Source organism: Sphingobium cloacae, assembly GCF_002355855.1.
GTDB classification, from domain to species: Bacteria; Pseudomonadota; Alphaproteobacteria; order Sphingomonadales; family Sphingomonadaceae; genus Sphingobium; species Sphingobium cloacae.
Window position 1 is genome coordinate 2,718,015 of the sequence record NZ_AP017655.1, and the last position, 57,671, is coordinate 2,775,685.

Consider the following 57,671-nt stretch of genomic DNA (forward strand, 5'->3'; position numbering starts at 1 on the left):
AGGTCAACCAAGCCTTCGACGCCATCACCTATGAAAAGGGCGAGGCGGTCATCACCATGCTGGAAGGCTATGCCGGCGAGGATGTGTGGCGCGAGGGCATCCGCGCCTATATGAAGGCCCATGCCTATGGCAACACCGTGACCGACGATCTGTGGAAGGCGGTCGAAGGCGCGGGGGCCAGGGGCCTCGTCTCCATCGCGCATGATTTCACCAGCCAGCCGGGCATCCCCCTCGTCACCGTGGAACGCGCCCAATGCAAGGGCGGCAACACGGTCCTGTCGCTGGCCCAGAGCGAGTTCAGCCGCGACCGGAAGGACAAGACGCCGCTCCGCTGGAACGTGCCCGTCATGGCGCAGACGCTGGGCGGCGCGGCGCGGCGCATGATCCTGAGCGGCAAGGGAGAGATCACCCTGCCGGGCTGCGGCGCCTACGTCGTCAATGCGGGGCAGTCGGGCTATTATCGCGCGCTCACCCCGGCCGCCAATGTGAAGGCGCTGGCGAAGGATTTCACGAAGCTCGCCAGCATCGATCAGGTCGGCCTGCTGGCGGACAACTGGCAGCTTGGCCTGGGCGGCTATCAGCCCATCGGGCTGGCGCTGGACCTGGTGGACGCCGTGCCCGCCACCGCCAGCCCCGCCGTGCTGGCGCAGGTGCCCGACTATCTGGAGGGCGCGCATGACATGCTGGAGGGCGACGCTGCCGGGCAGGCGAAGGTCGCCTCTTATGCCTCGACGAAGCTGACGCCGGTCCTCGCTTCCATCGGCTATGATCCGAAACCGGGCGAGGGGCCGCAGGTGCCGGTGCTGCGCTCCAGCCTCGTCTCGACGCTGGGCGCGCTGGGCGACAAGGCGGTGGTGGCGGAGGCCAATCGCCGCTTCGCCGCGCTGGAGACGAACCCGGCCGCGCTGGACGGGCCGCTCCGCAATGTCTGGCTGGGCATCATCGCCAAGAATGCCGATCAGGCGCGGTGGGACCGGCTGCGCGCCATGGCCAACGGTGCGAAGACCGATCTCGACAAGAGCCAGTTGTTCGCGCTGCTCGGCGGCGCGAAGGACGAGAAGCTGGCGGGGCAGGCGCTTGGCCTTGCCCTCACCGACGAACCGGGCAAGACCACCAGCGCCGCGATCATCGCGCAGGTGGGTGCCGAGCATCCGATGCTGGCGGTCGACTATGTGCTGGCCCATCGCCAGCAATATGAGGCGCTGATCGACGTGTCCGCCCGTTCGCAGGCGCTGGCGCGGCTGGGCGGCGGATCGGCGGACCCGGCGATGGCCGCAAAGCTGGACGATTATGCGAGCCGCTATCTGACGCCGGAATCGCGCAAGGTGGTGGACCGCGCCATCGCGGGCATCAAGACGCGGATCGAAACCCGCGCAAGGCTTAAGCCCGACCTGCAAGGCTGGTTCGCGGGGAAGAAATAAGGCTTGGCGACCGTAGCTGGGCGAGGGGGCGTTGCGCGTCCCCCTCACCCCACTCCGCCTGACCTCCCTTTGTGAGGCAAGGCTTCATATCCTCCTCCCCAGCCGGAAGAAGGGGACCGCCCTACTCCGCCAGCCCCAGCGCCCTGGCGATGTCATCCCATGCCACCAGCTTGAAATTCTGGGCGGCCGCCGCGTTATGGCCGTCCTGCGCGATGAAGAGGCCCCCCGGATAATCGGGACCGAAATCGCCCAGCATCAGGTCGATGCCGTCGGTTTCCTCCGCCCCGCCGATGGCGCCGTCGACGATGCGGAAGCGCCCGGCATAGCTGTCGTCCCCGATCCGGTAAGCGACATAGGCATTGTCGCCCTGACTGGAGACGATGACATAGCCGTCCTTCTCCCCGATGGGTGCGATGGCGACGCCTTCCGCGTCGGCGACCAGATTCTTCCCGTCCGCATCGGCGATCTTCACCGGCTCGGTCGATCCGCCCGCGCGCGCGTCGAAGCGCCAGAGGCCGACATCCTCCTCCGCGACATAGAGGGTGCCCGTGCGGTCATCGACCGCGCAGCCTTCCGACTGGGTGCCCAGCTTCAGGCTGCGCACGATCCTGCCGGCGGGCGTCGCGGCGGAGGTGTCGAGCGCGACCTGATGGATCGTCCCGTCCTTGAGCACGATGAAGGCGTGGATCGCGTCCTCTTGGCGCGACAGGCAAAGGCCATAGGCTTCGCCCTCGCCCGCGTCGATCTTGCCCAGCGCGGTCAGCTTTGCGTTGGCGGGATCGAGCCGGAACAGGGCGAGCTTCGCATGGGCGCGGTCGTTGCGATCGCTCGCGACGACAAGGATGCCTTCGTTGCCGCCGATCGCCACATGATCGCGCAGGTCGACATTGTTCACTTGCCCCGCGTCGAGGAAATCGCGGGTCTTGCCGTCCAGGCCATAGACATAGAGCCCGGCCTTCTTGTCGGTGCCCACGATCAGGCTTTGCGCCGGGTCGGCGGCGTTGCGCCAGATCGCCGGATCGTCCGCCGCGTCGGCATTGGCGGTGCCGACAGGCGTGGTTTCCCCCCGCGCCGTCACGGAAACGGCGGGGGTGGCGTTGGCGATGCGAACCGCGACGGGCACTTCCTTTTCGCCGCCCGCGCAGGCGGCGAGGGCGAGGAAGGGCAGGGTGGAGAGGAGGATCTTCTTCATCAGAAGTTCGCCGACACGCCGAATTTGATGGTCCAGCTATAATCTTCATATTGCAGCAAGCGGCGTCCTCCTCCGAAATTCTGATAGGCGAAATAGGGCGCGTTGGTGACGTTCACCCAATCGGCGAAGATGCGCACGCCCGGCATGATCCGATATTTGGCGCTGAGGTCGAACTGGAAATGATCGTCGACATAGCGGTCCTCTTCCGGCGCATCGCCCACCTTATCCAGATATTTGTCGCGATAGGTGCCCGCCGCGCGCAGCGAGAGCGGACCCTTTTCATAACCCAGCACGACGTTCAGCGTGTTCTTCGATGAGGAGGTGAGCGGAATGCTGCGCGGATCGGCGATGTCGCCGTCGGTCAGCACCGTGCCCTTGGCGTCGGTATAGGTATAGTTGACCTGCGCCAGCAGGCCGTCGAGCGGCGCGGGCAGGAAGTCGAAGACCTGGCTGTAGCTGAGTTCGATCCCCTTGATCTTGCCGGTCGCGCCGTTGACGGGGATCTTCGCCTCATCCAGCAGCTGGCTGCCATATTGATAGTCCTCGATCACCTGGACGTAGGTGAAATTCTTCACTTCCTTCCAGAAGAAGCCCGCCGACACCGCCGCATTGCGCCCGAAATAATATTCCGCCGACAGGTCGACATTCCATGCCCGATAGGGTTTGAGGTCCGGATTGCCGAATTCGCCTTCATTGTCCTCGATCACGACTTTGGGAGCCAATTGCGACAGCTTGGGCCGCACGAGGCTCTTATAGCCGCCCGCGCGCAGGACCAGATTGGACACCGGCTCGTACCGGACCGTCAGGCTGGGCAGCCAGTCGGTATAGCTGCGCTTGAAGTTGAGCACTGTCAGCGTTTCCGCGTCGAGGTCGAGCAGATTGCCGGTGATGTCGTTCTTCGTATGCTCCATGCGGACGCCGCCGATCACGCGCAGGGCGCTACTGTCCCAGCGACCGAGCAGATAGGCGGCCTGGATATCCTCGTCGACGCTATAGTCGGATTCGTTCGAATCCTGCCATGTGTCACCATCGGCCAGTTCGAAGCCCGCCAGATTGTCCCGGAAGAACCGGCGGAACGATTTCTTCGCCGGCACGGGATCGATGGAGGCGAGGTCATAATCCTGCCTGCCCAGCACGTCGGCCAGCGTCAGGTCGCCGTCGAAGCCCTTATAGACGTCGATACTGGCGTTATAGGATTTGGTGCGCCAGCGCGCCTTGCCGCCCGCCTGCACGGTGAATTCGCCGCCATCCATCGCGAACTTGCGCGACATGTCGGCCTTGACCGCCCACTCCTCGTCCTGCGCGTCGCTGAGCGTCGTGCGTTCCACCTTGTCGAACGCATATTCGGCCGGGTCCAGGAAGGCGGCCTCGCCCGCGGTGATCGCATAGGCCGTCTTCTTGCGGTTGCCATAGTCGAAGGTCACGCCGAAATCGTCGCCGTCATCGAACTTGCGCTCAAAGGCCACGGGGTCGATGGAGCCGTTCTCGCGCTCCGACGATTTCGACCAGCTCCCCATATAGGTGAAGGTCCACGGCCCCGTATTGGTTTCGCCGCCCAGGCTGATAGAGCGGATGCGCTGGCGTTCGAAACGGTCCTTGAGGTCGCGGGTGACGGTGATCTCGCCATCCTCGGAGTTGAATCCGGCGGTGGTGGCGCTGCCGACGGAGGGTGCTTCGTCCATCTCGAAGGTCAGGCGGCGGCGATATTCCTGATCGTCGAACTGGCTGTAGAGGCCGCGCACATAGAGCTTGGTCGAGGGGCTGGGCTGCCAGTCCAGCGCCAGCGACGCGCCGATGCGCTCGCGGGTCACGTCATAGTCGCGATATTCCATGGTGTCGGCGTAGACGATGCCGTCTTCCTCGTCCCAGCCGTCCATTTCATCATTATTGGTCGCGAAGCGGCGCTTGTAATAGCTCGCGCCGCCGGAAATGCCGAAATTGTCGGTCAGCTTCTGCGAAAAGTCGAACGATCCCTTGGGCGTCACGCTGTCGGTGAGGTCGTTATAGCTGCCCTCCGCCTTGACCGAGAACAGGTTCTTCCTGCGGTCGAAGGCGCTGGTGGTGTTGATCTCGATGGACGCGCCGATGGTGTCGCCGTCCATGTCGGGGGTCAGCGATTTCTTGACTTCGATGGACTCGATCAGTTCCGAAGGGATCACGTCCAGCGCGACCGAACGCACGTCGCTTTCCGGCGCGGGCAGGCGGACGCCGTTGACCGACGCGGCGTTGAGTTCGGGATCGAGGCCGCGCACCGAAACGAAGCGGCCTTCGCCCTGATCGTTCAGGATGTTGACGCCCGGCAGGCGGCGCAACGATTCGGCGACATTCTGGTCGGGGAACTGGCCCACCGCGTCGCGGGTCAGGACGCTTTCCACGCCGTCCGCGGCGCGCTGGCGGGAGAGGGCGGAAGCCTGGTTGGCGACCTGCCCGACGACGATGATCGACGAATCGATGTCCGAACCGATGCGGATTTCCGCGTCCACGTCGCCGCTGGCAGGAACGATGACGGTGGTGCGGACCGGATCGGCGCCGACATAGCGGGCTTCGATGGTGTAGGTGCCGGGCGCGACATCGGGAAAGCGATAGGAGCCGTCGCGGCCTGCTTCGGCGATGCGGTTCAGTTCCACGATGCGAAGCTGGGTGGATTGCAGGGAGCGTGTGCCGGTGCCGTCCGAAACGGTGCCGGTGATGGTGCCCGCCAGAGCGGCGGCGGGCATGGCGAGGCCAAGGACGATGGCGGCGCGGCTCGCGCTGCGAAGCAGATAGATCATGAGTGGGTTCCCCTTGTTGTCGGGGCGCCCTCTGGCCGCTTCACCTTACGCCGTCATGGCAATCCGATTACGGATTCGTGACAGGCGGCGGTGATTTCATGACGGCTGGAGCGGTTTGCCCGCCCAGCCGCGCAGCCGCGCGTAAAGCCCGCCGACCACCAGCGCGAAGATCAGGATGGTGAGCGGCATGGCCCAGCCATTCTCCTCGACCAGCGCCAGCGGCGCGTCGCTGTTGGTCGCCGCGACGATCCCCGCGAAGGCCACGCCGAACAGGCTCTCCCCGACAATGAAGCCCGTCGCCATCAGCACGCCCATGCGCTCCGCGAAATCGGGATTGGCCTGCCGCTCCGCCCAGCGATTGTAGAAATGGCCGATGAGCGCCCCGACCGGGATCAGCAGCGTCAGCGACATGGGCAGGTAAATGCCCATGCCGACGGCGAGCGGCGGCAGGCGCAGCTTGCCCGCCCTGCCCAGCCCTTCGTCGATCGCCACCACGACCGCGCCGATCAGCGCGCCGAAACCGATCAGCCCCCAGTCGAGGTCGCCGCCCAGCACGCCCTGCGCCAGCGCGGAGATCAGCGCCGCCTGCGGCGCGGGCAGCGCGTTCGGCCCCGCGCCCGGCGCGCCCGCGAAGCCGAAGGCGCTGTTCAGCAGGTCGAGGATCGGCGGAATGACGATGGCCCCGAAGATCACGCCCAGCACCAGCGCCACCTGCTGTTTCCACGGCGTCGCGCCGACGAGCTGGCCGGTCTTCAAATCCTGGAGATTGTCGTTGGAGATGGTGGCGATGCCGAACACGATGGCGGTCACGAACAGCGCATAGGCGATCAGCGCCTGCGTCTGCGACTTGTCCCCGCCCGAACCGTAGATCGCCGCGAGGATCAGCGAAGCGCCCAGCACCGCCAGGATGCCGACGCCCGAAATCGGGCTGTTCGACGCGCCGATCAGCCCCGCCATATAGCCGCAGACCGACGCGATGACGATGCCCGCGACCAGCACATAGGCCAGCGTCAGGCCGATGACCGGCACCGCATGGGCCGCGATCGGCCCGCCCTGTGCGAAGATCCACAGCAGCAGTCCGATGGGGATCAGCGCGGCGGCGATGGTGCCGCCGACGATGCCGATGGGCAGGTCGCGCTCGGTCAGGTCCAGCAGACCCGCATTGCCTTCCCTCCGCATCCGGTTGGCGGCCATGGCGGAACGGATGCCGCTGATGATCGGCCCCAATATCTTGAGCAGGGTCCAGATCGCGGCGATGCCGATGGTGCCCGCGCCGATGAAGCGGGCCTTCATGCGGAACGTCGTGCCCACCACCTCCGCCATATCCGCGCCCGCGGGCAGCGGCGCCGTCAACCAGGGCACGATCCCCAGCCAGCTTATCAGCAGTCCGACGAACATGGCGACGCCCACCGACAGGCCGACCAGATGCCCGACGCCGATCAGCGCCATCGAAAAGCTGGTCGAAACGGAAGTCGCCCCCGCGCCCAGCTTGAAGAATGTCGCCGCTTCCTCCGCGATCAGGCGGGTCTTGGCGATGATGGAGAAACCCGCCGCCGCCAGCGCGCTCATGACGATGGCGGCCAGGCCCCGCCTGTTCTCCTCCAGCCCTTCGCGCGATCCCGCGCCGACCTTCAGCACTTCGGCGGCGGCGACGCCTTCGGGATAGGGCAGGTCCGATCCGGTCACCAGCGCGCGGCGCAGCGGCACGGAATACATGACGCCCAATATGCCGCCCAGCGCGATGGTGCAGGCCGACAGCCAATAGGGGAAGCCCTGCCACCAGCCGATGATGACGAGGCCCGGCAGCACGAAGATGATCGCCGACAGCGTACCCGCCGCCGACGCAATCGTCTGGACGATGTTGTTTTCCAGGATCGTGCCGGTCGCGAACAGCCGCAGCACCGCCATGGAGATGACCGCCGCCGGGATCGACGTTGCGAAGGTGAGGCCGATCTTCAGCCCCAGATAAACATTGGCGGCGGTGAAGAGCAGGGTGATAAGCGCGCCCAGGATGACGCCGCGGATCGTCAACTCCGCCATGGGCACGGCCTTGGCCGGATCGCTGGTCACCTGATGCTCCCCCACAATGATAATATCCTTAGTCGATCCCGTAATAATATTACTTTCCCATGGATCAACAGGAAAGTGGCGGGTCCGATGTCAGGATGCGCTCGTCCCCTGGCGGCTGTCGGCCATTTGCGCCCGGTCGAGATAGGCGTCGACCATATCGGTCCAGCGGTCGTATCCACGCCCGTTCATGTGCAGTCCGTCCTGCCGGAACAGGGACGCGTCGGGCAGGCCGTCGGAGGCGAGCAGCGTCTTGCTGACGTCGATATAGTCGAAGCCCATCACCCGCGACCGCGCCGCGACGGTCATGTTGACGGCGGCCATCTTGGGCCAGAGCGTCCAGCGGATCGGACTGGGCTTCAGCGAAAGATAGGCGATATGCGCCTTGGGATAATCGGTTCGCAGCTTTTTGAGCAGCGTCAGCACGTCGCGCGCCACATCCTGCGGGCTGGCGCCTGCCGCCAGATCGTTCTCGCCGACATAGACGATCACGGAGCGCGGCTTGGAACGGGGCAGCAGGCGGGGATAATAATGCAGGACGTCGCGAGTGGTCGCGCCGCCGAAACCGCGATTGACCGTGCCGACATCGGGGAAACTGCCGTGAATGTCCCAAAGGCGGATGCTGGAACTGCCCAGGAACAGGGTCGCGTTCGCGACTTTCGGTCCCTTTTCCTCCGCCTTGGCAAAGGCTTCGATCTCGCGGGAAAAGGGGAAGGTCGGGTCGGCGTTGACGCGGGCATCGGGCTCAGCCGCCTGCGCAAGGGCAAAGGCGGGCAAAGCAAGCGCCAGGGAAACCGCGCCCGGCAACAGCCAGCGCGCGCCCCGCCTTCCTTGCCCTTTAATGCCGGTGGAGCGGGCGCAGCTTGTATTTGCCGTTCGCATAGGGGCCAAACATGTCGGAGATCGCCGGATGGTCGACAGGTTCCTCGCTGTCGTCCGTCACCAGATTCTGCTGACTGACATAAGCGACATAGCTCGCTTCGCCGTTTTCCGCGAGCAGATGGTAAAAGGGTTGCTCCTTGTCCGGCCGCAATTCCACGGGAATGGATTCATACCATTCCTCGCTGTTCGCGAAGACGGGGTCGATATCGAAGACCACGCCGCGAAATCCGAACGCCCGGTGCTTGACCACATCGCCGATGCTGAACCGCGCATGGGCGATGGGCGGAGCGGTAACGCCTGCGCCAAAAATCTGAATCGCGTTTGTCATGCTACCAATTTAGGATGCTATTGCGCGCGTACAAGAAAAATAGCTGCCAAGGCTGCTTGGCAAGCCCGCGATCATTCGCTAATGGCCGCCCCTCGACCCGGCACGACCGGCCCGTTTCCTTCCCGAAACGGCGCTGCGACGGCCTTCTGCGGAGAGGTGGCAGAGTGGTCGAATGCGCCGCACTCGAAATGCGGTTTACGGGCAACCGTAACGTGGGTTCGAATCCCACCCTCTCCGCCAGCTACCCATCTACCATCATCTACAGACCGCTACGAAAGCCCCAGAATACCGGGCTTTTCGTCGTGGTCTGTGTCTCTCAAGGACTCTTGACGGCTACCCAAATCCCTGATTTTATGTTGGCCGGTAAGTTGGCCAAGGATTTGATGATATGCCGAAGCAACTGAAGGCGCTGACGCCGTTGGCGGTGGACAAGCTTAGGTCGGATGGTTCGAAGAACCGTCGCGTCATGGTCGGACCCGCAGATTGCGCCGGATTGCACCTTCGGATTGAAGGCGGCACGAAGTCATGGGCGCTACGCTACAAGCTTGGCGAAAAGCGCCGCGACGTTGGCCTTGGACCCTATAATGGCAAGATCGGGGCGACCGACGAAGAAGCCAATCAACTGCCCGGCATGTCGTTAGACGAAGCCCGCGTTGAAGCCCGCAAGCTTCGTCGCATGGTTCGCGACGGCGTGGACCCCATCGAACAGCGTCGGGTGGACGCACAGCGCCAGCGCGTCGAATTGGTTCGGTCGAAGACGTTCAAGGAATGCGCGATTGAGTATCTGAAATCGCAGGAAGGCGAATGGGCAAACTCCAACGCGAAGCACGTCAAGCAATGGTCGTCCACGCTGGAAACCTACGTCTATCCGCTGATTGGCGAACTGCCGATTGACGCGGTGAACACCGACGACGTTTTGCGCGTGTTGCGGCAGGACGTTGAAACGAAGGAAGGTCCGAAACCCCTGTGGGATGCCAAGAACGAAACGGCCAATCGGGTTCGCGGTCGTATCGAACGCATCTTGGGTTCGGCGGCAGTTCGCCAGCTTCGCAGCGCCGAAAACCCGGCCCGGCTGAAGGGGCACCTTGATAACGTCCTGTCGAAGCGTGGCAAAGTTCGAAAGGTCGAACATCACGCCGCGATGGACTACGCCGACATTGGCGCGTTCATGGTCGAACTTCGTAAGCGGGCTGGCATGGCCGCGCGCGGATTGGAGTTCGCCATATTGACCGCCGCGCGTTCCGGCGAAGTGCGCGGCGCGACATGGGATGAAATCGACCTTGGGAAGCGCCTGTGGACAATCCCCAAGGAACGCATGAAGGCGGACAAGGAACATGTCGTGCCGCTGTCCGACGCCGCTGTGGCGCTGCTAGAGGCGACGCCGCGCCTGAAGGGGTCCAACTACGTCTTCCCGGCCCCAAGGGGCGGTGCCATGTCCGATATGACGCTGGCGGCGGTCCTGAAGCGCATGGGCAAGACCGGGGTGACGGTTCACGGTTTCCGGTCCACCTTCCGCGAATGGGTTGCCGACCGGACGAACTATCCGCGCGAAATCGCCGAACACGCATTGGCGCACCAACTGCCGAACAAGGTCGAAGCGTCGTATCAGCGCCGCACCCAACTGCCGCATCGCATCAAGCTTATGGCTGAATGGGCGACGTATTGTGCAACCGTCGAACAGCGCACGGCGAATGTCGTCGCAATCAAGGGCGCGGCATAATGCCCACAATGCTGCATGGCGGGTTCGACCCTTCGGCGGACGGGCGCAACGACACACCTTGGACGAAGCTTGCGACCATCGCCGAACACTTGGAAGCGGGTGAACCGTTGCCGCCATATCTGGCGCAATGGCTTGGCGCTGCCATCCAATATGCCGACGAAGACACCGACGAACTGTTGCGCCGCCTTGGGTTAGGCAAAGCCGGGCGGGGCAAGCCCGGTCGTTGGACGGCTGAACACGCCTACCGCCTTGGCCAAGCCGTATGCCAGCACGAAGATATGGGCGCATCGCCCGACGCTGCAATCATGGCCGTCTTGGGCGACTACGAAGCACAGAACGATGGCGAAGCGCCGTCGCGTTCGACGCTGCAACGGTGGCGTGATGAATACCGCGCTGCCCATGCGGAAGCCAACCGCCCGTAATTCGCCGGGTTTGCGGGCGGACTGCCCATCAGGCCGGTGCCAATCCTGTGTCGTCTATGGAACGATACAGGAAGCTACCGATGCAAACCCTACTTCGCTTGCCCGACGTGATGGCCGCGACGGCTCTTGCCCGGCCCACGCTCTACCGCGACATGAAGCGCGGTCTATTCCCCCGCCCCGTCAAGCTTGGCCGCGCGTCGGCATGGCCAAGCGATGCCGTCAACGCCGTTATCGCCGCACGTATCGCCGGAAAGTCCGACGACGAAATCCGCGTCCTTGTGGATGACCTTCAGCGCCAGCGCGCCAACGCCGCGTAAGGGGTCGCTTCGTGCAAGACAAAGACGAAGTGCAACCGCCTTCCGGCTTGGTCGGCGAAGTAGCGAAGTTCATATATGAGGCAGCGCACCGCCAAGTTCCCGAAGTCGCAATCGCAGGCGCACTAGCCCTAATCGCTGGAATTGTGGGCAGGGCGTTCAACATCAGCGGAACCGGGCTTAATCACTACATCATGCTGCTGGCACCTACTGGCACCGGCAAAGAGGCTATCAACAGCGGTATTTCGAAGCTGATCGGCGTTCTTACCGACATAACTAGCCCACACTTCGTTTCGAATGCTGACAAGTTCATTGGTCCCGCCGACATGGCTTCGGGCCAAGGCTTGCTTCGGGACTTATCGAGCCGCCAACCGCCTTGTTACGTCGCAATCGTAGGCGAGTTCACGTTGAAGCTGAAACAGTTGGCCAAGCCCAACGCATCATCGGCTGAAATGGCCCTGTTGCGCGTGTTGCTGGATGCTTACAACAAGTCGGGTAGCGGACAGTTCATCGGCGCGACCGTCTATAGCAACACGGCGAACAACACCGGGCGTATCGACATGCCCGCGCTGTCCATCATTGGCGAGGGAACGAACGACACCTTCAACGATGTTGTTGACGAACACATGATTGCGAACGGGTTGTTGGCCCGGTTCAACATCATTGAATATTCCGGCCCGCGCCCACGTCGTAACCGCAACGCACCATTCGCGATGCCGGATGCCCACATGATGACGCGGCTTGCGGCATTGGTGAAAAAGTGCGTGTCGGACAATCTGGCGAACCGGGTCACGGTCGTTGGGATCGAACATGACGCCGAAGCCTTCTTGGATGCGCTGGACGAATACGCCGACGACCAAATTAACGCATCGGGAAGTCCGGTCACGAAGCATCTTTGGAACCGTGCCCACAAGAAAGCCCTGAAGCTTTCGGCGCTGTTGGCGGTCGGTTGCGACCATGACCGGCCCGTCGTCACGTTGGAACACGCCACATGGGCGCGCCAGCAAGTCGAACGCGACATTCGCCGCCTTATTAGCAAGTTCGAAGAAGGCGACGTTGGCAGCGCCGTTGGCGACGCGATGCTTCAACAAACCAAGGTGTTGAAGGCGTTCAACGAATGTCTTGCCAAGCCCTTCGATCAGTTGGGCCAAATCTACGGCGGCACCATCGAAATGCACGCCGCTGGCATTGTCACGCATAAGTATATCTTCAATCGCTGCAACAACCTGAAGATATTCCGCGAAGACCGTCGCACTTCGAAATTCGCGCTTGAAGCCGCCATTCAAGGCTTAATCGACAATGGCGAAATCGTTCGTCGCCCCGGCCATCAAGTTGAACGCGGCTGTGGACGTAGTTTTCTGTCATACACGCGGGCGAAGTATAACCCCGACAACGATATTGAACGCATTAAAGCACAATTGTTCTTCGGCGACGACTTCTCGACGGTGTTTGATAAGAAGGAACAGGTGTTCGATGTGAGGTCGGTATGAAGCCGAAACCCGCAGAAAACCGCCAAATATGAAAATATGACGGGATGAAGGGAAATCGCCATCGACCCCTTTAAAGTTCACTTCAGCGCCAACCCCTTCATACCTTCATATTTTCATATTTATGAACAAAACAATGGATTATCAGTATGTTGATCGAAATTGGGTTTTCATACCAGCTTCATACGCCGTCATATCGTGGACACCGGGACCGCGCGCCGTCGCATCGCCAGCCAGCGGGCATGGCGGACTTATTATCCGCCTTTGAACGGCGATAACACGTAGCTTTTGTCGAAGTTTATTCATCACGGCCAACATACCGTCCAACATAACAGCATTGGAATTGTCGAAATGACCGCCGAAATTGCCCAACTATGGAAACCGCCGTGCGTCGCCAGTTTGGACGAAGGCGTTCGCCTACATCACGGCGACCGCATGGCATGGCTTCACATGCACTACGCCTACGGGCTGTTCTACACGTCCAACGCGCTGCCCATGAAGGCGTCGGTGGACACGCTGAAGTTGGAAACGGCACGTCGCGTCGTCGCCTTGGAACGGGGCCATGCCGAACGGGCGCTAACGGCCAACGGCTTCATCACCCGGTGGACCGACGAACAGTGCGAAGCCATCGCCAGCGAGATGGCCGAAGCGATGCCACGGCATAAGGGCGTCGTCCAAGCGGTCGAACGCACCTTGGCCGAACGTCGCGACGAAGTGTTCGCCGACAAGTCACTTACTCGCGATGACGAACTATTCACCGTATATCAAATTCGTGCGTCGAACGTTCCGATGGAATTTGGCGTATCAATGATGCGTCATGGCATCGAAGTTATCAAAGAAGATGCTATCGTAACAATAGAACGTTCGTTGGACTATTTGTCGGAATTGCGTTCAAATAAGGAATATCGCCGCTTTATTCCGCTACTGCGTGTTCTTACTTCACTTAGGCGGGTCCATGATGTAGTAATCGGCAACTAGATCATTCATTCACGCGGTGTTGGTGGCAGGATTATGTGGGCTTCGGGTTCAGAAAACAGCGGAAAGCCGGGCGCTTCGACGCCGACCCCTCCCCCTGTCCAGCCGAAGCGGTATCGGTGCAAGCTGTCCAGCGTCGCCGACGTGAACCGCGAAATTCAGCGGGTCTATCGCGAATGCCGGTCGGGCTTGGTGGACGTAGGCGACGGGTCGAAGCTGGCGCACATTCTGTCGCTGATCGCACGTATTCACGAAACGTCGGACTTGGAAGCGCGGCTTGCTGCGTTGGAGGCGGGCCGGTGACATGGCCAGTGCCATCGCACGTCGCATCGCCCGGCTTGAACATGGCCGCGCCGCTGTCGTGCCCAACGTCGTTGAAGTCGGGACCGGCGAAACCGACGAACAGGCCATCGCCCGCTTCGTCGCGCGACATGGCCGCGCCCCGGCGTCGTGCATCATGGTTCCGGCCCGCGCGACCGACGACGAACTTCCCACACTTGAAAGCATGTGGGCAGACCAACAGCGCCGCCTTGTCGCCGACGCCCGCACCGAAACACGCAAATTGAAGGAAGAACCCAATGGCCGACGTAACGCCCAACGTGTCATTAGTCGCAACGCCGGAAGCCGTCAGCTTCCTGCAAAACTGCCAACTCCCCGTGCAGTTAAACGCGATGACCGGAAACCCGGCACACTATGATTATGACGCCGAAATCAACACGGCCATTACCAACCTTCAGGGCAAGGCCAAAGAAAGCGCAACTTTGGTCGCACGGCTAACACAGGACGAAGTTCGGACTTCGCCGTTGAAGCATCAGGAAGCGTCGAAGCTTGCGGGTCGGTTGGTTGAACTGGCCGAAGGGACGCAGCGCCTGTTGACCAGCAAGGCGAAGGGCTACATGGACGCTTCGTCGGACTTCATGGGCAAGACATTCACGCCGAACCCGCAGCGTGAAGGCTACTATCTTCGTGCCGCTGATTGGATTTCGCGCGAAGCCAAGAACGGCGAAGGCAACGGCTATAAGGCTATCCGTGAAGCCGTCACCGAAGACCCCGATTTCGCCGTTGCCATCTACAACACGTCGCATCGGTTGCTTGGCTTGCCCAAGGAACATGCGATGGATTTCGCCGAAAAGGCCGTCAAAGCTTTCGCCCCGGCGGCGCTTGATTACATCGAAAAGTCGCAGCGGCTGGACGAATTGGCGAAGCGGTATCCCGCGTTCATCGCGCAAGTTCGGTCGTCGTATTTCTCCCCGTTCGAACTGGCGAAGGTTCGGACCTACGTTGAAATGCCGTCGTGACACGCGCGCAAGAACGCCTTGCCGCGCTGTCCCGTTGGCTGGACAAATCGTCGGCGTCCTATCCCTCGCCAGTGTCGGCGCGTGAACCAAAGCGCAATTGGTTCGGGCGTCCGATACCGCATCCCATCGAAATGGTCGTCGTCGGTCGGTATGCGGAAATCCTGCCTTGGGACTTCGCGACGCTGCCCACGTCGGACTTCGACCGGCAAGCCTTGCCGTTGTTCGTTTCGCATGAACAGGCCGAACCGCTAAACCTTCCGCCGGTCGCCGACTTATCACCGCCAGCCGGGCAGGGGCGGGCGGCTGATCGCCTTCAGATGATCGTCGGTAAGATGGAAGACGGCGCTAGGACGCGGCCCGCTCTAGCCCCGTGGCGGGCCGATGAAGGCTGGCAGGACCGCCTATGCGCCATTGTGGGCATTCCATCGCCCGACATGTCCCTAACGGACGCCGTGGACGCCGCAGGGGCGTCGAACGTGAACCTTGACGCCTTCCCCCTGTTGGTTGTGCCCACATGGCATCTGACGGCCAAGGAACGGGCCAGCCTACGCCTTCCATTTATCCCGTCTTAGCGCGGCGTCTCGCCTTCCTTCCTTGCCGTCGCGCTTTGGGAAGCCCGGTTCAACGTAGGTGCCAGCGTTGGGCCGGGCTTTTCCGTTTCAGCCATTGCGAAGCGCGTTGTCGAATGTAGGTTCGTTCGTATGAGCGAATTTAATGATGAAGCGGGCAAAGAGTTTGACGCCGATTTCAAGGTCAACGGCTATTTGGCTACTGCTATGCGCCACATTCAGGCGCATATCAGAACCAAATACCCTGATAGCTTCGCTATCGCCGACGAACTGAACAAACTTGGTCAAGCGTTCTACGTCGATAGCACTGAACTACTCACGGGACGATATTCTCACGATCCATTGTGCGTAGCAATTCAGCTTATCCCGCGCGCCCTATCGGCCTATCAAGCGTCGATACTGTCAGCAGAACGGGGAATGCACATCGAAGCGTTGACGTTGGCACGCTCGATCTATGAAACGGCATTTTGGCTTGGGTATCTCCACCAGACGCCAGACACGGCAAAAAATACGCTTTTCGCCGAAACCATCAGGCAAGAGTTGGAAGTTTATCGCCTTAGCATCGAAATTGTCAAAGATAATGCCGAACATTTGGCTGAAACACGATCACGAATGTCAGCATTGGGAAAGGAACTAAAGAAATATCCAAATTCATCCATTAAAATGAGCGACCTTGCTTCAAAGGCCGGATTTGGCAACCGCTATACCGAATATAGAATGTTATGCGGAAAGGCGGCGCATGTAAGCGTTCAATCGACAATCCACTATCTCAACAGGCAGGACGACGGTTCCTTCAACGGTCATATCATTGGACCTGACGAAGATGCGGTTCCCGAAATCTTCGCGTTCGCCTGTGGTGCAATCATCATGGTGATTGAGGCAATGCGATGGCTTACAAAGGACACGTCCCGTGACGATGAATTTCAGGCTTTGATGGCACGGTATGCCGCAACAATGGTTCCAACCGACGCCATATCGTAAGACGTATCACTCACTGCATTCGACGCTAAAGCCCTATGGCCCCCATGTGGGCAAGGGCGCGTCAATGATGGCCGTTATGTTGGCCAGAAACTCACAATGCCCACAATAATGGCGGTTTTCCGCCATTCTATAGCGGACACCCTCTCCGCCACATATAAGTCATTGATATAGAACGATTTTTTCTCGTGCCGAAAAGCGCGCGGTTCCGCGCCATTTGGGGAGGCGGCCCGGTCTGCGGAGAGCGAATCTGGAGCAACATCTGGTTGCTCTGACGGCTTTTTCTCCGTCGCCCATTTTGGCAGTACGGAGTGAGTAGCCATCGGCTACCTTTGTTGGCCCTGCAACGCAAAGCGGCGCCGAAGCGCCGCTGGTATCGTGACTGACTGAGATTTATCACATCCCGAACAAAGCGATCTGCTCGTTCCAGTCGATAGGCAGGTTGGCTGTACGCAGGGCTGTCGCGCTAACGGATGCAGGCTGGGTCCCGGCGAGGATGGCTTCAACGATGACCGGGGCAAGGAAGTTCAGCCGGACGACGCGCGATACCCATGAGTCGTTGACCTTCTCCTGATCGGCAATGGTAGCGATATCGATCGTGCCGGTCTGAAGCTGCCGCCACCAGTTGCGGGCTTTGCGTAGCAACGCAATGAGGCCGGGATCAGGCTTGCCCTGCGTGACGGGCCTGCCATCACGCTGGATCAGCCGGAGGGCCAGTCCCGTCCGGGTGAGACGAACCGGTTCGGTAAGAGTGATGCCGTCCGGACTATTGGCGGGATCTATCGTACAGGCCCTGCATAAGGCCGCGACCGATAGCCGGATTGCTATCTCGTGGGGATGGACGACCACCCTGGCCACCAGATCGCTGATCACATCACGCTGTTTGTGGCGGACAGAAGCCGCAAGCTGCTCCGCCTTTTTGAGGATCGTGCGCAGACGATCACTTTCGAGCGTTATGCCAGCCTGTGTCAGCAGAGCCAGAGGATCATCAAGCGCTGTGGCAAGACTGGTGACCACGGCCGTTTCGATTTCCCGTGCCGGGATACGCAGACTATCGGTGGCGTGCCGGTCTGCATTATGCTGGAGTGATCGGTTCACATAATAACGATAGCGGACTTTCCCTTTGCAGGCATGGGCAGCGACCAGCGGCTCGCCGTGCTGATCAACAATACGACTGGCAAGGAGGCTGGGCGAACTCGCTCTGCTGCCCGACCTCTCGCCCTGCCTGTTGGTGGCCAGCATCTGCTGGACAGCGTCCCATATGTCCCGGTCGATGATCGCCTCATGTTTTCCGTCATGGATCTGACCTTTGTGATGGATTTCGCCAATGTAGATGGGATTGGAGAGCAGCTTGTAGATCTGCCCGCGGGTGAATGGACGACCACCTGTTACCCTCCGCGTCGTGGCGGTGCGTTCGGGAGCAATGATGCCTTCGCTGGCCAGTGCATCGGCAACCAACCGGACATTCCCGAGATCGAGATAGCGCGCGAAGATGTGCCGTACGATATCGGCATGGTCCTCGACGATCGCCAGCGTCCTGCCATTGGGCTGGTAGCCAAGGGGCGGATTGCCGTCGTCACGCTGCGAGGCAGTCGAGAGAAGAATGAGCTGAAGGTCGGTGAGACGTGGGCTTTTGATCATGGATGGTGCTCCTATTTCGGAGCGGCACCGCGCCGCTCCCACCATGAACCGCCGACATACAGGGTTGGCGGCGGCAAGGGCTTCCAGTTCGGTTTCGATCCGCACCACATCCCTCTGGAGCCGCTCGCACAGGTCGAGCACTGGCAGGATGCGCGGTCGCAGGTTGATGCCTTCGCGATCCTGGATGATCAGCAACTGCTCGACGACACGGTCGCGATAGGTAGCCGATGACTTGGCGCCAGGCTCGACCCGCCCACCATAGACACGCAACAAGCCGCGGATCATGTTCTCGTTGGCCAGGCGCTGCTGCACCAGGCGATGACGCATGATGAGCTGGGCGCGCACCTCGAAGCAGGCGGCGCTCTTCACATAGACCTCGGTCAGATAGTCGCGGCCGGTGCGCGTGATCTCGGCAATGCCGCGTGCGTCATTGGTGTCGGTCTTGTTGCGCTTGAGCGATAGCACCCGGTGGACCTGCAGCGCGTCCATCACGGCGACCTGGTGGCCCTGCTTGCGCAGCCCGCCGGCGAGATGTGCCGACATCGCCCCCGTCTCCATGCCGACGACAGCCACGTTCGAGGCGAAGTTCTTCGCGAGGTAGCGCCCGATCTCGGTCGGATGCGTCTTCATCGAAACCTGGTGGACGACCTTGCCATCTCGATCCAGCACACAGACCGATGTCGACTTGAGGCCGACATCAAGGCCTACCCAGACGCGGCCACATGCCGGGTCTACTTCTGCTGCTGCCCGGATCGCCAGGATCTCGGGGTTCGTGATCTTCTTCGTCATCGCGTCTTCTCCCTTCCATCGTGCAGCACCATCGTGCGCCCATTGGCAGGAGAGAAAAGACCTCAGCTAAACCACACCCGGACATGCCATCACGCAAACGGCGGTCGGACGAGAAGCTGCGATCCCGCAGGCCCGACAGGTCGAGTTCGAAGGAATATCGCGATGAGTGTCACGTCCCACAGCAAAAAAGGCCTCTTGCTGATTGCCATGCTGGCCGGAGCAGGATCGGCCGGCGCCTCCGCCCAGACGCAGGGGCCGCCGCAGTCCGACCTTTCGGCCACGATCTATACATCGCCCGCTGAAACGGCGGAGATGACCGAAGGCCCGGAAGTGAAAGGCATCATTTCCGCGCGCAGCGACGACAAGGTGCAGGTCACCACAGCCGACGGCGCCCGCACGGTCGTGGCCGTCAACGACGCCACCAAGATCAGCGCAAGCAAGGGCCTTTTCGGCCTCGGCCGCAGCAAGCTTGCGGCGGACTCGCTGCTCAACGGCCTGCCGGTCACCATCCGGACGTTGCAGTCGGGCGGCGACCTGGTGGCGAGCCGGATCACGCTTCAGAACAAGGATCTCAGGACCGCGTCCATGATCCACAACGGCACCGCCCAGCGCTTCGACGAGCAAACCGCCGCCACGGAGGCGCTGCGCGGCCGGATGGGCGAGATCGACCAGTATAATGTCAAGAGCACGACGAACGTGAATTTCGATACCGGCAAGGCGGTGCTCTCCGCACAGGCGAAAAACGATCTGTGCGCGACCGCCACCGCCGCCGAGGGCATGGACAACGCCCTGCTGCTGGTCGTGGGTTATACCGATGCCACGGGAGAGCTGGAATATAATCAGGAACTGAGCGAGAAGCGCGCCGGCCGCGTCGTCAATTACCTTCAGCAGGCCTGCGGCTGGAAGCCCTATCGCATGCTGACGCCCACCGGCATGGCCGAGGCGGACCCGGTGGCGAGCAACGACACCAGCGAAGGCAAGGCGCAGAACCGCCGCGTGGCGGTGAATGTGCTGGTCAGCAAGGGGCTTGACGGCTTGTGAGGGGTGCGGGGCGGGCTTCGTCCCCGCCCCTCGTTCCTTAGCTGGCCGCCCCGGTTCAGGCGGCGATCAGCTGCACCGCACTGGGTTTGGCGAGCGGCAGGCCCCCATTCTTCGCCTGGGCCAGCAGCTCTTCCTTCCGCGCCAGCATCAGGTCGCGCAGGACGACCAGATCCACATCGGTCCTGCGGCATTGCGCGAACATGCCTTCGGAAGGCATTTCCTCCTCATGGACATGGTGCTTGATGTCCTCGGACAGCACCTTGACCTTCGCGTCGTAGAAATCGTCGTCGGGCGATCCCGCCTCGATGTCGTTGATCAGCACCTTGGCGCCGTCATGCTCCACATAGGCTTCGTCCAGCGTGTCGTCCTCTATCCTGCCCCGGAATGCGGGATAGAAAATCTCTTCTTCTATCGCCGTATGGATTTTGAGTTCGGTGCAGATGTCCCGCGCCAGACTTTGCCTGCGGTCCGCGGAACGGGCCTTTTCATATTGATCGAACAGATGCTCGACCTTGCGGTGGTCGGCCTTGAGCAAGGCGATCGCGTCAGTGAATTGGGGGGTAGCCATCAGAGCCTCCTTGGCATTCTTCCTGAAGGCACGAAGCATCGAAACGGCGCGGCGGTTCCACGCGACCGGCTCGCAGTACGGCCAACGGAGCGCGCGGTTGATCCGGATCAAGGGACCGGCATCCCGACGCGCTCCGCGCCTTCCCTTCTACCGGCGGCCGAGCAGGCGTTCGACCGTCGCATGGGCGGGCGGCCGCCCGGACGCGGGGTCCTGTTCCTTTTCGAGCCGCGCGCGAATCTCCTCGATCTCCGTGTCGGTCAGATGTTCGATGCCGATGAATTCGGCGCGCGCGTCCCGGATCGCGCGCAGCAGTTCGTCCAGCTTGGCCTGCATGGCGCAGGCATCCCGGTTCTGGGTGTTCTGGACCAGGAACACCATCAGGAAGGTGACGATGGTCGTGCCGGTGTTGATCACCAGCTGCCACACTTCGGAAAAGGCGAAGATCGGCCCGGTGACCGCCCAGGCAAGGACCAGCACGGCCGCCAGAATGAAGGTGGCGGGCTTTCCGGCGAGGGAGGCGATGCGCCCGGCGATTTTCGTGAAGAACTTATTCATGGCCCAGCTCTCCATGTCCGTGCGGCCTGGCATGGCCCTTCGCGCGCGGATAGCGCCGGTCGATCCGCGCGATCAGCCCGTCGGCCTGTTCGCCGCCCGCATATCGCGGCGGCTGGTCGACCCTGGCCTCCATGATCCACCCATAGGCATAGCGCTTCATCATGCTCTTCTCCTGCGGCAATCCCCCTCGCGCTCATGGCGTTCAGAACGCCGTCCCCGGCGCGAGGTTCAAATCCCGGCGGCGGGGTGGGCCGAGGATATGCCGTACCCGATGCGGGGAGGAGGCCCCGGCGCGGGATGAACTCTCTCGGCCAAGCTTCGTTGGGATGGGTGCAGCAGGAGAAACCCCATGTCCCAGACAACCGGCATGATCCACGAAGACCCGCTTCCCGGCCATGAAAGCGGCCTGGAGCCCCAGCCCGAATGGGAGCCGCGCTATCCCGGTTCCGGCCGCCTCGACGGCAAGGTGGCGGTCGTCACCGGCGGCGACAGCGGCATAGGGCGGGCGGTCGCGGCGCTCTACGCGCGCGAGGGAGCCGACATCGCCATCCTTTATCTGTGCGAGCATGACGACGCGCGCAAGACGGCGGACATCGTCGAAAGCGAAGGACGGCGCGCCATCGCCATCGCGGGCGACCTGGGGGACAGCGCATTTTGCGGCGAGGCCGTCGACCGGATCGTGAAGGAACTGGGCGGCATCGACATCCTCGTCAACAATGCGGGCGAGCAGCATCCGGACGAGGACATCACCGACATCAGCGAGGATCAGCTGCGCCGCACCTTCCAGACGAACATCTTCGCCATGTTCTTCCTGACGCAGGCGGCGCGCCCCCATCTGCGGCGGGGCGCGGCGATCATCAACTGCACGTCCGTCACCATGTATCAGGGATCGAAGGAACTGCTGGACTATTCCAGCACCAAGGGAGCGATCACCGCCTTCACCCGGTCGCTGTCGGAAAATCTGGTCGGGGACGGCATCCGGGTCAATGCCGTGGCGCCGGGGCCGATCTGGACCCCGCTCAACCCCTGCGGCGGCGCGAGCCCCGAAAAGCTGGAGCATTTCGGCGAATCCACGCCGATGGGGCGGCCGGGACAGCCCAACGAAGTGGCCCCCAGCTTCCTGTTCCTCGCCTGCGAGGACGCCAGCTATATGTCGGGGCAGGTACTGCACCCCAATGGCGGAACCATCGTGAACGGCTGAGGCCGGTCAGGGCGAAGGCGCGCCCGCGCGGCGGAGGCCGGCGGCGGGCATATCCGCTACGAAGGGCAGGATTCGGGCCAATGCCCTGTCGACATAATCGGCCTTTTCGTCCACCGGCGCGACATAGTGCAGCGCGGCTTCCGCATCGGCGCGGGACGCAAGGCGCAGGATCAGCCATGCCGCGAGATAGGGGCTGGCGAGGCATCCTCCCGCCGTCGCCACATTGCCATGCGCGACGAAGGGCGCGTCGATCACTTCCACGCCCGCCTCTTCGACCCACGGCTTCGTCGTCAGGTCGGTGCAGGCCGGGAGCGAGCCGATCAGCCCCAGCCGGGCGAGCAGCAGCGTCCCGGAACATTGCGCGCCGATCAATTGGCGGCGCGGGTCCAGCCGGATGCGCCGCAGCATGGCGGCATCCGCCGCGATCCGGCGCGTGTGGATGCCGCTGCCGATCAGCACCGCGTCCGCCTCGCCCGCATATTCCAGCGGCTTTTGCCGGGCGATGGCGACGCCGTTCATGGACGTCACCTGCCCGGTGGGGGAAGCGATGTCGATTTCCCAGCCCTGCGGGCGCATCCGGCCCAATATCCCCGCGGCGATGAAGGAATCGAGTTCGTTGAACCCGTCGAACGTCAATATCGCTATCCGCATCCCTGTCCTGCCTGTCCGCTTCCGTCCGTCACCCGATCCGGTGACCGGAAACGTCCATGCCGCCGAAGCCGTGGGTCGCCTAGTGCAATGACGCAGACGGGAGATTCACAAATCGTCTAGGACATGCGACTCTCCCGTCATGGCCCAGACCGTCAACATCCTCTTGAACGCCGCCGACCGTGCTCGGCTTGAACAAATCGTCGGCGACCGCAACTGCCCGCTCAAGCATGTGCTGCGCGCCAGGATCGTGCTGCTCTCCAGCGACCGCTTGCCGGTGCTCGAAGTGGCCCGCCGCGCCGGCGTCAGCCGACCTGCGGTCTGGCGCTGGCAACAGCGCTTCGCTGAGGAAGGCGTCGATGGTCTTCTCCGCGACAAGACGCGCAAGCCCGGTACGGCGCCGATCGCCGCGCCCGTCGTCGCACGGATCGTTGCGTTGACCTGCTCCGAACCGCCCGGTGCCGTGACCCATTGGACCGGCCGCGCAATGGCCAAAGCCTTCGGCGTCTCGCTCCGAACCGTCCAGCGCATCTGGCAGGTCCATCACCTCCAACCCCACCGTCTGCGAACCTTCAAGAGATCGAGCGACCCCGCCTTCGCCGCCAAGGTCGAAGACATCGTCGGTCTCTACATGGCCCCGCCGGCTCACGCCGTCGTCATCTCGATCGACGAGAAGAGCCAGATCCAGGCCCTCGACCGAACCCAACCCGGTCTGCCGTTGAAGCCGGGCAAATGCGGAACAATGACGCACGACTACAAACGCAATGGCACGACCACCCTGTTCGCCGCGCTCGACGTCCTCCACGGCACAGTCGTCGGTCGCTGCATGCCCAAGCACAGGCACCAGGAGTTCATCAAGTTCCTCAACGCCGTCGAGCGCGCCGTTCCTGCCGGCAAGGTGATCCACGCCGTCCTCGACAACTACGCCACCCACAAGCATCCGAAGGTCCTGGAGTGGCTCGCCGATCATCCACGCTGGGTGTTCCATTTCACCCCGACCTCGGGCTCATGGCTCAACGCCGTCGAGAACTTCTTCTCGGCGCTCACCCGAAGGGTCATCCGGCGCGGCGTCTTCACCTCCGTCGTCGACCTCCAGGACACCATTAGCGCTTACATCCGAAAGCAGAACGCCGACCCTAAGCCCTTCGTCTGGACCAAGCCGGCCGAGACCATTCTCGCCAAACTCAGGCGGCTGCCTGTACCAACCGACTGAGTCAGTGCACTAGGGCCACTCGGTTCGCTCCGGCCCGAAAGCGCGCAACCGTGAAAGCAATTCGCAATAGCATTTTCTTGCCTGTTCCCCGTCCGGACGCTAAGGCCGCGCAAGAGCCTTCTCGCAATCGCCGGAGTGAATCGTGTCACAAAGCAGGCGGAAATGGGTCCGCATCCTCTTCGCCGGTCCGGGGGCGGTGCTGGCCGCGCTCGTGATCATGGCGGGGATGCCGCTCTGGCTTCCGCGCGGCGCGGCGGGCATCGACAATCTCGTCCTCCCGCTGGTTCTGGCGCCCCTGATCTGGGCGGCGCTGTTCTTCCACGCCTGCCTTGACCGCCGGCTGGGGCGGGTCGTTGCCGTGGCCATCGCCCTGATCGTCCTGCATGGCGGGCTGGTCGCCTATGGTTTCGCCCATCCATCGCCCTCGCCCCGGGAAAGCCGCCGATGATTCATCTCGACAAGGAACAGACCAAGCTGATGGTCGCCGTCCATGGCTGGTCGGGAATCCTGCTGGGGCTTCTGCTCTACGCGGTCATCTTCACCGGCATGGCGGCGGTGTTCGCCGAGGAGATCGGCATATGGTCCGCCGGCCATTTGGAAAGCCGCTCCGCGTTCGAACGGCCCATCGACGGCACGATCCGGCGTCTGGGCGCGCAGACCCCGGCGCGATATCATGAAGGCGTCGACCTGTTCGAGATCGGCGATCACAATCTGGGCGTCTTCTTCCACCGGCATGAAACCGAGGCGGATGGCACGCTGGTCAGCCGGGGCGTCTATTACCAGCTCGACGGCAAGGGCCGTGTCGCGGCCACGCTGCACGGGACGGGCGAAGAGATATTCGGCCCGCGCAACGACGATGCGCTCAGCCACTTCCTGGTCGACACCCATGTCCGCCTGCATGTACCCGATCCCTGGGGCCTGCTGCTGACGGGCATATTGGGACTGGCGATGCTGGTCGCCGCCATTTCGGGCCTGCTGATACACCGGCACCTGTTGAAGGACATCTTCACGTTGCGGCGGCGGGCTAATCCGGTTCTCGTCGATCGCGACCGGCACAGCGTCGCGGGATCGTGGAGCCTGCCCTTCGCCTTCATCCTGGCGTTCACCGGCAGTTTCTTCTCCTTCTTCGGCACGATCGGCGTTCCCGTCGTCGCGATGGCCGCTTTCGGCGGCAATGTTCAGGCGCTGAGCGACACGGTGTTCGGCAATCCCGGCGCGCCCGATCCGCGCCCGGTGGCCATGGGCAATCTGGACCGGATCGCCAGCGACGCGATCCGCCGCAGCGGGCGCGTGCCCACCTTCGTCGCGATCGAGCATTTCGGGCGCGCGGATTCGAAAGTGACCAGCTTCCAGCCGCCCGCTTCCGGCAATATCGAGCCGGTGACGTTGCTCTACAGCGGCGCGACGGCGCAGTTCCTGCAAACCAAGCCCGCGATCGGCACCCGGCCGTCGGTCGGCGGGACGCTGGCCGCGATCATGTCGCCGCTTCATTTCGGCAATTTCGCGGGCATGGTGTCGAAAGCGGTGTGGTTCGGCCTGGGCTTTGCGATGTGCTACGTCACCATCACCGGCCTGCGGCTCTGGATCGTGCGGCGGCGGGAGGGCATGCGCTCGCTCGAATGGCTGGACCGCGCCGTGACGGTGGTCGGATGGGGGCTGCCGCTGGCGCTGGCCGCCGCCGCCGCCGCGTTCCTGATGGCCATGCCGCGGGGGACGGCGACCTTCTGGACGCCCGCCGCCTTCCTGATCGCGGCGGCGGTCGCGATCATGGCGTCATGCGTGCTGGGATCGCGCCTGCTGGAACGGGTGCTGCGGATCGGGACGGGATCGGCGATGGCGGTCCTGCCCCCGCTTCGCCTCATGGCGGGCGGGCCGGGCTGGCCTGCGTCCATCGCGGCGGGCCAGCCCGTCATCGCGGCCCTCGACCTCGCTTTCCTCCTCGCCGGGGGATGGCTGGCGTGGCAGGCGGCGGGCATCGGATCGCGGCGCGCGCGGGCAGCCGCGCCCGCCTCTCCGGTCTCGGCGGCGGGATGATGGAAGCGCTGGCAGGCATCGCGCTTTCCGCGCTCTGCATCTTCGCCCTGTGCCGGGGCGATCCCAAGCGCCTGCGGGCGGCGCGCGCGGGCGGGCAGGGCCATGGCCGGACGACCCGCTGGGCGCTGTCGATGGCCGCCTGCATTCCCGGCCTTTGGCTGGCGGCGAAAGGCGATGCGCCCGCCTTCCTGATCTGGCTGGGCAGTGGCGCGATGATCGGTTGGGGCCTGGCGGCCCTGTGCAACCGCCCGCGGCGCGGAGCGGATTGAGGCGGGCGGATCGGGCCCGCTTCTCGGGAACCGGACGAATCGCGGTCATCGCCATCCACGAGCGCGAGATCCTGTTTTCGCTCCTTCGGGTCATGGAAGAGCGGGGCCACGTCGATAAATTCCTTTGAGATTTTCCCGCGCCGGTCATACCCATGACGATGGGAGGCAAGCCATGCGAATCCGGGCGACCTTGGCAGCGATCGCGCTGACGGCGTCAGCGCCTGTCGCGGCGCAGGACAGCGCCTCCCTCCCCCTCGATTATCGCGCGGCCCAGCAGCGGCTGCTGGAGCGGTCGGACGCCATCGCCGCGTCCGGCGCGAATGTGCGCGGCAAGGAGGCGCAGCTTGGCGCCACCGCCTCCCTCGGCCGCCCCGAAGTGGTGTTCGAGGCGCAGCTTCTGGATTATCAGAAAACGCTTTATCTGCCGCTGGGATCGCTGGCCCCGGTGGCGGAATCCTTCGGGATCGAGGACCCGCTGCGCTTCCGCAGGCAGGAAACGGCCGTCCGCCCGATCGTGACGGCGACGCTGCCGCTCTATGCGGGCGGGCAGATCGCGGGCACGAAGGCGGGCGCGCGGGCGCAACTCGATCAGGCGAAGGCGGAGCAGAAGGGCGCGGTCGACAAGGCGCTGCTGCAACTGGTGCAGGCCTATTATGGCCAGCAACTCGCGGAAAGGGCGCTGGGCGTGCGGCGCGACGTGCTGGCGGGGCTGGACCGGCATCTGGCCGATGCGGTGAAGCTGGAGCGGGCGCAGTTCATCAGCCGCGCGCAACGGCTTCAGGCACAGGTCGCCCGCGACGACGCCGCGCGCGAGTTCGAGAAGGCCGTCGCGGACCTGGGGACCGCCAATGCCGCGCTGGCCGGATTGCTGAGAGCGCCGCAGGGGGTGCATCCGACCACGCCGCTCTTCGTCCTGTCGCAGCCGCTGGAGCCTTTGGAGGATTACAAGGCGGAGGCGCTCCTTTCCCATCCGGAACTGGGCCGGCTCCATGCGCTCGGCGCGCAGGCCGACGCGGCGGTGACGATCGAGAAGGCGAAGCAGCGCCCGACCGTCTATGGCTTTGGCCAGTATAATTTCGACCGGCGGGATTCGCTGCTGACCGATCCGGACTGGAGCTTCGGGATCGGCCTTCGCTACAAGATCGCGTCGGGCCTTGGCCGCAGCCAGAGCGTCGAGGCGGCGCGCCAGACCGCCTTGCAGGCCGATGCGGGATTGCGGGAGGCGCGGACGCAGATAGAGATCGGCGTCGCGAAGGCATGGAACGAGGCGGAGGCGGCGCGCAAGCGTTTCCTGCTGCTGGATGGGGCGCTGGAATCGGCCAGCGAGAATCTGCGCCTCCAGGCCCTGTCTTATCGCGAGCAGCAGGCGACCTCGCTGGACGTGATCGACGCCGAACTGGGCCTTGGCCGCGCCCGCATCCAGCGCGCGCAGGCCAGCCATGACTATGTGATGGCGCTTGCCCAGTTGCTCGACCTCAGCGGACGGATCGAGCGGCTGCCCGACTATATCGCCCGCGCTGACAAGGAGATTCCATGAACGAGATGGTCATGGAAACGCGTTCGCAGGACGAGGAAGCACCGGCCCCGGAAAGGGCGGACAGGCGTCCTTTGGCGGTGGCCGTCATTGTTGGGATCGTCCTATTTCTGGCGATAGGATTATGGCTCGCCTGGCGGCCGGCGCCCGACCAGATTCAGGGCATGGCGGACGCGCATGAGGTGCGGATCACCAGCAAGGTCACGGGGCGGATCGCCGCCTTCCATGTCGAGGAAGGACAGGGCGTCCGCGCGGGCCAGTTGCTCTATACCGTCGCCAGCCCGGAGGTCGCCGCGAGGACGGAGCAGGCGAGCGGCGCGCTCGCTTCGGCGCGGGCGCTGGAGAGCAAGGCGAACAACGGCGCGCGGCCGGAGGACATCCGCGCGGCGGAGGCGCAGTGGCGGCGGGCGGAAGCGGCGGCGGCGCTGGCGCGCACCACCTATCAGCGGACCGAGCGCCTTTTCCAGGAAGGGGTGCTGGCCGGACAGAAGCGGGACGAGGCGCGCACCAATGCGATCGCGTCCGAGGAGGCGGCGAAGGCCGCGAAGGCGCAATATGACCTGGCGCGGACGGGCGCGCGCGGCGAGGACAAGGCGGCGGCGAGCGGACAGGTGCGGCAGGCGCGCGGCGCGGTCGCGGAAGTGGATGCCGCCGCCGCCGAAACCCGCGTCACGGCGCCGATGGCGGGCGAGGTCGGGCGGCGCCTTGCACAGCCGGGCGAACTGGTGCCGCAGGGCTTTCCCGTGTTCGTGCTGACCGATGTCGCGCACCCCTGGGTGACGCTGAACGTCCGGGAAGACCAGTTGCGCGGACTGGCGAGGGGAACCGAGATCAGCGGCGCGATCCCGGCGCTGAACGGCGCACGGACAAGATTCAGGGTCACTTATGTGGCCCCGGCAGGCGATTTCGCGACATGGCGCGCGACCCGGCAGTCGAGCGGCTTCGACATCAAGAGCTTCGAGGTGCGGGTCGCGCCGGTGTCGCCGGTGCGCGGCCTGCGACCGGGCATGACCGTGCTGTTCGACTGGCCCCAATAATGGGGGATGCGGACGGAGCGCCGGGCGCCGGAGCGGCCTTTCGCCAAGGGTTCCGCCGGGAAGCCCGTTTCCTCCGGTCGAGCTTCTGGGATCTGTCGCTCATCAGCTGGATCCCGTTGCTACTGATGGCGGTGGTGGCGATCCAGCTGGGCTCCGGGGTCATGCGCGATCTGCCGGTCGCGGTGGTGAACGAGGATGGCGGCGCGATCTCCCGGGAGTTGACGCGGCGGCTGGACGCAGCGCCGGGGCTGCGCGTGGCGGCGCGCGCGCCCGACATGGCGGAGGCGGAACGGCTGGTGCGGTCCAGGGCGACCTATGCCGTGCTGCTGATCCCCCATGATACGGAGCGCACGGTGCTGCGGGGGCAGACGGCCAGCCTCACCCTCTTCTACAATGCCAGCTATTCGACCGCATCGGGCGCGGCCATGCGGGAAATCGGCACTGTGGTGCAGGCCTATGCGGCCCGTCTCGCCGCCGATCAGATCGCGATGATCGCGCCGGGCAAGGTGCATCCGCCCCCCATCGCCGCGCAGACCGTGATCCTGTTCAATCCGCAGGGCAGCTATGAATTGCAGCTGGTGGCGCTGCTCCACCCCGCGCTGCTGCACCTGATCTTCATGGTCGCGGTGGCGAGCGCGCTGGGAAGGGAATTGCGCGACGGCACCATCGGCCCCTGGCTGGGCGGCAGGCCCCGGTCCGAAGCGATGGCGGCGATTGCGGGCAAGGCGGCGATCTATGTCCTGATCTTCATGGGGTGGGGCCTGTTGGCGACCGGCTATCTGGCGGGGCTTCGCGGCTGGCCGGTGCTGGGCAGCCTGTCGATGGTGCTGGCAGGCTATGCCGCCATGTACCTTGCCTATCTGGGCGTGACGGTGCTGGTGACGGGGCTCACCCTGTCGATGGGCCGCGCCTTGTCGGTGGCGGGCCTCTATGCCGGTGCGTCCTTCGCCTTTGCGGGGGCGATCTTTCCCATCGAATCGGCGTCGGCGTTCGCCCGCCTGTGGAGCGCGCTGCTCCCCTACACGGCTTTTGCCAAGCTGCTCGCCGAACAATGGATGATGGGTTCCCCGGTGGCGGTTTCCATGCCGCATGTGCTGGTCATGCTGATATTCCTCGGCGTCGGCCTCGCGGCCGGCCTGCCGCGCTATATCGCGGCGGCGGGAACGCCCGATCTGTGGGGGCGGCGATGATCGCACGCGCCTTCGCCGCGACGTTCCGGGCGATAGGGAGCGACAGCACGGCGCTGACGCTGCTGATCGGTTCGGCGATCCTCTATTCCTTCTTCTATCCCAGCGCCTATTCGGGCGAGGTGCCCACCCGCATCCCCGTCGCGGTCGTGGACATGGACCATAGCGCCGCCAGCCGCGCGCTGACCGTCAGGCTGGGCGCGCTGCAACAGGCGGAGGTCGTGGCGCGTCCCGCCTCGCCGGAACAGGCGCTGCGCTGGATGCAGGACCGGCGGGCGAGCGCCATCGTCATCATTCCCGAAGGGTTCGAGCGGCATATCCTGCGCGGGGAGCAGGCCACGGTCGCCCTCTATGGCAATGGCGCCTATCTGCTGCGCGGCAGCACCGCGCTGGCGGGCGTGGGAGCGGCGCTGGGCGCGGCGGGACGGGCGGCGGCGACCGATCAGGCGATGGCGCTGGGCGCGCCCGCCCCGCCCGCGCTCGCCCTGATCCAGCGTCCGCTGTTCAATACGCGCGAAGGCTATGGCAGCACGGTGTTTCCCGGCGTCACCTTCATCATCATCCACCAGACGCTGCTCATCGGGCTGGCGCTGCTGGCCGCAACCATGCGCGAACGGCATGGGCCGCTGGCCTTCCGCCCGCAGGAGCTGCTGGGGATCGCGCTCGCCTTCTTCACCATAGGCTATGCGAATGTCGCTTATTATGCGGGCTTCGTCTTCTGGTTCCAGGACATGCCGCGCGCGGCGGGGAGCTTGGGCGCGCTGGCCGCGGCGGCGGCGCTGTTCGTCGCGGCGACGGTGGCGGCGGCGCTGGCGCTGGCGAGCTTCTTCAAGACCCGGGAGCGGCCGATCCAGCTGTGGATCATCACATCCGTGCCGATCTATTTCCTCTCGGGCCTGTCATGGCCGGTGGAGGCGACGCCGGGCTGGCTGGCGGGGCTGGCGCGGCTGTTGCCCACGACGCCCGGCATCCAGTTGATGGTGGGGATCAACCAGATGGGCGCGAGCCTGTGGGACCAGAGAAGCGAACTGCTCAACCTGGCGGTGCTGGCGCTGCTCTATGGCGGGATGGCCGCCGTCCGTTACTGCCGGGGCGGCAGTGCGGGGGAGCGCCGCCATAGGGCCTGAACGCGCGCCTAGAGCATGATCCGTTCATGCTGAATCGGATCATGCTCTGATTCTCTTTTATTTTCCGCATTTTCCGAGCCAGCAGATGCAGCCATCTGCTTCGAAAATGCTCTAGCGCGCGAACCGGACGCCGATCCACAAGGTTCGCGGCGTGCCCAGATCCATCGATCCGCCCGCGTTGCGCGTCACCACCTCCTCATCGAACAGATTTTCGCCGCGCGCGACGAGCGTGACGCCACGGCCCAGCGGCAGGCTCGCGACGGCATCCACGGTCAGCGCATCGGGCAGCGCGTTGCTCTGAAGATCGTCTTCATATTGCTTCGACACATAACGCAGCGTGGTGGAGAGCGACGGCCCCGCCTGCGGCCGCCACGCCAGCGTCGCGCTGGCCGCGTGGCGCGGGCTTTGCGCGGGCCTCAGGCCGTCGAACGGTTCGCCGGGCGCCCGCACCTTGCTGCGGCTATAGGCGTAAGAAGCGGAAAGCTGGAAATCGCTGATCCGGCCCGATGCCGTCAGTTCCACGCCCCTGGCGATCACCGCGTCGACATTGCGCCGCTGGCGGGAGGTCGGCCCGGTCGTCACATTGGCGATGGCGTTGTCCAGCCGGTTGTAGAAAGCCGTCGCCGCCAGCATCAGGCCGGGCAGGGGCGTGAAATCGATCCCGGCCTCCACGCCCTTCAGCTTTTCCGGGGACAGGGCGGCGTTGGCCTCCGTCCGGATGGGGAAGACCATGAAGGGCCGGTACAGTTCGTTGAGCGTCGGCAGGCGGAAGCCGGTATAGCCCGCCGCACGGAACGCGACGGCTTCGTCGACCCGGACCAGCGCCCCGGCGCGCCCGGAAAACTGCCAGTCGGAACGGGTCGCGAAGTCGTTGTTCACCGTGACGAGGCCATGGGCGTCCGCCTCCCGGAAGAAGCCGCCGCTGATCCGCCAATGATCGGCCCGCACGCCTCCGGTCAGGATGAGGTTGCCGATCGTCCAGTCATCCTCCGCGAAGACGCCCGTCGTGATCTGGTCGCCGCCCGCATGACGGCGCGCCGTCACCGGATTGGCGGGATTGCCCGCATTATAGGCGTCCTCAAACATGTCGCCCGTGGCGAAGCGGGTATCCGCGCCGATCCGCAGCACATGGTCCGGGCCGACCGGCGGGCGCAGCTCGATCTTGCCGCCGATGCCGGTGGAGGGCGTGTTCCTCTGGTCGAGCGACTGGCGGAAAGGGGCGTTGGACGAAATGACGATGTTGGAGAAGTTGCGCGCCTGGACATAGGCGAGCGCGTCGACCTGCCACGCCCCCCGCGCAATATAGCGGATGGAGGCGTCCTGCCCCTCGCTCATGCTGTCCGCGCCGCGAAAGCGCAGGGTGCGGTCGTCATGGAAGACGGTCGCGCGGAATTGCAGTTCGGACGTGGCCGACAGCGGCGCGACGGCGCGCAGATTGGCCGACCAGCCGTCATAGGCGGCCGGCACGGTCGCCGCGACGCGCTGGTCGCGCGGCGTGGTCTGGAAGCCGTCGCCCCGGTCCCAGCGCCCCGACAGCGACACATAACCCCCGCCTAGATCGGGCGTGATCGTCGCGGCCAGCTCCGTCGCGTCCTTGCTGCCGTAGAAGGCGCTGGCGGCGAGGGTGGGAAGCTGCGAGCGGGTGGCGCTGGCCAGTTCGATCGTGCCCGCGACCGCTCCGGCGCCAAAGGCGCCCACGCCGCCGCCGCGCGTCACCCGCACCACCGAAAGCCGGTCGGGCACCAGCGCGCCGAAGGGGATATAGCCGAAAAAGGGATCGGCCATCGGCACGCCGTCCAGCAGCACCAGCGTGCGGCTGGAAGCATTGCCGCCCAGCGCCCGCAACGTCGCCCCCTGCGCCGAGGGATTGGCGGAGCGGCTGTCGGACCGGCGGAACTGCTGGAAACCGGCCACATCGGACAGCACATTCTCGATCCGCCCGGACGCGGCATCGGTCAGCCGGTCGCGGTCGATCACCACGGAACCATAAGCCGGGCTGCCGGGCGGCAGCGGCAGTCCGGCGCCGGTCACGACGATATTGGGCTGCCCCTGCGGCTGCGCATCCGCTTCCGTTTGCGCCAGCGCCGTGCCGGTTGCCGCCGCGGCCAGAGCGATCGAAAACGGCAGATATTTCACGACGGAGTCCCCTTGTTCCCGTTCCATTGGCGTCAGCCGAAAAAGGCTCCACCCGTTCCTGTTGTCATTTGGCGTGGGGACGTAAGGCGAGGGTCGAAACCCTGTCAAGCCGCATGGACTTCCAAGTCCAGCATCCGCGGCCGCTCATATGCGATCCGGGAAAGGCCATGCGTCGCCGGGATCGGGCCGGGCAGGCGAGGAATTTTGCAGGAAAGCGGATTCCCCCTTGCCGAGGCGCCCAACCGCTGCTAGTTGGCCGCCTCACCCGCCGAGAGGGACATCCCTCCGGCCGCCAGAGCGGGCGTAGCTCAGGGGTAGAGCACAACCTTGCCAAGGTTGGGGTCGAGGGTTCGAATCCCTTCGCCCGCTCCAGTTTTCTCCAAGAAAACTAATTAATTGCACCTCGCGTAGCTCGCGAGGCCTTAGTGACAAAGCTCCAATCGCTCGCCGTTGTCACCACATTGTCACCAATTCAAATCCAACTCAGGGCTAGTCAGGCGTTCTCCCAAGTTCAGCTTAGACTGATCGTATCGATCGCCGATCTCAAGCCTGTCGGCCCGAGTGAGCGACTTTGGCATAGGCACTGGTAGGCGGATCGCTCGCTCCGCCGCAGAACCAACCACTCGCATTAGCCGCTGATCCCTGGGCTCGAAGCCTGTCCTCCTTCAATCAACCCGTGAAGGGTCCGCTACGCGTGCGCGTGCGGCCGCAGCTTTGCTGCGGTGATTGCGGCCAGCCCCCGGCCTGTGGGGCGACTGTCGAGCGGGGTGGTCCCGCTCCAAGGCAGGAGCCGCAACATGCCACTGGCAACCGCACAATCGCTTGGCTGGAACCTCTCCCGGACGCTGATGACGGTCATCGTCCTCATTGAAACCAATCAGGGCTACTTCGTCATCCCCGCTGACGAATTTGATGGCGACCCCGAACAGGTGGTTCGCGAATATGACCCCTTCAGCCGCTAATCTCAGGCACATTTCGCCTTTTCGGCCTGCGCCCTGTCGTGCTATTCTTGCACCGCAGATTGCGCTGAGGTGGTGGTGGCGAGCGCGTCCAGACAAGGGACGCTTATGACCATTTTTCTCATCCTCGGGGCCGTTGCTGGCCTTTATGTGCTCGCGCTGCTCTTCCGCCTCGCCAGCTACGCGCTGCCTGTCTATGCTGGGCTCACTTGTGCTTTCCTGCTGCTCCGCCATGATGTCGGCCATCTCGGAGCAATCCTGGGCGGACTGACGGCAGGCATTGCAACGCTTCTGATTGGACAGGGCCTCATCGCCTTTGTCCGCTCTCCCATGCTCCGTGTCGGGATCGCGTTCCTCTTTGCCATACCCGCGGGCATTGCCGGTTTTCAGGCGGCGCACGCGCTTGGATCACTGGCAACGGACAACAGCATGCTGCTGGCGATCCTTGGATCTATTGCCGCTATGGCGACATCTCTCTCTGCATGGCGAAGCGTGACGATGTCGGAGCGTGACACGTGCGTCACCTCACAGTTTGCCGGTCCCGTCGGTGGGCAAGCTTCTACAGCCCAAGCAATGTCGGCCGAGTGATGGCGTGAGGGGGCAATACCGCCGGTCCAGTCGCTTCCTTTGCTTGGCCGATTTTGAACCGAGGGTTCAGGGCCAGCGTTCACCCGAGCCAGTGCATGCGATCAGCATCTGGCGTCCTTCCCGGCAGAACCGACCAGTACGACCTCTTTCGATCCGCGCCCATGTCAGCAAGACGCTTCGCTTGGCAGGCTAGCCGCAACGGTGCTTGCCGCACTTTCTTCCCCCGGCGTTCCGCCGTTCCTCGCGCAACAAGAAAGCCCGGCCACACCGTCCTTCGCTAACGCTGCGGGCTGACGCTGCGGCGCCTGTCACTGGCTGACTGTCAAACGGCGTTCAAAAGGGACCCCCGATCGGCGTCGAAGAGGGACCCCCTTTTTCGGATATGATGTTGGTTTGTTGAAGATGGCCTTGCGCTGCGTGCGGCGGAGGGCGGGCGTAGCCCGACCGGAGGCGCGCGCAGCGCAAGATAGATTTTTGAAGGCGCCGAAGGTAGCGGTCAGCTGCGGTTTTTGAAGCGCCAGCTGTCGTTGCCCGTCTCGATGATATCGCAGTGGTGGGTGACGCGGTCGAGCAGCGCCGTAGTCATCTTGGGATCCCCGAAGACGGTAGGCCACTCGCCGAAGGCAAGGTTGGTGGTGATGATGACGCTGGTGCGCTCATAAAGCTTGCTGATGAGGTGGAACAGCAACTGCCCTCCCGAGCGTGCGAACGGCAGATATCCAAGCTCGTCGAGCACGATCAGATCGAGCCGCGACAGCTGCGCCGCCAGGGTCCCGCCTTTGCCGATCCGGGTCTCCTCTTCGAGGCGTGTCACCAGATCGACGGTGTTGAAGTAGCGGGCGCGAGCGCCCCTTCGCACGACATTGGCGGTGATCGCGATGGCGAGGTGGGTCTTGCCTGTCCCCGTGCCGCCGACCAGCACGATATTGCGGCGAGGCGGGAGGAAGGAGCCATCGTGAAGGGAGCGGATCATCTCCTCATTGATCGGTGTGCCCTCGAAGCTGAACCGCTCCAGGTCCTTCACCACGGGCAGCCTCGCAGCCGTCATCCGATAGCGGATGGAGGCTGCATCCCGGTGGGTCGCCTCAGCACGGAGCAGGTCGGTCAGTATCTCCATGGTGGTGCGCTTGCGCTGGAGGCCGGTGGTGACCGCCTCGTCGAACGCCGCCGCCATGCCCTTGAGTCCGAGGCCGCGCATCGTGTCGATCATATCATGCCGCTGCATCATAGCCTCGCAGCAGATCATAGCGGGCACAGTCGGCGAGCGGAGGATGCTGCAGCATCCGGTCTTCCGAAGTGACGATGCTGTGGGGTGTCGCCGGCTCGCGGCGCCGGGAGAGGATGTTGAGGATCAGCTCGTCGCTGGCCGTTCCGTTCGCCAACGCTTCGCGCACGGCAGCCTCTACCGGCTCCAGGCCATCGGTGAGCACCGCCGAGAGGACCCGCACGAACCTGCGATCGGCCTCGTCCCCGGTGCCGAGCCTTCGCCGTAATCGGTGCAGGGCGGGCGGCAGATCCCAGTCCTGGAACGGTGCGCCGTTACGCAGCGCGCCGGGCTTGTGCGCGAGGACCGGCAGATAATGCCAGGGATCGTATATCGTGCGGTTCCGACCGAAGTGGCGCTCATGCTCCCCGACGATCGCATCGCCGCAGCGTATGACGATGCGATCGGCATAGGAGCGCACCTGAACGGTCCGGCGTGCGGCCGTCGACATGACCGAGTAGCGGTTGCGATCGAAGCTGATGAGGCAGGTGCCGGTGACGGCATGCTCGCTCTCATGGAAGCCGTCGAACGGTGCCAGGATCGGCTGCAGGGCCGGTCGCTCCATATCCAGCGCCTCGGCGACGGTAATATCCCCGCGTTCGGGATGGGCATGATGCTCGGCCCAGCGCCGGCACTCGGCCTCCAGCCACCCGTTGAGCTCGGCCAGGCTGGCGAACCGGAGTCGCGGCTGGAAGAAGCGGCCTCGGATCGTCTGGACCTGCTGCTCGACCTGGCCCTTCTCCCATCCCGCCGCCGGCGAGCAGGCGGTCGGCTCGACCATGTAATGATCGGTCATGATCAGGAAGCGGCGGTTGAACACACGCTCCTTGCCGGTGAACACGGCCGTCACCGCCGTCTTCATATTATCGTAGATACCGCGTCGCGGCACACCGCCGAAGAACGCGAACGCCCGGGCATGGGCATCGAACAGCATCTCCTGGCCCTCGCGCGGATAGGCCCGGACATAGGGTGCGCGCGAGTCGCAGAGACGCATATGCGCCACCTTCACCCGCATCGGCTTGCCGGCGATCTCCACATCCTCGTGGCTCCAGTCGAACTGGTAGGCCTCACCCGGCTGGAAGGTCATCGGGATGAACGCCGGTGCGCCTTCGCCAGCATCCTTCCGCCGCGCAGCACGCCAGCGCGCCGCATAGCGGCGCACCGCATCATAGGATCCATCGAACCCCTCGCGCACCAGCAGGTCATGGATACGCGTCATCCGTAGCCGATCGCGGCGGCCGCGCCCCTCGTTCTCCTCAAGCAGCGCATCGAGACGATCCTGATAAGGACCGATCCGCGGCAGCGGCTGGACTTTGCGCTGATAGTTGAACGCCGCCTCCGGCGACCGGATCGCCTTGCGGACTACCTTCCGCGACAAACGAAGGTCGCGCGCGATCGCCTTGATCGCCTTCCCCCCTGCATGCTCACGCCGAATCCGAACCACTGTCTCCACGATCAACATCCCGTTCTCGCCAACTGATCAAAACCAGTCGGCCGACTAAATCCCCGGGATGAAGGGGTCCTTTTTGCACGCCGATCACCCCACGAAGGGGGTGCCTATTGCACGCTGATCCTCACCAAATCCGGCTGAAAACCGATGGAAAGACGCTCAAAAAATGAACGTTGGTCCAGCCCAATCGAGGCCTATCGGCAGCACTTGGGCACAGACCTTCGATACTCATCCAGCTGAATTCTTTAATCGGCCACCCATATCTCGCTGCGGTGCCAGGCCAGACGGCTTCTCTGTTCATCCACCAACTGCAACGGCGGCGCTTTTTCCAGCGCCAGTGCAAGACGCGCTGATTTGCCAAGGCTGGGCGAGGCAATAGCATTGCCCAAGTCGTCGAAAGTCACCAGGCCGCTGTCGAATGCGGCGTCCCACAAGGACGACAGTAACAAACCATTGTGGACATTCAGCCTTTCCTGATCGCTTTCGCAATCGGCCCAAGGGATTATATGTGAGGCGCGAAGCAGTTGCGGCTCAACTACGCCAGTGAAGGGGCAAGTTCTGTTCCAGTAATCCATGACTGCTACCCGGAATCGATCCTGACCTATCCGGACCTTCTGAGCGCGTTCGGCCTCTGTGTCGCCCAGGTGAGAGGTTTCCCGAATGAAGTCTTCAAAGGGCAAAGTCGGCAGGCTCAGCGACAGGCGGTAGACTGCACTGACACCGGCAAAGAGGGCGTCTCTGGTCATAAATGCAAAGGCTGCCGAATGTCCCTTCGCACATGGTCCGGCAGACTCTGCCTTGAGTTCCCGGGCTGCTCCTGGATGAGCGACTGACAAGAAAAATGGCCCATGCAAGCCTGATGCTGTTGCAGCAACAGCTATCTCCCCCGGCGCTGATGCAGACGAGTAAAACAGCCAGCCAGCCGCCTGGCCTTGGGCAATGCGATACCCCTGACCGTTCGCGGCATCCCGCAGCTCAGATTCGAGAGCGAACGGGTAGCTGGATAGGCGCAGATTAGTACTTGTTACCATGTGGAGCCATACGTGAGATTGCCGTCTGACAGTGAGCCGGGCAACGCGGCCTCAGCAGAGGCCAGGCCAAGAAATGTGGCTGCGCGGGTAGCGCCGACGTAAATGTACCTTTCAAACATTTCAGGTTGTTGGCTCGCAAGAATTTCGACGTCCAAAAAGAACACTGCTTCGAATTCGAGCCCCTTGATGTGCTCGATCGGAAAAATCCTCACGTCGTTGGTCTTTCCGATCGCCTCCCCGTCTGCATAAGCCTTCGCTTTGAGGCTGAGATCCGCGAGCTTACTATTCAAAGCTTCGGTCAGGGCCGCCATGTTGCTCTGGTCAGGCAGAAGAATTGCAATGGTCGGCAAATTTCCGTCAGAGAGTGCTTGTATCTCCTTGATACGCGCGATGAGCCAGGAGGTTTTTGCGTCATTGGTTTCAAGAGAAAGTCCGCATACCGGATCGTACCCGACGTTCTCCCCATAATCTGGCGCCTGATGCTCTATCGCAGCGCCCTGCGATACCGCGAGCTGCCGCGCAAATGCGGCCAGCTTCCGGCTTTGCCGATAGGTCACGCTGATATGGTGCGACTCAAGTTGCGGCGCGACCCAGTCAAGCTCAGCGACTGACCGGCTGCCCCACATCGTGAGGCGCTGATTGAAATCGCCGGACAAGAAAAGCGAGCGGGTTTGCGAACGAGCAAGCGCCGCCATGCACGCCAATTGGACCGGCGAGAAGTCGGTAGCTTCGTCGACCAATATCTGGTTTCGCTGAAGACTGGCGACCGTTTCGAATATGGGTTGGCTACGTTCAGCAAGTCTGGAGGCCACTATGCGATCGCGCTGAAAGCTGACCGCAACCCGCAACATGCAAAGCATGATGAGGTCAACTTCGGCCGGATGCACCTGAGACGACGCGCCGGCCTTCTCGCCGTACCAACGATTTTCCGATCGCATAGTGCGACGAAAGCGCCGGTAGCGTGCCGGTACACGGCGCAAGTAGTTCGAGGGCGCATTGGCCAGTCTGCCCGCCGCGCGCTGGAGCAACAGGACCTTCCCGACATCCTTGAGATCAGGGATTGCAAGGTCTCGCTCTTGCAAGAAGGCTAGGATTTGACCGGCCCGGCTTGCCGCTGCGGGTCGCCCGCCAGATGCTTGGCGTATGGCCAAGGCCCGCATTGCGCGCCTGAAGATGTCGGCTACCTGTCGTCTGCCTTGCAGAACGGGACGTGCGCTCTCTGTTTCTTCGACAACCTCGTCATCGCTTTCGTCATCCTCGGGTTCTTCATCTTCGCCGTCGTCGCGGCTTTCGTCCAGCATTGCGGTGATCTTGACGGCAAGATCATCAAGCAAAGCGGGGTTGGCACTCGCCAGAACTTTCAACGGCTGGGCTAGCGCACCGCCCGTGTTCTCACCCAACTGCCGGGCAAGTGCGATCAGTTCCTCCCGAAGACCCGCCAATTCACCGATAAGCTGGATGATATTGCCGCTGGATCGCGCCAAAGAGGCGGAAACCCGCCGTCCAATAGCGGCGGCGCGCCCGTCGCCCGCTTCGACCAGGCGCACTGCCTCTGTCTGCAATTGCTTGACGAAATCCTCAGCCTGCCAGGTATCAAACGTTTCGAACCAGTCGATCTGATTGAGCAGGGTACCATCGGCTAGCCACGTGTCATCTGCAGGTTGTGGCATCGTCAGGCCGCCGCCACTGCCCTTGCGCAGGATACCAAGCCGGTTGCGGGCCACATCCCATCGATAATCATCCCAGGTTTTCAGCCGTTCATCGTGTGTCGGAACGCCTTCTTTGCCGAGGGCCTCCTTCACATACAGACGCAGCAATTCTGTGGGCGTGAACAAGATCCAGCTGTCGGCATGCACCAGCCCTGCCGCGTCGACCCCTTCAACGAGCGACTTCTCCTCCTCCTCGAGATAAGCGAAGTCCAGTTTTTGGCGCAAGCGCCGCACCATCGTGGTCGTCTTGCCAGTGCCCGGAGGCCCGAGCACCGCGATCTGCCGATCGATGGGCAGGCGGAAAATCGTATCCTGAAACTTGTCGAGGATCGGAGCGATGCGCAGTTGCATGGCTGTAAGGGCATCGCGTTTGATGCCGTCGTATTCGTTGGCATTGCTGTCTTCGGTCGCCCCTTCCTCCAGCCATTTATCGAGTGCATCAATGGCATCGGCTGAAAAGCCGTCCTCGCGAAGCAATTCGCGCAGTGACTTGAACGAACGGGGCGGGGCATCTTCGCGGAATTCAACGGCTGGCTGCGAATCCCAGCCAACGCCGTCTTCCTGCGCCCTGAATGTCATCTTTTCACGGACAAGAAACCACCGCGAGCCGCCCGGAGCGGGGATCTCTACGTCTTCCCCAATAGAACGTGGGGCCAGCCTGCCCATCGGGCTCATGTAGCTGCACAACGGATACTTGGTGGAGGAAACCGTCCCGGCGGGCGAGATGTAAAGCGTTTGCAGCGTCTCATCTTCGCCTTCGATCACCAGCCGTGCGATCGCGGGCTCGTGTCGCAAGCGCTGGAGATTTGAGACTCGGCCTTCATTCTGATCGCGCAGATTGGCCGAAAGTTTTTCGGCCGTCGCTTCGTTGACGATGGCAAAGGAATCGAGCGTCACCCCGCGGCGCGACAGATCGGCACTTGCCGAGGCGGCAATGCTCTCAAACGCATCAAGCGCTTCGCGTGCAACCGGTTTCAGGTCTTTCAATTCAGCCCCCTTTGTTGATTGCGTCATGCTCACCGATACCCCTCCGTGCGGGGTCGCATGCCGCCTGTTACCAGCGCGTCATAGGCGGCGAGGACGAGGCGCCTTGTTCGGTATTCGCCGTGTTTGGCGATTTCGTTCTTTTGCAGGACGCGGAAGGTTTCGCTGGGGTAGTCTGCGCCCATCACGTCCTTGGGGTCCAGCACATAGCGCAGCTCGTCGCGGGTCAGGCCATAGGCCAGCGCATACCAGCCATCGAGCTCGGCGCGCAGATGGGCGCGGCGGTCTTCGTCCCACGCGAAGGGTTGGCCGTCATAGCCCAGATCGCGGGCGAAGGGGGCCATGTAGTTGCCGGTGGTGGCCAATATCAGCACTCGTCAGGGCATCACTACGATAGTGTCCATTCCGGCAGATGTAATGTACTCAACATCAATCGGGTCGCGGTGATGTCGGCCAAGGTTTGCAAACCCTGCGGGATCAACGATCACATACCCCTGCGACGCAAAACCACCAGACTGTCGAACATTTCCTGAGTAAGTAACTACGAATGTTCGACCAGGAAACACGATTGGATTGGAGTAGCCTATCGCGTTTAGCCACACGACGGTCACTAGGCGCGAGTAAGGCTGAGGCGGCCTATTGGCTACTGCTGCAGCTCTCAGGTAGGAGTCCAAATTTTGATATCCGCCGGCCAAGTCCATTCCTGTGACCCGCCTTTTGAGGCGGTTTAACTCGCCTGTGTCTTTGACCCGGATTCCCATTGTATTGCCGTCATTGCCCTGATCCCAGATTTTAAATTTATTTGGCATCTTCATCTCCTCATCAATACCGCTTCCGGCAAATCCAAATCAGCTAAGAATCCCTTTTTCATGGTCATTGCACCGCCTCCGAGCGCATTGCCACCGAGTTCGTCTTTCATTTTATCAAGAACGAGATCGGAAAGAAGATAATCAAGAAGAAACTGAAGCCTAGAAATATTGTTAGACTCGTCAAATACCGAGAACGTCGCAACTGCCCCAATATCTGTGCCATATTCGTCAAGATAAGCTTCCAAAATAGGCGAAAGACCGGCGATAAGAATTTTCGGACGTTTTGAGTTTCTGACTCGCTTATTTATAGAATTTGGCAAGAGGTCACTCTCCAGAAGTCGCGGAAATTTATAAGATTTCTTGAGATAACGACACTCATCCCTCCCCCAGAAGCAAGCTCGGGGGTCTATCAGGCCGGTCGTAATCAGCCTTTGGCCAGCACCAAATTCGTCATCAATGATTGCTTCTCTGATATCGTATGCGTCTGCGGTCGTCATGCTACCAGCAACATCAAAATGATCTCCTAGCCTTTCCCCTGTTGCCGCCACAATCTTTCTATCCGCCCAGACAGAAGAAACTATAGACCACCAATTGTTCGAGAAATCCGAACTAGTTTTCCACTGAATATCTCCAATATTACTCCTACTAACCTTTACGCCACCATCGTTGCGAAGGGTCAACAAAGCGATGTCTATCGTAGCACCAAAAAAAAGATCTCTTTCCGGTGGGCAATAGATCATTGAAGGCCTCAGTCGGCTGTTAAGGGACTTTCGAAGCTCTTCCGTTGTCGGACTGTTTAAGATAATTCGAGGTAAGACTAAACCCGACGAACCAGCAGGGCGCGCTACATCCGAAACTAGACTCAGAAATCTCGCTGAAAGGTCAGCTGCACCTTTGACGCCTGATGTTCGAAATTTTATGGCTTCGAAATCTCGTGCATTTGATAACTCATTCTCAATCGCATTGGCGAAGGGTGGATTGCCAAGCACGACATCGAAACCTCCCTTGCCGATCATCACCTCTGGAAAGGCCAGCGGCCAGTGGAAGGCGCGAGCATAGCCCGCCGCTTCGACTGCGGCTGCCTCGAGCGGACCGTAAATCTGCCCTCCGCCAAGTCGGGTGCGCAAATGCGACGTCGTCGGCACCGTCACGCTGTTGGCGTTGGCGGGCACGCCGCCCTTCTTGGGCAGCAGGAACCCGGCGATATAAAGATCGCAGGCGACCTTGGTGGCATAACGCTTAGGATCAGCCTCCCACGCGGCAAAGCGGCGGCGCTTTTCTGCAATCTGAGCCACGCTGTCTTCGGGCAGATGGCGCAAGTCATCCATCGTCGCGGCCAGCCTGGCCGGGGGCAGCGTGCCGCCGCCGCCGATGAAATCGAGCGTGCCCTGGCCCTTCTTCTCATCCTTGTTGCGCTTGGCGAAATACTTCGCCGTATCCTTGTCGTCGCCGGTCAGCGGCTTGTAGGCATCATCGGGAATGCCCTCATCCAGCGCCTTAAGATCGAACACGCCCAGCAGGCTATCCCCGCATTGAATATTGGCATCAAGGAAGCCCAGCGGCTTGCCCGGCTCCACCGATTCAATCCACAGCGCCACCTTGGCCAGCTCAATCGCCATCGGGTTGCGGTCTACCCCGTGGATGCAGTTGCGCACCACATCGCGCATCGCCGCATTGTAATCGGGCGCATCGGGATTGCGCAGCTGCGCCACCCGCGTCGCCATTCGACGTGCCGCGCCCAGCAGGAAGTGGCCTGATCCGCAGGCGGGATCGATGACGTTCAGCTCAAGGATGGCGTCCGCGCCGCCTTCTGCCTCGGCCCGTTCCAGCACCGGATCGAGTGCGCTGTCGAGCAGGCACTGCACCAGACTGTCCGGCGTGTAGTAGCTGCCCGAAACCTTGCGTGCATTGCCACGCGCTTCTGCGCCGCCCGCAAATTCGAAGGTACGTCCGTCGTCCTTGCGTGTGGGCACGAGTTCGAGCAGCCCTTCGTACACGCTGCCCAGTTCCTCGGTCGCCATATCGCGCCAGTTGATCCGCACGCGGCGGCCATCCTCGATCAGCCAACCCAGCTTGAACGCAGCGGCCAACAGCGCGCGGTTAGGGATTTGCGCAGCGTCGAGATCGGGCGTGAGCGAACGGTCGAACAGGCCGCCGAGTGCCGGGAGGCCCAGCAGCTTCTCGCCACGTTCCAACGCGCGGAACGTGACCTTCACGCCCTCCCAGGCATCATGGTGATGATCATGCGCGTTGCGGCGTGTCGACCGGTCTCTGGCCCAAGCGAAACCATAGTTGTTGCTGTAGAGGTCGCGCACCGCCTTGGGCGTTGCAGGCGGGTGCAGCAGGTCGCGGTCTTCGGCTACGCCAAGGAAGATCAGGCGATAGACCACGCGCAGCAACTGTTCGAACAGGTGCGGCATGGTCAGCTGGTTGGTATCGAGCCGTTCCCGGATGGCGGGATTGGCATCGAGGATGCCTTGCCCCAGCGCCATCAGCGCTTCCTCGACATTGACGCGCAACCGCTCACGTGCGGACGTACCCGCCCGCATGCCAGCCTCGCGCCAGCGTTCTAGCGCGCAATCGCTGGCCGCCGCGCCCTCGGCTCCAAAACGGCTCGCGTGGATCAGCAGCCACAGCGCCGCGAAATCGGCGAACATCTCGTCGCGGAAGACCGCGCCAAGGTCTGCCTCGATCCATGCAGGCCGGGTCAGGCTGGCATTGTCACGCATCAGCCGCACGCGGTCGCCCGCAAAAACGAGGCCCCACAGGAAATCCGGGTTCGCGTTCAGCCAGTCCTGCAACAGGACGGTCGGCGAACGGCGCGCAATGCGGCCGTCGGCACCATCGCCGAACTCGGGAAGCGCCCGGGCAAACCCGTCGCCAGCCTTGCCCTTGTCGGCCGGTGCCGGAGGCGCGATGACCACGGGCACACGCCCACCCTTGGCTTCCCATGCAATGGTGAAGCGTCGATCCTCGCGCATGTGGTGGTGCGGCCCGGTCAGTTCAAAGCCGAATGCCTGCTCGAGCAGATTGCGGGCGAACTCCGCCGTCTGCTGCATCGTCGGCTGTTCGAGCCGTGCGTAACCCTGCCAATGGGCCTGGGCGATACGGAAATAGCGCGTGATCTCGTCGCGCAGGCCCGTGCCCTTGGGGCAGCCATAATCAGCCGCAGTCTTCTGGTCGGGCGCGGCAGAAGCGATGGCCTGAACCTGATTGGGTGCAATCAGTCCGCCTTCGATGGTGAGCGCGGCAAAGCCTGTGTCACTTGCGCGTTTGGTGGGCCGGGACATCAGTTGACCTCCGGCAGAAGAACATAGAGGCCAATGATATCCGCAGGGAGGACCGGGGTCACCTTGACGGTCGCACCGCCGCCTGCCGCTTCGGTCAGACGCAGATGATCGTGAGACAGGGCTTCACCCCTTTGATGCGCGAAAGCCTCAATGGCCGGGCGATAAGCGGAGAGACGCTCATGCGCGGCCTCGATCTGCCTAATACGGGCGCTTTCATCCATGTTGCTTGATGCCTCGGCCTCAAGCAGCGACAGCGCGCCTTCGGCATTGAGCGCGACATCCTGACCGAGGCCAGAGAAGGCAAGCCCTGTAGCCTCTTCGGCCAGCAGCAGCCGGTTCAGACGTCCGCTCGTCACCAGCTTGTAGCGCAGCCGCAGGACGAGCAGCGTCGTCATCTGGGTGACCGCCCGGGTCCGCCAGACGCCGGCGCGGCCAAGGGCCTTGCCGTCTGCGCCAGCAGGATCGAGTGCGCCTTCGGCGAGTGTTTCTGCCAGCACCGCGACGATAGGATGCACTCGCCCGACATAAGTGATGCCGGGAAGTGGATCATCCTCAAAGCTGATCCGCCTTGTCCCTTTAAGCCCGCGCTGCTGGAGCCGTTCGCGCATAATGTCAGGCAGGAAATCGGTGTGCAGAAGGGAGTGACCCTTTGAAGCCTCAAGCGGGGCCTGCACGCGCTTCAGAGCCCGCTCTGTGAAACGGGAGACTTCTTGCGGGCCTCCGTTGAGCGCCCGCATCTTGCGCCATTCGGGCAGCACTTCATCCGGCTTCAGCGCGCCTTGTGCATAGCGTGCGCGGCTGGCTTTGGCGCCTTCCGCCGTATCGCGCCATTGGCGTTCGAACAGCTCGGCCCCCGGGCCGAAATCAAAAGCCATCTGGCTGCGCGCGCTACCGCCGCGATGAAGCAGAACCGCCTGCATCAGCGCCGAAGTCACGCTCTCCTGATCCTCCGGCATCGGAACGCTGACGCCGGTAGCCTTTTCGATGGCTTCAGCTTTGCGCAGGATCACGTTGAGAACGGCACCGTCGATGGGGCTGTTGTCGCCATACATCATGATCGAGCGCACGACCTTCGCCCGCTGGCCGAACCGGTCGACCCGGCCTTCGCGCTGTTGGTGCCGTGTCGGGTTCCAGCTGAGATCATAATGGACCACCGCATCGAACAGGCTCTGGAGGTTGATCCCCTCCGACAGGCAGTCCGTCGCCACCAGGATACGGTTCTCATGCGGCTCCAGCGCATCCACCCTAACCCGGCGTTCGTCGGGTGCCAGCGTGCCAGTCACCACCGCGATCTGATGTTTTGGGAAGATTGTACGCAGCGTTTCCCCCAGCGCCTCTGCCGTTGCAATAAAGCGGCAGAAAATGACCGGTTTCACGCCGTCCTTCAGCAAGGGACGAAGTTCGGCAACAAGCTGCCTCACCTTCGGATCGTCATCACGCCTGCTGCACAAGGTTTGTGCAAGGTCGATCAGACCGCGCAGCGCAGCTCCCTCTTCGCCATGCTCACTCGCGGTCGCGGGTTCTACATCGCTGTCATTGAGCACGCCGTCCTCAGCATCGAAGACCACCGGCTCGATTGCTTCCTCCTCAGCCATCCCGCCCAGCCGATTACGCAGGGCACTCAAGGCCGCAGCGGGCGATGAGCCAACGCAGCGCATCAGGGCCAACGTTCCCCAGAAGGCAAGGCGACGATGGCGCTGATCGGACCCGGCGCGCTCGGTCACCGACAGGCAATAGTCCAGCACAGCATCCTGAAATGCCGCGAAGTCTCCTGTCAGCGTGAACGGCGCTTCCTTGGCCTCGTGTTTCGCAAAGGCGCGCTGTTCGTCCCAGCCGTCCTGAATGTCTGGGCGGCGACGCTGTACAAAATGCTGCGCCAGACGTCGGGCGTAGCGCTCTCGGGCATTGCTGTCGCCCGCATCGGGGCCGCCCTGCAGATCCTTGTGCACAAGGCCAAGCAAGCGATCGTAGGCCACAGTGTCGCCGCTATGTGGCGTGGCTGTGAGCAGGAGCAAGTGCCGCTCGCCTTCTGCGGCAAGTCGCTCAAGCAAATCGTAGCGTTGATGCTTGCCACGTTCGTTGCCGACGCAGGCATGCGCCTCATCGACAATCACAAAGGGGGGGCACGCCCGAGCAAAATCGTCCCGGCGACTGTCGGCCTTGATGTAGTCGAGACTGACGACCGTAAAGGGATAGGCCTCGAAGAGGCTTTGTGAGGTGGGCAGCCCGCGCTCAAGACCGCGCGCCCTAGCAGCAGTTACAGCAACCGCGTCGATATCGAACTTTTCGCCAAGTTCGCTAACCCATTGGTCGACGAGATGCGGCGGGCAGAGCACGGCAAAGCGATCAACGATCCCGCGATCCAGCCATTCGCGCAGGATCATACCCGCCTCGATGGTTTTGCCTATGCCGACATCGTCTGCGATCAGCAGCCGAGCAACCGATTGCTTGAGTGCCATCATGAGCGGAACAAGCTGATATGCGCGAGGCTCTACCCCGAGATGGGCCGCGCTTCGAAATGGCCCAGCCCCGCGGCGAAGCGACAGCCGTAAAGCATCTGCCAGCAATCTGGCTCCATCCTGTGTGTCCAGGCGATCCGAGGTCGGTGCGGCAAAGCTTGCGGCCGAAACTGGAGATGTTTCCAGCGCGGGTGCAATCAGCTGAGCGTCATCATCCGTGCCCGACAATGGCCGCACATTGAGCAACTCTTCCGACGGGGAAGGCAGAACAATCCATTCGCGGCCACGCGCGCGCACCATGTCTCCGGGAGAAAAAACAATCGCGTTCATGCGCTAATTCCCAAAGCTGCAAGGAGTTCGTGCCTAGCCTGCTCATCAGGCGTCAGGGGCAACGATATGATGTCGAGAATGCCAAGCGCAGAAGCTTCAGCCACCAGACCGGGTGTCGGGCCGCCAGGCACTGCGAGGACGCCTCGCGCGGGCCAGAACAATTCCTGCACCGATCCGTCGATGGTGATCGCCGAAGGTGTTGGAACACCCCATTGCTCAACTGAGGCCAGCCATGGATGCTCCGTTCCAGTGTTTTCCAGCCCAACTTCAGTCGCATGTGCGAGCTTGCAAAGGACTTCGATCACCTGTTCGTGACGGCGATCAATCAGCTCGTGATCAGGCTGATTGAAATAGGACAGGATGCAGCGATAACATCCGGCAACGCAGGCATCATCAGTCTCCAGCATATCGGCGGGCTCAAATGGCTCGCGATAATGCATGAGTGTGAGCGCCACCTGAGCGACTTCGGCGACCTTTTTGGGGTCAGCCACCAGCCGGTTCAGCACGCCAGCGCCGCCCTCGGTCGCCTCATATAGAAGAATGGCATTGCGAATGTCGCGGCTCGGCAAAGATTCGCCGAGAATTTCACCCTCTTCCAGCTCGAAAACCAGCTGTGTGCCGCGAATAAACGCGTGCTGGAATGTCGCCATTTCCTCCGTGCTGAAGGATACCTGTGGTTGCAACAACAGTGCGTTTTTGTGATCCTCGACCATCGGGACGATCCGCTGCGGCTTGGCCTGGGTCGGATCGCCCATGCCATCATCATCGTCACCATTGGCAGGATCTTTCAGCCATCGTCCCGAATTGGGGTCGATGAAGAATCCGCAGATCGATTTCGATTTTCGCCGCCGCAGCCCCTTGTTGATGCGCGAGAGCTTTGTTGCTGCGCCATAATCCAGTGTCAGTAAGTCCTCTCCAGCGTGACCAAGCACCGTGGATCGGATGTCTGGCGCACCATTATGGACTGGCCACTGAAAGACCGTCTGGATCTCGAAACCGCGGCGTTGACGATCCTCGTCATTGGCCGTGATTCGCTCAGCTGGCGCCGTCTCGACATTGTCGATGCGGAACACGGTATCGAGCCGCTCCGCACCACCCAACGAAGTGTGGCACGCGTGGCAACGTTCCTGAAGCTCGTCGGTATGCGCAGCTCCGCACTCAGGGCACAGGATCAGTGTCGACGTCGCCAGCTGTCCGTTGTCCATTCGGCCCTCGGCGGGGAGTTTTGCCTTGGTTACGCGGTAGGCCCGGCCTTCATGATAGATCATGCTGTTCGGACCGAATTCGGCGATCGCGAGGAAGCGCGGACGTTGCAAAACCGCGCTTTTGGCAGCCGGGATGAAGGCGTAAAGCGGGAGACGGGGGAAGTTGTAGCCCGGCAGAAAGCCCTCGGTGGCGAGGTAGCGATAGGTATAGAAGTCCGAACTGTTGGATGCCTTCCCGCACTCAAGGATCTCAAGCTCTCTGGATGCATTGCGATACCGACCGGCTGCTGCAGTTCTCTCCCCGGCCTTCAGACCCACCTTATTCTGGATGGCGTGAGCCAGTTCCTGTTCGCGGCGCGCACTGCTGTGCAAATTGCGCCAGCGATCGAAGGCCTCACTCAACGAGGCTAAGGCCTCCTTGTCGGTCCGCTCGACAAAGGCATCGACGTCCGCAAGCCAGGGTGCATCTCGAAGATTGACTGCAGGTAGCATGGAATCGATGAGGCGGCGCAGGATTGGCTTGGCTGCCCCACTTGCTGCAAGCACCTGTAAGCCGTCGTTGATTTCTACCGTCAACGGCTTCCCATCTCCGCCCATGTCCAGGTTTTCCGGAATGGAGGATTTCAGCGGCACATTGGCTGCAGCAAGCCATTCGGCGTGGAGGTGGCTACGCAGGAGGTCCTGATTGGCGAGATCAAGCGCTGGCGGTCGCACGGCGCCTGCAACCACAGCCTGTTGATCCGCAAAATAATATTGATCGTGGGGCGATTGGGCAGCGCAATAGACAACGATCAACGCCGCTTGCCCGCTACGCCCCGCTCGGCCTGAGCGTTGGGCATAGTTGGCGGGAGTCGGAGGCACGTTACGCAGGTAAACAGCATTCAATGCGCTGATATCGACGCCAAGCTCCATTGTCGGTGAGCAGAACAGAGCAGGAAGGAAGCTATTCGGCTCACCTTGCTCTCGCATTTGCTCAAGATTGGTTTTCAACCTTTCACGATCCGGCTGCTCAAAGCGGAAGCGATCTTCCCGCCACGCCCGTACTTCCTGATCGACCTGTGCCGTGTGTTCCCTGGCCTCGAAACTGTAGGGAAGATCGCCGGGATGGCTGAGCATGTCTGCGACCTGCTCGTACAAATCCCGGAAGAAAAGGTTCTGCCGCTTGCCATCACGACGTGCGTCAGCAGGGATCAGGCGGATTGCTGTCGGCGCCATGCGCCATGCCGGCGCCTCATAACCGACATTGACCCGTCGCACGAACTGATGGGCCTCGGCAGCCTTCAGCAAGGTCTCGATCAGTTCGTCATACTCTTTCGCCGGAACCTGTTCGTTGTTCCAAAGCTTAGGATGGCGCAGGGCTTTGCCGAGCTTGCTCTGGCGGCCAGCCCGCAGAATCAAGGCTGCTTCAGAAGCTCGTATGGTGCCGCTTCGAGGAGGCGAAATCATCAGGAAACCACACTCCCGCAGCGTGTTTTCCTCCTCCCTGTCGATAGCCCACGGAAGCCGCAGGCGGTTGCGTGATACTTCTGCCGATTGCTTCACCTTGCCCCGGTCAAGCGCGTCCGTTGCAACCGCGAGACCCTGCCGCATCTGATCGAACAGGATTTCGAACAAATGACGTCTCTGGTCTGGCGTTGCCGACGCCAGGCGCGGATTGCCGGCAAACTCTTCGTCGTCGCCAATCAGATCATCCAGCCCCGGGAAGTGCGCCGTGACCAGACCGACTTCTTCCAGATTGGGATTTGTGTAACGCCACCCTCTGCGCAAATCTGCCCAAAGCCGGTGAGCCAAAACTTCGGACAGAGCCTCTTGGGCCTCCTGCCGGTTTTGGTAGCCCTTGGCGTTCGGATCGAGCATCCATTCGCCAAGGCGTTCCTTATCGTCGAGGTCGAAGCCCAAGGCCAACCGCACGGCCTCACCAAACTTGTCTGCCTTTAGCCCCTGGGGACCGGCATTCCTGACCGCCCGCAGGATCGCTGCACGCAGAAGGGTGACAAAGATAAAATCATTGAAGTGACCTGCCTGAAGCGCTGCGTCTTGCCGGTTGTCGGTGAAGCCGAGCAACTTGCGGGTATGCGGGTGGAGCGACCCATCCCGCTCCATCCATGCCAGAATGGTAGCAACGATCAGGGTGGTAGCCGAACTTCGTCCTTCAGCGGACAGACCGGCCAGCTTGTTGATTTCACGCGCTTGTGATGCTGGCTGATGACCGCATTCCGGGCAGAAGCGGTACTTTCCTGAAAAGAACCACGCCGGGATGCCCTCGTCGCCAAAGCTGCCGTCCGGGCGCACCATGACAAGCCGCCCTTCATGCTTTCCGCGATGCGCGGACTTCAGACGAATCTCACCGCTTGCCGTAGGCTCCAGCCATTCGTCAGGATAGTCATCCGGACTGCCTGCAAACCGGAAACCTGCGTTGACCGCAGGCACCAGATAACCCGTTTCCGTGCCATCAGGCTCTGCCTCGTCGCGGGCAGCCTCATCAATAGAGCGAGCAATGACGCGATGCGCGCCATCAGCATTCGTGATGGACACGCTATGATGTTCCTGACCGCATTCGCGGCAGAAGAACAATGGGTAAAGGCGTGCCTCAGGGTCATCGGGATGGAACTTCTGTCCCTCGAGACTGACCCGACGCTGTTCGGATGGTTCTAATGTCGAATAAGCTTGACCGGCGCCAGAAATGAAACGGTGAAGTTTGAACGCAAGAAAGGCCCTTGAAGAAGTCCCTCCGCGCTCACTCTCTGGCTTGCCCATCATGGCAAGCATATCCGCTATCGCGCGACTGCAATCCTCTTCGGATGCGCCCGTCTGAAGGCTCAATGCTTGCGCTGCAGTGGTAAGGGTCATCGGCTTTCGGCGCCGCAGCTTCTCGGCGTCGTCGAGACCGACCTGAGTCTCGATCCAGCACGCCAGCGGATGAAGCGTGAGATCAGCATCCGTGAGACTGCCGGCAAGCGGCTGCAGCACAGCCTGGCGAAGCTGTTCGCCCAGCGTTTCTGCCTTGATTGCGGGAGACGTGGCGCGGGCGAGACTTTCATCGATGATACTACCAACACCGATAGACTGCCCAAACAGCTTGGTCGCAACTTCGGCAACTGCTGCCGCTCTCTCGGCTTCGTCGGGCGAGCTCGACATGGTGGCTGACGTGCCGATGCAGATCAGATCTTTCGATGGCGTGAGGCGCTGCTTTACGCGCCGAACCAGCATGGCGACATCGGCGCCTTGCCGACCACGATAGGTGTGAAGTTCATCGAGAACGAGGAAATCAAGGTTCTGGGCGTTGTCTATGACCGCCCGATCAAGGCGCTCCTGCCGAGTCATCAGCAGTTCGAGCATCATGAAGTTTGTTAGCAGGATATCGGGCTTGTCCCGCGATATCTGTTGACGCTCTTCATCCGTTTCCTGACCGGTATAGCGCGCGACGGTAGGACGCAGATGCACCGGCAAACCAGCATCATCGACAAACTTCCGGATCTCTCCCAGCTGCGAATTTGCCAACGCATTCATCGGATAAATGATGATAGCCTTGGTACGCGGGGCTTCCCCGGCCTTCTTTGCCCGGACGATGGCATCCACGATGGGCACGAAAAAGCACAGTGATTTACCCGAACCTGTTCCGGTCGTGACAACGAAGCTCTCACGGTTCCGGGCTTTCGCAACGGCCCGTTCCTGATGCCGATGCAGGCGAATCGGTGTTCGATCCGGTCCAGCGGCGAAGATCGACGCCAGTTCTGGCGCAACGTCACCCGATACGACCAGCTCATCGATCGATTTTCCGGCCTCAAAGCGTGGATTGATCGTGATCAGGGGGTCGGGCCAGAAACGGCCCTGCTCATAGATGGACCGGACCTGCTGATCGATTTCCAGCGCACGGATGGCAGAGAAAGAACGAGCGAACGAGGCATATCGGTCAACGAGCGCTTTATCGAGTTCGAAGATATTCACGCAGCCAACTCCCTGACGGATTCGCCATTCAGTAAAACAATCTGCTGGTCCTGCGGAGCGCGAGCCGCAGGGTCCGTATCAAGGCCCAGCCGCCGCAATGCGTAATAAAGGAGCGCACGCCGAACGGTGATGCTGACCCGACCTTCGTGCATCCCGTAATCTAGCTCAATCACGCGCTTCTGGTTCGGACTGAGGTCGGGGTGAGGGCCGATCTCCAGCGCCACCATCTCATGCCAGGCTGCATCGGATAAAGGCGATGAAGATGACGGCCTTGTATGGCGTGTCTCGATCACTCTGGAGACAACAAAATCCCGGAACTCGCCACTCTTCTCGCAGAAGGATCTGGCGTGCCATCTGAACCCATCAAAAGCGAGGGCATGAGGGGCTACCCACCGCCACTGCGGCTCCGGCGACGCCATGGACTGATACAGTATTTCGACCGCTTCTTTCCGCCGGGCAGCAATCACAATCGTGCGCAGTATCTTCGGGTCTACCCCGCGTGCTGGCGCAGGCGGAGCGTCGAATGCAGGCAGACTGCCGATCCAGGAATCATGGCTCGCGACAATCCCTTCCGCCACAGAACGCACCTGGGACAGATAGCTTGTGGCGTCTGGCTTGAGAAACAGCGGAATGAAACCGGATGAGCGGACATAGGTTTTGCCGCTCTTGTCGTAGACCATATTGTCCGGTGCCAGTGCGATGTAGCGGTTCAGGTCACCGGATGCCTGATTGGGTGAGACGCCAAACTGCTCAATCAGATCACTTCGATTGACATGACCTTCCCAGAACAAACGGAACTCGATGAATTGGAGCTTTTGCTCCACGCCCCATCGTAGATTTGGCTTGTCTCCGGCCATGGCGCCCCCGAATCATTTTCCGGAACCTTCCAGAAACTTGATGTATCGATATCTAGGTCAGCCCGGTCCATACGTGCAAGTAAAAGTTTGTCGTTCCACGAAATTTTGGATGATTTTTTATATCCCAATACTGTTCGCATTCTGTTCAAAATTGCCCCGAGCAAAATTGCCGCATTCTAGGGGAAAGCATTCCCCTGCTGCCGAGCCCACCGGTCTCATCAGACCCCTTCGTGCGGGACTGCCGCCCCGCAACGCCCCGCGAGAGGAAGAGAGCGGGATTGTCCCGTGACGGGCTGAGAGCGGCGAGAGAGGCTCGCTGCGGGTCCGTCGCGGAGACCTGCCATGGCGCAACGACATGTTGCCCGCTCAAACCCTGAGCGAATCAATCTTTACCAGCAAATCACCGACCGGATCATCGCTGATCTCGAGGCTGGGCGCGTCCCATGGGTTCAGCCCTGGGGAACGGCCAATGCCGGCATCGGCATGCCGCACAATGCTGTCAGTTCCCGTCGATACAGTGGCATCAATGTGCTTACCCTCTGGCATGCCGTCGTCTCCCGAGGCTTCTCAAACCATGCGTTCCTGACGTTCCGGCAGGCTGCGGCCTTGGGGGGCTCGGTGCGTCGCGGCGAACGCGGTGTCGGTATCATCTACACCCGCCGCTTTGTGCCCAGCAGCGAACGTCGCCGAGCGGATACCGAAGGCACCGCAACCAGTGGCGGGATTCCGTTCCTCAAGCATTTCACGGTGTTCTCGGTCGACCAGTGTGACGACCTGCCCGAACATATCTGTCTCCCACCGCCGCCCATCCCGGATGGCCTGATCCTGCCGCACGCCGAGGAACTGATTGCCGCGACGGGCGCCGATTTTCGCATCGGTGGCCCGTCCGCTTATTACAGCCCGGGGCATGACTATGTCGCCGTGCCGCGGCCCGACGATTTCCATGAGCCGATCAACTGGCATCGCACGGCTTTTCACGAACTGGGCCATTGGACTGGCCATGCCACCCGACTTGGCCGCGATCAGATAGGCAGCTTCGGCTCCAAGGACTATGGCCGCGAAGAATTGGTCGCGGAAATGGCCGGAGCCTTCATCTGCGCAGCGCTCGGGATTGTGCCAAGCGTTCGCCACGCTGATTACATCGGCTCGTGGCTCCAGATTATCCGGGAAGACAATCGCGCCATCCTGCGCGCCGCCAGCGCTGCCTCCAAGGCGGCAGATTATATCCTCGCCTGTCGTGACACTGCATCGACTGGCCTTGATGTCGCTGGTGAGGACGAAGTCGACGGCTTCGAGCTAGAAGGGAGGCTGGCGGCATGAACCTCCTCACCCCCGAAATCCGTGCGGCCTTGCTCGCGAACATGCTCGCGCGCCGCAATGCGCAGGCACAAGGCGAACGAGAGCCTGATCCGGTTCCCGTTGTCCGCTTCTTCAATCCGCTTGGCGCGGCCACCTGGCTTGCCACCGAACTCGACGAGGACGACATCCTGTTCGGCCTTGCCGATCTCGGCCTTGGCTGCCCTGAACTCGGCAGCTTTTCGTTGCGGGAATTGCAGTCGCTGCGCCTACCGTTCGGCCTCGGTATCGAGCGGGATATCCTCTTCGACACCGCGTTGCCCATATCGGCCTACGTCGCGGCAGCCCGTCAGGCGGGTTCGATCCTGGGAGCTGAAAAGCAGCTGAGGGAACGCGCCGTGGCAGAAGGGGATGGCTGAAGTCTGGTAGCCTGGCGGCCTGCCAGATCACGGGTTGGTCCGCCTGCGGCGGCCCCAGAGGAAGAGGAAGGCCAGGGCCTTCGTGACGGGCTTGGAAGCCGAGAGAGTGTCTCGCGGCGGCCCGTCACGGAGACCTGCCATGGCCAGACAGCCTGCAAAAATCACCCTCAGCCCTTCGCGTGACATTCCCTTCGACCATCTGATCCTGTCACAATCCAATGTCCGCCGCGTGAAGGCCGGCGTGTCGATCCCCGAACTTGCCGAGGATATCGCGCGCCGGACGTTGCTTCAGAGCCTCAACGTGCGCCCGGTACTTGATGCCGAAGGTCAGGAGACCGGCATCTTCGAAGTTCCTGCCGGTGGTCGCCGCTATCGCGCCCTTGAGCATTTGGTGAAACAGAAGCGCCTGGCGCGCACCGCGCCGATTCCCTGCATCGTCAAGGCGGCGGACAATGACGTTTCGGCTGAAGAAGACAGCTATGCCGAAAATGCGCACCGGGAGCAGTTGCATCCGCTTGACCAATTCCGGGCAATGCAGGCCATGGTCGACAAGGGCAGCGCCGCCGAAGACATCGCCGCGCATTTCATGACCACGCCCGCCGTCGTGCGCCAGCGTCTCAAACTGGCGTCGGTCTCGCCCAAACTCCACGATATCTATGCCGAGGACGGCATGTCGCTGGACCAGTTGATGGCGTTCACCGTGTCCGAAGATCATGAGCGCCAGGAGCAGGTATGGGAAATGCTCACCCATAGCTTCAACAAATCCGCCGCCTACATCCGCCAGCGCCTGACGGAAAACAGCGTCCGGGTTGCCGACAAGCGGGTGCGGTTCGTCACCGTCGATGCCTATGTCGCAGCAGGCGGCGGCGTGATGCGCGACTTGTTCGAGGACGATGACGGCGGCTGGCTCACCGATCCTGCACTGCTCGACCGCTTGGTCGACGCGAAACTTGCCGCCGAGGGCAACCGCATTGGCACTGAAGGCTGGAAATGGGTGGCAACTGCCGTCGACCTGCCATGGAATGCGACCAACGGACACCGTGAGATCGTTGGCGCAGAATTACCCATGACTGAGGCTGAGCAGGCAAGACTCACGGCGCTTCAGGCTGAAATCGAGCAGATCGAGACCGAATGGACCGACGACCCCAACGTGCCGCAGGACGTCTATGCGCGGATCGAAGGGCTTGAAACGGAAATCGGCCAGCTGGTCGACCGGCCCATGATTTTCGATCCTGCCGAAATGGCAATCGCCGGTGCCTTTGTGACCATCGAGGCGGATGGTTCGCTTTGCATTGAGCGGGGCTACGTCCGAGCCGAAGACGAACCGGTGGTGGAAGTCAGCGGCGAAGACGATGGCTCCGGGGTCGATCCCGTTTCGGGCGAGCCAATACCTGGCGCAAACCACCGTGGGACCGCACCAAACGCCAGCGGTTCGGCGCCTACTGGAACTGAAGAAGAAGATGCCGACGACGACATCCTCAAGCCGTTGCCCGACCGGCTGGTTGCCGACCTGACCGCCTGGCGCACGCTTGCATTGCAGGATGCCTTTGCCCAAAGCCCCGCCACAGCCTTCGCGACGGTGCTGCACGCGCTCGTGCTCGACACCTTCTACAGCTACAGCCGCGAGAGCTGTCTGCAACTGTCGCTCAACCGGGTGTCCTTTGCCAAT

47 protein-coding genes and 2 tRNA genes (2 of these 49 cut by a window edge) are annotated in these 57,671 nt (G+C 62.5%); 28 read left to right on the forward strand and 21 right to left on the reverse strand.

Annotated elements, in window-relative coordinates; translation table 11 throughout:
• Window positions 1-1,421, forward strand: the 3' portion of a protein-coding gene (locus SCLO_RS13475) for a M1 family metallopeptidase (RefSeq protein ID WP_066518770.1). 1,234 nt of this gene lie to the left of the window's left edge; 1,421 of the gene's 2,655 nt are visible here — the last part of the coding sequence; its start codon lies off the left edge, out of view; its stop codon occupies window positions 1,419-1,421.
• Between the two features lie 121 nt (window positions 1,422-1,542).
• Here the strand turns inward: SCLO_RS13475 and SCLO_RS13480 are convergent, their stop codons facing one another.
• From SCLO_RS13480 to hspQ, 5 genes are all read right to left on the reverse strand, one after another.
• Window positions 1,543-2,613, reverse strand: a complete 1,071-nt coding sequence (locus SCLO_RS13480; RefSeq protein ID WP_066518769.1) for a phytase — start codon at window positions 2,611-2,613, stop codon at window positions 1,543-1,545.
• On the reverse strand, window positions 2,613-5,384 hold the full coding sequence (locus SCLO_RS13485; protein WP_066518762.1) for a TonB-dependent receptor: 2,772 nt from the start codon (window positions 5,382-5,384) through the stop codon (window positions 2,613-2,615). The genes SCLO_RS13480 and SCLO_RS13485 overlap by 1 nt, the downstream gene beginning before the upstream one ends.
• 96 nt (window positions 5,385-5,480) lie before the next feature.
• A complete protein-coding gene (locus SCLO_RS13490; RefSeq protein WP_066518841.1) occupies window positions 5,481-7,454 on the reverse strand; it encodes an OPT family oligopeptide transporter in 1,974 nt (657 codons plus the stop codon).
• A 90-nt stretch (window positions 7,455-7,544) separates the two neighbouring features.
• Window positions 7,545-8,333 (reverse strand): GDSL-type esterase/lipase family protein, encoded by a 789-nt coding sequence (locus SCLO_RS13495; protein ID WP_066518760.1) that lies wholly within the window; start codon window positions 8,331-8,333, stop codon window positions 7,545-7,547.
• A complete protein-coding gene (hspQ, locus tag SCLO_RS13500) occupies window positions 8,290-8,661 on the reverse strand; it encodes a heat shock protein HspQ (RefSeq protein WP_066518758.1) in 372 nt (123 codons plus the stop codon). Before hspQ ends, SCLO_RS13495 begins: the two co-directional genes overlap by 44 nt.
• A gap of 150 nt (window positions 8,662-8,811) precedes the next feature.
• Between hspQ and SCLO_RS13505 the strand changes: the two genes are divergently transcribed.
• From SCLO_RS13505 to SCLO_RS13550, 11 genes are all read left to right on the forward strand, one after another.
• Window positions 8,812-8,901, forward strand: a tRNA-Ser gene (locus SCLO_RS13505).
• A gap of 148 nt (window positions 8,902-9,049) precedes the next feature.
• The gene (locus tag SCLO_RS13510; protein ID WP_066518756.1) at window positions 9,050-10,381 is read left to right on the forward strand and encodes a tyrosine-type recombinase/integrase; all 1,332 of its coding nucleotides are present in this window, start codon (window positions 9,050-9,052) and stop codon (window positions 10,379-10,381) included.
• Window positions 10,381-10,803: a hypothetical protein gene (locus SCLO_RS13515; RefSeq protein WP_096362142.1), complete on the forward strand. Its 423-nt coding sequence runs from the start codon at window positions 10,381-10,383 to the stop codon at window positions 10,801-10,803. The genes SCLO_RS13510 and SCLO_RS13515 overlap by 1 nt, the downstream gene beginning before the upstream one ends.
• Window positions 10,804-10,883: 80 nt before the next feature.
• A complete protein-coding gene (locus tag SCLO_RS13520; RefSeq protein ID WP_197705102.1) occupies window positions 10,884-11,120 on the forward strand; it encodes a helix-turn-helix transcriptional regulator in 237 nt (78 codons plus the stop codon).
• Between the two features lie 11 nt (window positions 11,121-11,131).
• A complete protein-coding gene (locus SCLO_RS13525; RefSeq protein WP_123905512.1) occupies window positions 11,132-12,607 on the forward strand; it encodes a DUF3987 domain-containing protein in 1,476 nt (491 codons plus the stop codon).
• Window positions 12,608-12,955: 348 nt separating this feature from the next.
• Complete coding sequence (locus SCLO_RS13530; RefSeq protein WP_096362144.1) at window positions 12,956-13,582, forward strand: hypothetical protein; 627 nt, start codon at window positions 12,956-12,958, stop codon at window positions 13,580-13,582.
• A 141-nt stretch (window positions 13,583-13,723) separates the two neighbouring features.
• On the forward strand, window positions 13,724-13,882 hold the full coding sequence (locus tag SCLO_RS23395; protein ID WP_169800566.1) for a hypothetical protein: 159 nt from the start codon (window positions 13,724-13,726) through the stop codon (window positions 13,880-13,882).
• 1 nt (window position 13,883) lies between these two features.
• Window positions 13,884-14,276: a hypothetical protein gene (locus SCLO_RS22980; protein WP_123905513.1), complete on the forward strand. Its 393-nt coding sequence runs from the start codon at window positions 13,884-13,886 to the stop codon at window positions 14,274-14,276.
• Window positions 14,158-14,877, forward strand: a complete 720-nt coding sequence (locus SCLO_RS13540) for a hypothetical protein (RefSeq protein ID WP_145980671.1) — start codon at window positions 14,158-14,160, stop codon at window positions 14,875-14,877. Before SCLO_RS22980 ends, SCLO_RS13540 begins: the two co-directional genes overlap by 119 nt.
• Entirely contained in the window at window positions 14,874-15,449 is a 576-nt protein-coding gene (locus SCLO_RS13545; protein ID WP_123905514.1) for a hypothetical protein, read from the forward strand. The genes SCLO_RS13540 and SCLO_RS13545 overlap by 4 nt, the downstream gene beginning before the upstream one ends.
• Window positions 15,450-15,578: 129 nt before the next feature.
• Window positions 15,579-16,427 (forward strand): DUF5677 domain-containing protein, encoded by an 849-nt coding sequence (locus SCLO_RS13550; protein ID WP_066518725.1) that lies wholly within the window; start codon window positions 15,579-15,581, stop codon window positions 16,425-16,427.
• Between the two features lie 393 nt (window positions 16,428-16,820).
• On the opposite strand, the gene SCLO_RS13555 is transcribed toward SCLO_RS13550, so the two are convergent.
• Window positions 16,821-18,854: an IS110 family transposase gene (locus tag SCLO_RS13555; RefSeq protein ID WP_096362145.1), complete on the reverse strand. Its 2,034-nt coding sequence runs from the start codon at window positions 18,852-18,854 to the stop codon at window positions 16,821-16,823.
• A 162-nt stretch (window positions 18,855-19,016) separates the two neighbouring features.
• Here SCLO_RS13555 and SCLO_RS13560 point away from each other — a divergent pair, with 162 nt between their 5' ends.
• Window positions 19,017-19,895 (forward strand): OmpA family protein, encoded by an 879-nt coding sequence (locus SCLO_RS13560; protein WP_066522357.1) that lies wholly within the window; start codon window positions 19,017-19,019, stop codon window positions 19,893-19,895.
• A 55-nt stretch (window positions 19,896-19,950) separates the two neighbouring features.
• On the opposite strand, the gene SCLO_RS13565 is transcribed toward SCLO_RS13560, so the two are convergent.
• The 3 genes from SCLO_RS13565 to SCLO_RS23400 all read right to left on the reverse strand — a co-directional run bounded on the left by SCLO_RS13565 (window position 19,951) and on the right by SCLO_RS23400 (window position 21,181).
• Window positions 19,951-20,463: a hemerythrin domain-containing protein gene (locus SCLO_RS13565; RefSeq protein ID WP_066522372.1), complete on the reverse strand. Its 513-nt coding sequence runs from the start codon at window positions 20,461-20,463 to the stop codon at window positions 19,951-19,953.
• A gap of 147 nt (window positions 20,464-20,610) precedes the next feature.
• Entirely contained in the window at window positions 20,611-21,018 is a 408-nt protein-coding gene (locus SCLO_RS13570; protein WP_066522359.1) for a low affinity iron permease family protein, read from the reverse strand.
• Window positions 21,011-21,181, reverse strand: a complete 171-nt coding sequence (locus SCLO_RS23400; RefSeq protein ID WP_157080360.1) for a hypothetical protein — start codon at window positions 21,179-21,181, stop codon at window positions 21,011-21,013. Before SCLO_RS23400 ends, SCLO_RS13570 begins: the two co-directional genes overlap by 8 nt.
• A gap of 186 nt (window positions 21,182-21,367) precedes the next feature.
• Here SCLO_RS23400 and SCLO_RS13580 point away from each other — a divergent pair, with 186 nt between their 5' ends.
• Entirely contained in the window at window positions 21,368-22,219 is an 852-nt protein-coding gene (locus tag SCLO_RS13580) for an SDR family oxidoreductase (protein WP_066522363.1), read from the forward strand.
• 6 nt (window positions 22,220-22,225) lie between these two features.
• Here SCLO_RS13580 and SCLO_RS13585 read toward each other — a convergent pair whose 3' ends face one another.
• Entirely contained in the window at window positions 22,226-22,870 is a 645-nt protein-coding gene (locus tag SCLO_RS13585; protein WP_066522370.1) for a DJ-1/PfpI family protein, read from the reverse strand.
• A 139-nt stretch (window positions 22,871-23,009) separates the two neighbouring features.
• Between SCLO_RS13585 and SCLO_RS13590 the strand changes: the two genes are divergently transcribed.
• The 8 genes from SCLO_RS13590 to SCLO_RS13625 all read left to right on the forward strand — a co-directional run bounded on the left by SCLO_RS13590 (window position 23,010) and on the right by SCLO_RS13625 (window position 31,268).
• Window positions 23,010-24,080, forward strand: a complete 1,071-nt coding sequence (locus tag SCLO_RS13590; RefSeq protein ID WP_066522499.1) for an IS630 family transposase — start codon at window positions 23,010-23,012, stop codon at window positions 24,078-24,080.
• Between the two features lie 142 nt (window positions 24,081-24,222).
• Entirely contained in the window at window positions 24,223-24,528 is a 306-nt protein-coding gene (locus SCLO_RS13595; RefSeq protein ID WP_066522145.1) for a hypothetical protein, read from the forward strand.
• On the forward strand, window positions 24,525-26,114 hold the full coding sequence (locus tag SCLO_RS13600; protein WP_066522143.1) for a PepSY-associated TM helix domain-containing protein: 1,590 nt from the start codon (window positions 24,525-24,527) through the stop codon (window positions 26,112-26,114). Before SCLO_RS13595 ends, SCLO_RS13600 begins: the two co-directional genes overlap by 4 nt.
• Window positions 26,030-26,383, forward strand: a complete 354-nt coding sequence (locus SCLO_RS13605) for a hypothetical protein (RefSeq protein ID WP_123905515.1) — start codon at window positions 26,030-26,032, stop codon at window positions 26,381-26,383. The genes SCLO_RS13600 and SCLO_RS13605 overlap by 85 nt, the downstream gene beginning before the upstream one ends.
• 172 nt (window positions 26,384-26,555) lie before the next feature.
• Entirely contained in the window at window positions 26,556-27,920 is a 1,365-nt protein-coding gene (locus SCLO_RS13610; RefSeq protein WP_066522138.1) for a TolC family protein, read from the forward strand.
• Window positions 27,917-28,954, forward strand: a complete 1,038-nt coding sequence (locus tag SCLO_RS13615) for an HlyD family secretion protein (protein WP_197705103.1) — start codon at window positions 27,917-27,919, stop codon at window positions 28,952-28,954. Before SCLO_RS13610 ends, SCLO_RS13615 begins: the two co-directional genes overlap by 4 nt.
• Window positions 28,954-30,144 carry an ABC transporter permease gene (locus SCLO_RS13620; protein WP_066522135.1) on the forward strand — a complete coding sequence of 397 codons (1,191 nt, stop codon included), beginning with the start codon at window positions 28,954-28,956 and terminating at the stop codon, window positions 30,142-30,144. Before SCLO_RS13615 ends, SCLO_RS13620 begins: the two co-directional genes overlap by 1 nt.
• Window positions 30,141-31,268: an ABC transporter permease gene (locus SCLO_RS13625; RefSeq protein WP_066522149.1), complete on the forward strand. Its 1,128-nt coding sequence runs from the start codon at window positions 30,141-30,143 to the stop codon at window positions 31,266-31,268. The genes SCLO_RS13620 and SCLO_RS13625 overlap by 4 nt, the downstream gene beginning before the upstream one ends.
• A 111-nt stretch (window positions 31,269-31,379) precedes the next feature.
• Here SCLO_RS13625 and SCLO_RS13630 read toward each other — a convergent pair whose 3' ends face one another.
• Window positions 31,380-33,404: a TonB-dependent receptor gene (locus tag SCLO_RS13630; protein WP_096362230.1), complete on the reverse strand. Its 2,025-nt coding sequence runs from the start codon at window positions 33,402-33,404 to the stop codon at window positions 31,380-31,382.
• Window positions 33,405-33,701: 297 nt separating this feature from the next.
• Between SCLO_RS13630 and SCLO_RS13635 the strand changes: the two genes are divergently transcribed.
• The 3 genes from SCLO_RS13635 (at window position 33,702) to SCLO_RS13640 (ending at window position 34,951) form a co-directional block, all read left to right on the forward strand.
• Window positions 33,702-33,776 (forward strand) — tRNA-Gly (locus tag SCLO_RS13635).
• A gap of 425 nt (window positions 33,777-34,201) precedes the next feature.
• Entirely contained in the window at window positions 34,202-34,366 is a 165-nt protein-coding gene (locus tag SCLO_RS23405; protein ID WP_006964003.1) for a hypothetical protein, read from the forward strand.
• A 105-nt stretch (window positions 34,367-34,471) separates the two neighbouring features.
• On the forward strand, window positions 34,472-34,951 hold the full coding sequence (locus SCLO_RS13640) for a hypothetical protein (protein ID WP_066522386.1): 480 nt from the start codon (window positions 34,472-34,474) through the stop codon (window positions 34,949-34,951).
• A 496-nt stretch (window positions 34,952-35,447) separates the two neighbouring features.
• Here the strand turns inward: SCLO_RS13640 and istB are convergent, their stop codons facing one another.
• The 10 genes from istB to SCLO_RS13685 form a co-directional block, all read right to left on the reverse strand.
• Complete coding sequence (istB, locus tag SCLO_RS13645) at window positions 35,448-36,176, reverse strand: IS21-like element helper ATPase IstB (protein ID WP_096362194.1); 729 nt, start codon at window positions 36,174-36,176, stop codon at window positions 35,448-35,450.
• On the reverse strand, window positions 36,163-37,677 hold the full coding sequence (gene istA / locus SCLO_RS13650) for an IS21 family transposase (RefSeq protein WP_096362065.1): 1,515 nt from the start codon (window positions 37,675-37,677) through the stop codon (window positions 36,163-36,165). The genes istB and istA overlap by 14 nt, the downstream gene beginning before the upstream one ends.
• A gap of 233 nt (window positions 37,678-37,910) precedes the next feature.
• Entirely contained in the window at window positions 37,911-38,411 is a 501-nt protein-coding gene (locus tag SCLO_RS23920) for an HNH endonuclease (protein ID WP_231923236.1), read from the reverse strand.
• Window positions 38,412-38,689: 278 nt separating this feature from the next.
• Window positions 38,690-41,419, reverse strand: coding sequence for an ATP-binding domain-containing protein (locus tag SCLO_RS13660; RefSeq protein ID WP_066521276.1), 2,730 nt, complete (start codon window positions 41,417-41,419; stop codon window positions 38,690-38,692).
• Between the two features lie 2 nt (window positions 41,420-41,421).
• Window positions 41,422-41,763: a hypothetical protein gene (locus SCLO_RS13665; RefSeq protein ID WP_066521277.1), complete on the reverse strand. Its 342-nt coding sequence runs from the start codon at window positions 41,761-41,763 to the stop codon at window positions 41,422-41,424.
• Window positions 41,764-41,766: 3 nt separating this feature from the next.
• Window positions 41,767-42,204 carry a hypothetical protein gene (locus SCLO_RS22985; protein WP_123905516.1) on the reverse strand — a complete coding sequence of 146 codons (438 nt, stop codon included), beginning with the start codon at window positions 42,202-42,204 and terminating at the stop codon, window positions 41,767-41,769.
• Complete coding sequence (locus SCLO_RS13670) at window positions 42,201-45,488, reverse strand: Eco57I restriction-modification methylase domain-containing protein (protein WP_231923237.1); 3,288 nt, start codon at window positions 45,486-45,488, stop codon at window positions 42,201-42,203. Before SCLO_RS13670 ends, SCLO_RS22985 begins: the two co-directional genes overlap by 4 nt.
• Complete coding sequence (locus SCLO_RS13675) at window positions 45,488-48,277, reverse strand: DEAD/DEAH box helicase (protein ID WP_066521279.1); 2,790 nt, start codon at window positions 48,275-48,277, stop codon at window positions 45,488-45,490. The genes SCLO_RS13670 and SCLO_RS13675 overlap by 1 nt, the downstream gene beginning before the upstream one ends.
• Window positions 48,274-53,430 (reverse strand): DEAD/DEAH box helicase, encoded by a 5,157-nt coding sequence (locus SCLO_RS13680; protein WP_066521282.1) that lies wholly within the window; start codon window positions 53,428-53,430, stop codon window positions 48,274-48,276. Before SCLO_RS13680 ends, SCLO_RS13675 begins: the two co-directional genes overlap by 4 nt.
• Window positions 53,427-54,287 carry a WYL domain-containing protein gene (locus SCLO_RS13685; RefSeq protein WP_066521286.1) on the reverse strand — a complete coding sequence of 287 codons (861 nt, stop codon included), beginning with the start codon at window positions 54,285-54,287 and terminating at the stop codon, window positions 53,427-53,429. Before SCLO_RS13685 ends, SCLO_RS13680 begins: the two co-directional genes overlap by 4 nt.
• A gap of 342 nt (window positions 54,288-54,629) precedes the next feature.
• Here SCLO_RS13685 and SCLO_RS13690 point away from each other — a divergent pair, with 342 nt between their 5' ends.
• The 3 genes from SCLO_RS13690 to SCLO_RS13700 all read left to right on the forward strand — a co-directional run.
• Window positions 54,630-55,607, forward strand: coding sequence for an ArdC family protein (locus SCLO_RS13690; protein WP_066521290.1), 978 nt, complete (start codon window positions 54,630-54,632; stop codon window positions 55,605-55,607).
• Window positions 55,604-56,002: a DUF2958 domain-containing protein gene (locus tag SCLO_RS13695; RefSeq protein WP_066521292.1), complete on the forward strand. Its 399-nt coding sequence runs from the start codon at window positions 55,604-55,606 to the stop codon at window positions 56,000-56,002. Before SCLO_RS13690 ends, SCLO_RS13695 begins: the two co-directional genes overlap by 4 nt.
• Window positions 56,003-56,141: 139 nt before the next feature.
• Window positions 56,142-57,671, forward strand: the 5' portion of a protein-coding gene (locus tag SCLO_RS13700) for a ParB/RepB/Spo0J family partition protein (protein WP_066521294.1). 369 nt of this gene lie beyond the right edge of the window; only the first 1,530 of its 1,899 coding nucleotides appear in the window; it begins with the start codon at window positions 56,142-56,144; the stop codon falls past the right edge of the window.

Bases quoted from the DNA above. Each gene is read 5' to 3' on its own strand.
- hspQ (WP_066518758.1), bottom strand. From the start codon at position 8,661: ATGACAAACGCGATTCAGATTTTTGGCGCAGGCGTTACCGCTCCGCCC.
- SCLO_RS13600 (WP_066522143.1), top strand. From the start codon at position 24,525: ATGATTCATCTCGACAAGGAACAGACCAAGCTGATGGTCGCCGTCCAT.
- istA (WP_096362065.1), bottom strand. From the start codon at position 37,677: ATGTTGATCGTGGAGACAGTGGTTCGGATTCGGCGTGAGCATGCAGGG.
- SCLO_RS13675 (WP_066521279.1), bottom strand. From the start codon at position 48,277: ATGAACGCGATTGTTTTTTCTCCCGGAGACATGGTGCGCGCGCGTGGC.
- SCLO_RS13670 (WP_231923237.1), bottom strand. From the start codon at position 45,488: ATGTCCCGGCCCACCAAACGCGCAAGTGACACAGGCTTTGCCGCGCTC.
- SCLO_RS13570 (WP_066522359.1), bottom strand. From the start codon at position 21,018: ATGAATAAGTTCTTCACGAAAATCGCCGGGCGCATCGCCTCCCTCGCC.
- SCLO_RS13695 (WP_066521292.1), top strand. From the start codon at position 55,604: ATGAACCTCCTCACCCCCGAAATCCGTGCGGCCTTGCTCGCGAACATG.
- SCLO_RS13515 (WP_096362142.1), top strand. From the start codon at position 10,381: ATGCCCACAATGCTGCATGGCGGGTTCGACCCTTCGGCGGACGGGCGC.
- SCLO_RS13540 (WP_145980671.1), top strand. From the start codon at position 14,158: ATGGCCGACGTAACGCCCAACGTGTCATTAGTCGCAACGCCGGAAGCC.
- SCLO_RS13590 (WP_066522499.1), top strand. From the start codon at position 23,010: ATGGCCCAGACCGTCAACATCCTCTTGAACGCCGCCGACCGTGCTCGG.
- SCLO_RS13610 (WP_066522138.1), top strand. From the start codon at position 26,556: ATGCGAATCCGGGCGACCTTGGCAGCGATCGCGCTGACGGCGTCAGCG.
- SCLO_RS13685 (WP_066521286.1), bottom strand. From the start codon at position 54,287: ATGGCCGGAGACAAGCCAAATCTACGATGGGGCGTGGAGCAAAAGCTC.
- SCLO_RS13520 (WP_197705102.1), top strand. From the start codon at position 10,884: ATGCAAACCCTACTTCGCTTGCCCGACGTGATGGCCGCGACGGCTCTT.
- SCLO_RS23400 (WP_157080360.1), bottom strand. From the start codon at position 21,181: ATGATGAAGCGCTATGCCTATGGGTGGATCATGGAGGCCAGGGTCGAC.
- SCLO_RS13690 (WP_066521290.1), top strand. From the start codon at position 54,630: ATGGCGCAACGACATGTTGCCCGCTCAAACCCTGAGCGAATCAATCTT.
- SCLO_RS13640 (WP_066522386.1), top strand. From the start codon at position 34,472: ATGACCATTTTTCTCATCCTCGGGGCCGTTGCTGGCCTTTATGTGCTC.
- SCLO_RS13580 (WP_066522363.1), top strand. From the start codon at position 21,368: ATGTCCCAGACAACCGGCATGATCCACGAAGACCCGCTTCCCGGCCAT.
- SCLO_RS13615 (WP_197705103.1), top strand. From the start codon at position 27,917: ATGAACGAGATGGTCATGGAAACGCGTTCGCAGGACGAGGAAGCACCG.
- SCLO_RS13565 (WP_066522372.1), bottom strand. From the start codon at position 20,463: ATGGCTACCCCCCAATTCACTGACGCGATCGCCTTGCTCAAGGCCGAC.
- SCLO_RS13660 (WP_066521276.1), bottom strand. From the start codon at position 41,419: ATGACGCAATCAACAAAGGGGGCTGAATTGAAAGACCTGAAACCGGTT.
- SCLO_RS13620 (WP_066522135.1), top strand. From the start codon at position 28,954: ATGGGGGATGCGGACGGAGCGCCGGGCGCCGGAGCGGCCTTTCGCCAA.
- SCLO_RS23920 (WP_231923236.1), bottom strand. From the start codon at position 38,411: ATGACCAGAGACGCCCTCTTTGCCGGTGTCAGTGCAGTCTACCGCCTG.
- SCLO_RS22985 (WP_123905516.1), bottom strand. From the start codon at position 42,204: ATGAAGATGCCAAATAAATTTAAAATCTGGGATCAGGGCAATGACGGC.
- istB (WP_096362194.1), bottom strand. From the start codon at position 36,176: ATGCAGCGGCATGATATGATCGACACGATGCGCGGCCTCGGACTCAAG.
- SCLO_RS23405 (WP_006964003.1), top strand. From the start codon at position 34,202: ATGCCACTGGCAACCGCACAATCGCTTGGCTGGAACCTCTCCCGGACG.
- SCLO_RS13585 (WP_066522370.1), bottom strand. From the start codon at position 22,870: ATGCGGATAGCGATATTGACGTTCGACGGGTTCAACGAACTCGATTCC.
- SCLO_RS13555 (WP_096362145.1), bottom strand. From the start codon at position 18,854: ATGACGAAGAAGATCACGAACCCCGAGATCCTGGCGATCCGGGCAGCA.
- SCLO_RS13560 (WP_066522357.1), top strand. From the start codon at position 19,017: ATGAGTGTCACGTCCCACAGCAAAAAAGGCCTCTTGCTGATTGCCATG.
- SCLO_RS13530 (WP_096362144.1), top strand. From the start codon at position 12,956: ATGACCGCCGAAATTGCCCAACTATGGAAACCGCCGTGCGTCGCCAGT.
- SCLO_RS13495 (WP_066518760.1), bottom strand. From the start codon at position 8,333: ATGCGAACGGCAAATACAAGCTGCGCCCGCTCCACCGGCATTAAAGGG.
- SCLO_RS13605 (WP_123905515.1), top strand. From the start codon at position 26,030: ATGGCTGGCGTGGCAGGCGGCGGGCATCGGATCGCGGCGCGCGCGGGC.
- SCLO_RS13480 (WP_066518769.1), bottom strand. From the start codon at position 2,613: ATGAAGAAGATCCTCCTCTCCACCCTGCCCTTCCTCGCCCTCGCCGCC.
- SCLO_RS13510 (WP_066518756.1), top strand. From the start codon at position 9,050: ATGCCGAAGCAACTGAAGGCGCTGACGCCGTTGGCGGTGGACAAGCTT.
- SCLO_RS22980 (WP_123905513.1), top strand. From the start codon at position 13,884: ATGGCCAGTGCCATCGCACGTCGCATCGCCCGGCTTGAACATGGCCGC.
- SCLO_RS13625 (WP_066522149.1), top strand. From the start codon at position 30,141: ATGATCGCACGCGCCTTCGCCGCGACGTTCCGGGCGATAGGGAGCGAC.
- SCLO_RS13550 (WP_066518725.1), top strand. From the start codon at position 15,579: ATGAGCGAATTTAATGATGAAGCGGGCAAAGAGTTTGACGCCGATTTC.
- SCLO_RS13485 (WP_066518762.1), bottom strand. From the start codon at position 5,384: ATGATCTATCTGCTTCGCAGCGCGAGCCGCGCCGCCATCGTCCTTGGC.